Source organism: Rhodococcus sp. NPDC004095 (assembly GCF_053604015.1).
On record NZ_JBSGGS010000003.1, the window covers coordinates 115,344 to 171,985 of the forward strand.

At 69.5% G+C, this 56,642-nt stretch carries 54 protein-coding genes, 1 tRNA gene and 1 riboswitch (1 of these 56 only partly in view); of the genes, 21 read left to right on the forward strand and 34 right to left on the reverse strand.

All coding sequences use genetic code 11. The features are described from left to right. Positions 1-107 precede the first annotated feature (107 nt). Complete coding sequence (locus ACWEPG_RS06630) at positions 108-980, forward strand: siderophore-interacting protein (RefSeq protein ID WP_452594107.1); 873 nt, start codon at positions 108-110, stop codon at positions 978-980. Between the two features lie 22 nt (positions 981-1,002). Here ACWEPG_RS06630 and panD read toward each other — a convergent pair whose 3' ends face one another. Beyond that, entirely contained in the window at positions 1,003-1,398 is a 396-nt protein-coding gene (panD, locus tag ACWEPG_RS06635) for an aspartate 1-decarboxylase (RefSeq protein WP_452594254.1), read from the reverse strand. Positions 1,399-1,486: 88 nt separating this feature from the next. On the opposite strand from panD, the gene ACWEPG_RS06640 reads away from it, so the two are divergent. Next, the gene (locus ACWEPG_RS06640; protein WP_452594108.1) at positions 1,487-2,632 is read left to right on the forward strand and encodes an isochorismate synthase; all 1,146 of its coding nucleotides are present in this window, start codon (positions 1,487-1,489) and stop codon (positions 2,630-2,632) included. A gap of 63 nt (positions 2,633-2,695) precedes the next feature. Here the strand turns inward: ACWEPG_RS06640 and ACWEPG_RS06645 are convergent, their stop codons facing one another. Together ACWEPG_RS06645 and ACWEPG_RS06650 are read right to left on the reverse strand one after the other, a co-directional pair. After that, entirely contained in the window at positions 2,696-3,373 is a 678-nt protein-coding gene (locus ACWEPG_RS06645; protein ID WP_452594109.1) for an isochorismatase family protein, read from the reverse strand. A gap of 48 nt (positions 3,374-3,421) precedes the next feature. Beyond that, the gene (locus tag ACWEPG_RS06650) at positions 3,422-4,195 is read right to left on the reverse strand and encodes an SDR family oxidoreductase (RefSeq protein WP_452594110.1); all 774 of its coding nucleotides are present in this window, start codon (positions 4,193-4,195) and stop codon (positions 3,422-3,424) included. 190 nt (positions 4,196-4,385) lie between these two features. Here ACWEPG_RS06650 and ACWEPG_RS06655 point away from each other — a divergent pair, with 190 nt between their 5' ends. Next, a complete protein-coding gene (locus ACWEPG_RS06655; protein ID WP_452594255.1) occupies positions 4,386-5,978 on the forward strand; it encodes a (2,3-dihydroxybenzoyl)adenylate synthase in 1,593 nt (530 codons plus the stop codon). A 21-nt stretch (positions 5,979-5,999) separates the two neighbouring features. On the opposite strand, the gene ACWEPG_RS06660 is transcribed toward ACWEPG_RS06655, so the two are convergent. Continuing rightward, entirely contained in the window at positions 6,000-6,641 is a 642-nt protein-coding gene (locus ACWEPG_RS06660) for a L,D-transpeptidase family protein (RefSeq protein WP_452594111.1), read from the reverse strand. A gap of 78 nt (positions 6,642-6,719) precedes the next feature. Here ACWEPG_RS06660 and ACWEPG_RS06665 point away from each other — a divergent pair, with 78 nt between their 5' ends. The 4 genes from ACWEPG_RS06665 (at position 6,720) to ACWEPG_RS06680 (ending at position 10,436) form a co-directional block, all read left to right on the forward strand. After that, positions 6,720-7,043, forward strand: a complete 324-nt coding sequence (locus ACWEPG_RS06665) for an aspartate/glutamate racemase family protein (RefSeq protein ID WP_452594112.1) — start codon at positions 6,720-6,722, stop codon at positions 7,041-7,043. Between the two features lie 238 nt (positions 7,044-7,281). Beyond that, complete coding sequence (locus ACWEPG_RS06670; RefSeq protein ID WP_452594113.1) at positions 7,282-7,749, forward strand: limonene-1,2-epoxide hydrolase family protein; 468 nt, start codon at positions 7,282-7,284, stop codon at positions 7,747-7,749. A gap of 1 nt (position 7,750) precedes the next feature. Beyond that, on the forward strand, positions 7,751-9,118 hold the full coding sequence (locus ACWEPG_RS06675) for a lipase family protein (protein WP_452594114.1): 1,368 nt from the start codon (positions 7,751-7,753) through the stop codon (positions 9,116-9,118). A gap of 61 nt (positions 9,119-9,179) precedes the next feature. Continuing rightward, positions 9,180-10,436, forward strand: a complete 1,257-nt coding sequence (locus ACWEPG_RS06680; protein WP_452594115.1) for a hypothetical protein — start codon at positions 9,180-9,182, stop codon at positions 10,434-10,436. A 58-nt stretch (positions 10,437-10,494) separates the two neighbouring features. Here the strand turns inward: ACWEPG_RS06680 and ACWEPG_RS06685 are convergent, their stop codons facing one another. After that, positions 10,495-11,805, reverse strand: coding sequence for a PhoH family protein (locus tag ACWEPG_RS06685; protein WP_450115828.1), 1,311 nt, complete (start codon positions 11,803-11,805; stop codon positions 10,495-10,497). A gap of 343 nt (positions 11,806-12,148) precedes the next feature. Further along, positions 12,149-13,462, reverse strand: a complete 1,314-nt coding sequence (gene glyA / locus ACWEPG_RS06690) for a serine hydroxymethyltransferase (protein ID WP_450132760.1) — start codon at positions 13,460-13,462, stop codon at positions 12,149-12,151. 194 nt (positions 13,463-13,656) lie between these two features. Between glyA and ACWEPG_RS06695 the strand changes: the two genes are divergently transcribed. After that, positions 13,657-14,115: a nuclear transport factor 2 family protein gene (locus ACWEPG_RS06695; protein ID WP_452594116.1), complete on the forward strand. Its 459-nt coding sequence runs from the start codon at positions 13,657-13,659 to the stop codon at positions 14,113-14,115. On the opposite strand, the gene ACWEPG_RS06700 is transcribed toward ACWEPG_RS06695, so the two are convergent. Both ACWEPG_RS06700 and ACWEPG_RS06705 read right to left on the reverse strand, forming a co-directional pair. After that, the gene (locus ACWEPG_RS06700) at positions 14,101-14,475 is read right to left on the reverse strand and encodes a hypothetical protein (protein ID WP_452594117.1); all 375 of its coding nucleotides are present in this window, start codon (positions 14,473-14,475) and stop codon (positions 14,101-14,103) included. The two genes, ACWEPG_RS06695 and ACWEPG_RS06700, sit on opposite strands and share 15 nt — an antisense overlap. 38 nt (positions 14,476-14,513) lie before the next feature. Next, positions 14,514-14,623, reverse strand: a riboswitch (SAM riboswitch). 29 nt (positions 14,624-14,652) lie between these two features. Beyond that, entirely contained in the window at positions 14,653-15,882 is a 1,230-nt protein-coding gene (locus tag ACWEPG_RS06705; protein WP_452594118.1) for a DUF885 domain-containing protein, read from the reverse strand. A gap of 91 nt (positions 15,883-15,973) precedes the next feature. Between ACWEPG_RS06705 and coaA the strand changes: the two genes are divergently transcribed. Next, positions 15,974-16,906, forward strand: a complete 933-nt coding sequence (gene coaA / locus ACWEPG_RS06710; RefSeq protein ID WP_450115823.1) for a type I pantothenate kinase — start codon at positions 15,974-15,976, stop codon at positions 16,904-16,906. Here coaA and ACWEPG_RS06715 read toward each other — a convergent pair. Next, positions 16,878-18,212 carry a flavin-containing monooxygenase gene (locus ACWEPG_RS06715; protein ID WP_450115822.1) on the reverse strand — a complete coding sequence of 445 codons (1,335 nt, stop codon included), beginning with the start codon at positions 18,210-18,212 and terminating at the stop codon, positions 16,878-16,880. The genes coaA and ACWEPG_RS06715 overlap by 29 nt on opposite strands. A 160-nt stretch (positions 18,213-18,372) precedes the next feature. Here ACWEPG_RS06715 and ACWEPG_RS06720 point away from each other — a divergent pair, with 160 nt between their 5' ends. Next, on the forward strand, positions 18,373-19,068 hold the full coding sequence (locus ACWEPG_RS06720) for a TetR/AcrR family transcriptional regulator (protein ID WP_450115821.1): 696 nt from the start codon (positions 18,373-18,375) through the stop codon (positions 19,066-19,068). Here ACWEPG_RS06720 and ACWEPG_RS06725 read toward each other — a convergent pair. Beyond that, positions 18,977-19,741, reverse strand: coding sequence for an isoprenyl transferase (locus tag ACWEPG_RS06725; RefSeq protein ID WP_450115859.1), 765 nt, complete (start codon positions 19,739-19,741; stop codon positions 18,977-18,979). The two genes, ACWEPG_RS06720 and ACWEPG_RS06725, sit on opposite strands and share 92 nt — an antisense overlap. 246 nt (positions 19,742-19,987) lie before the next feature. On the opposite strand from ACWEPG_RS06725, the gene trhA reads away from it, so the two are divergent. Then, a complete protein-coding gene (gene trhA / locus ACWEPG_RS06730; RefSeq protein WP_450115820.1) occupies positions 19,988-20,653 on the forward strand; it encodes a PAQR family membrane homeostasis protein TrhA in 666 nt (221 codons plus the stop codon). 11 nt (positions 20,654-20,664) lie between these two features. Here the strand turns inward: trhA and ACWEPG_RS06735 are convergent, their stop codons facing one another. Next, positions 20,665-21,411 (reverse strand): ESX secretion-associated protein EspG, encoded by a 747-nt coding sequence (locus ACWEPG_RS06735; RefSeq protein WP_452594119.1) that lies wholly within the window; start codon positions 21,409-21,411, stop codon positions 20,665-20,667. Between the two features lie 291 nt (positions 21,412-21,702). On the opposite strand from ACWEPG_RS06735, the gene ACWEPG_RS06740 reads away from it, so the two are divergent. The 4 genes from ACWEPG_RS06740 to ACWEPG_RS06755 all read left to right on the forward strand — a co-directional run bounded on the left by ACWEPG_RS06740 (position 21,703) and on the right by ACWEPG_RS06755 (position 25,826). Beyond that, positions 21,703-23,148 carry a wax ester/triacylglycerol synthase domain-containing protein gene (locus ACWEPG_RS06740; protein WP_452594120.1) on the forward strand — a complete coding sequence of 482 codons (1,446 nt, stop codon included), beginning with the start codon at positions 21,703-21,705 and terminating at the stop codon, positions 23,146-23,148. A gap of 174 nt (positions 23,149-23,322) precedes the next feature. Continuing rightward, positions 23,323-23,448, forward strand: a complete 126-nt coding sequence (locus ACWEPG_RS06745) for a hypothetical protein (RefSeq protein ID WP_450132767.1) — start codon at positions 23,323-23,325, stop codon at positions 23,446-23,448. 333 nt (positions 23,449-23,781) lie between these two features. Further along, positions 23,782-24,813 carry an alpha/beta hydrolase gene (locus ACWEPG_RS06750; RefSeq protein ID WP_452594121.1) on the forward strand — a complete coding sequence of 344 codons (1,032 nt, stop codon included), beginning with the start codon at positions 23,782-23,784 and terminating at the stop codon, positions 24,811-24,813. After that, on the forward strand, positions 24,813-25,826 hold the full coding sequence (locus ACWEPG_RS06755) for an alpha/beta hydrolase (RefSeq protein ID WP_450114158.1): 1,014 nt from the start codon (positions 24,813-24,815) through the stop codon (positions 25,824-25,826). Before ACWEPG_RS06750 ends, ACWEPG_RS06755 begins: the two co-directional genes overlap by 1 nt. On the opposite strand, the gene ACWEPG_RS06760 is transcribed toward ACWEPG_RS06755, so the two are convergent. The 3 genes from ACWEPG_RS06760 to mca are packed head-to-tail and all read right to left on the reverse strand — an operon-like array spanning position 25,823 to position 29,065. Then, positions 25,823-27,850, reverse strand: a complete 2,028-nt coding sequence (locus ACWEPG_RS06760; protein WP_452594122.1) for a thioredoxin domain-containing protein — start codon at positions 27,848-27,850, stop codon at positions 25,823-25,825. The genes ACWEPG_RS06755 and ACWEPG_RS06760 overlap by 4 nt on opposite strands. Positions 27,851-27,860: 10 nt before the next feature. Then, the gene (locus tag ACWEPG_RS06765) at positions 27,861-28,169 is read right to left on the reverse strand and encodes a hypothetical protein (RefSeq protein ID WP_450114156.1); all 309 of its coding nucleotides are present in this window, start codon (positions 28,167-28,169) and stop codon (positions 27,861-27,863) included. Continuing rightward, positions 28,166-29,065, reverse strand: coding sequence for a mycothiol conjugate amidase Mca (mca, locus tag ACWEPG_RS06770; protein ID WP_450114155.1), 900 nt, complete (start codon positions 29,063-29,065; stop codon positions 28,166-28,168). Before mca ends, ACWEPG_RS06765 begins: the two co-directional genes overlap by 4 nt. Before the next feature lie 245 nt (positions 29,066-29,310). On the opposite strand from mca, the gene ACWEPG_RS06775 reads away from it, so the two are divergent. Next, positions 29,311-29,736 carry a DUF4307 domain-containing protein gene (locus ACWEPG_RS06775; protein ID WP_450114154.1) on the forward strand — a complete coding sequence of 142 codons (426 nt, stop codon included), beginning with the start codon at positions 29,311-29,313 and terminating at the stop codon, positions 29,734-29,736. A gap of 318 nt (positions 29,737-30,054) precedes the next feature. Next, positions 30,055-30,549, forward strand: a complete 495-nt coding sequence (gene greA, locus ACWEPG_RS06780; protein ID WP_450114153.1) for a transcription elongation factor GreA — start codon at positions 30,055-30,057, stop codon at positions 30,547-30,549. Positions 30,550-30,781: 232 nt separating this feature from the next. Here greA and ACWEPG_RS06785 read toward each other — a convergent pair whose 3' ends face one another. From ACWEPG_RS06785 to ACWEPG_RS06810, 6 genes are all read right to left on the reverse strand, one after another. Further along, positions 30,782-32,767 carry an SEC-C metal-binding domain-containing protein gene (locus ACWEPG_RS06785; RefSeq protein WP_452594123.1) on the reverse strand — a complete coding sequence of 662 codons (1,986 nt, stop codon included), beginning with the start codon at positions 32,765-32,767 and terminating at the stop codon, positions 30,782-30,784. After that, entirely contained in the window at positions 32,764-34,650 is a 1,887-nt protein-coding gene (locus ACWEPG_RS06790) for an SEC-C metal-binding domain-containing protein (RefSeq protein ID WP_450114151.1), read from the reverse strand. The genes ACWEPG_RS06785 and ACWEPG_RS06790 overlap by 4 nt, the downstream gene beginning before the upstream one ends. 93 nt (positions 34,651-34,743) lie before the next feature. Next, a complete protein-coding gene (locus tag ACWEPG_RS06795; RefSeq protein ID WP_450114150.1) occupies positions 34,744-36,063 on the reverse strand; it encodes a C40 family peptidase in 1,320 nt (439 codons plus the stop codon). Positions 36,064-36,249: 186 nt separating this feature from the next. Further along, positions 36,250-36,471 carry a hypothetical protein gene (locus ACWEPG_RS06800; protein WP_450114149.1) on the reverse strand — a complete coding sequence of 74 codons (222 nt, stop codon included), beginning with the start codon at positions 36,469-36,471 and terminating at the stop codon, positions 36,250-36,252. A 143-nt stretch (positions 36,472-36,614) separates the two neighbouring features. After that, on the reverse strand, positions 36,615-37,763 hold the full coding sequence (locus ACWEPG_RS06805; protein WP_450132775.1) for a cystathionine gamma-synthase: 1,149 nt from the start codon (positions 37,761-37,763) through the stop codon (positions 36,615-36,617). Between the two features lie 85 nt (positions 37,764-37,848). Beyond that, entirely contained in the window at positions 37,849-39,234 is a 1,386-nt protein-coding gene (locus ACWEPG_RS06810; RefSeq protein ID WP_450132776.1) for a cystathionine beta-synthase, read from the reverse strand. Positions 39,235-39,582: 348 nt separating this feature from the next. Here ACWEPG_RS06810 and ACWEPG_RS06815 point away from each other — a divergent pair, with 348 nt between their 5' ends. Next, positions 39,583-40,803, forward strand: a complete 1,221-nt coding sequence (locus ACWEPG_RS06815) for an acetyl-CoA C-acetyltransferase (protein ID WP_450114146.1) — start codon at positions 39,583-39,585, stop codon at positions 40,801-40,803. A gap of 60 nt (positions 40,804-40,863) precedes the next feature. Here ACWEPG_RS06815 and lhgO read toward each other — a convergent pair whose 3' ends face one another. The 14 genes from lhgO to ACWEPG_RS06885 all read right to left on the reverse strand — a co-directional run bounded on the left by lhgO (position 40,864) and on the right by ACWEPG_RS06885 (position 53,714). Beyond that, positions 40,864-42,051, reverse strand: a complete 1,188-nt coding sequence (gene lhgO / locus ACWEPG_RS06820; protein WP_450114145.1) for an L-2-hydroxyglutarate oxidase — start codon at positions 42,049-42,051, stop codon at positions 40,864-40,866. Positions 42,052-42,145: 94 nt separating this feature from the next. Further along, positions 42,146-42,994, reverse strand: a complete 849-nt coding sequence (locus tag ACWEPG_RS06825) for a Bax inhibitor-1/YccA family protein (RefSeq protein WP_450114144.1) — start codon at positions 42,992-42,994, stop codon at positions 42,146-42,148. A gap of 156 nt (positions 42,995-43,150) precedes the next feature. Then, entirely contained in the window at positions 43,151-44,278 is a 1,128-nt protein-coding gene (locus tag ACWEPG_RS06830) for a class I SAM-dependent methyltransferase (RefSeq protein WP_452594124.1), read from the reverse strand. 56 nt (positions 44,279-44,334) lie between these two features. After that, a complete protein-coding gene (locus ACWEPG_RS06835) occupies positions 44,335-45,015 on the reverse strand; it encodes a nitroreductase (protein ID WP_450114142.1) in 681 nt (226 codons plus the stop codon). 50 nt (positions 45,016-45,065) lie between these two features. Next, complete coding sequence (locus tag ACWEPG_RS06840; protein WP_450114141.1) at positions 45,066-45,845, reverse strand: M23 family metallopeptidase; 780 nt, start codon at positions 45,843-45,845, stop codon at positions 45,066-45,068. 127 nt (positions 45,846-45,972) lie between these two features. After that, on the reverse strand, positions 45,973-46,641 hold the full coding sequence (locus ACWEPG_RS06845) for a M23 family metallopeptidase (protein ID WP_452594125.1): 669 nt from the start codon (positions 46,639-46,641) through the stop codon (positions 45,973-45,975). A 353-nt stretch (positions 46,642-46,994) separates the two neighbouring features. After that, positions 46,995-47,375 (reverse strand): SHOCT domain-containing protein, encoded by a 381-nt coding sequence (locus ACWEPG_RS06850; RefSeq protein ID WP_450114139.1) that lies wholly within the window; start codon positions 47,373-47,375, stop codon positions 46,995-46,997. A 1,219-nt stretch (positions 47,376-48,594) separates the two neighbouring features. Further along, a complete protein-coding gene (locus ACWEPG_RS06855; RefSeq protein WP_450114138.1) occupies positions 48,595-48,723 on the reverse strand; it encodes a hypothetical protein in 129 nt (42 codons plus the stop codon). A gap of 471 nt (positions 48,724-49,194) precedes the next feature. Continuing rightward, a tRNA-Leu gene (locus tag ACWEPG_RS06860) sits at positions 49,195-49,268 on the reverse strand. Between the two features lie 21 nt (positions 49,269-49,289). After that, a complete protein-coding gene (locus tag ACWEPG_RS06865; protein WP_452594126.1) occupies positions 49,290-50,249 on the reverse strand; it encodes a Ppx/GppA phosphatase family protein in 960 nt (319 codons plus the stop codon). Beyond that, positions 50,246-50,785: a DUF501 domain-containing protein gene (locus ACWEPG_RS06870; RefSeq protein WP_450132790.1), complete on the reverse strand. Its 540-nt coding sequence runs from the start codon at positions 50,783-50,785 to the stop codon at positions 50,246-50,248. The genes ACWEPG_RS06865 and ACWEPG_RS06870 overlap by 4 nt, the downstream gene beginning before the upstream one ends. Then, positions 50,782-51,279 carry an FtsB family cell division protein gene (locus tag ACWEPG_RS06875; RefSeq protein WP_450114135.1) on the reverse strand — a complete coding sequence of 166 codons (498 nt, stop codon included), beginning with the start codon at positions 51,277-51,279 and terminating at the stop codon, positions 50,782-50,784. The genes ACWEPG_RS06870 and ACWEPG_RS06875 overlap by 4 nt, the downstream gene beginning before the upstream one ends. A gap of 237 nt (positions 51,280-51,516) precedes the next feature. Further along, complete coding sequence (gene eno / locus ACWEPG_RS06880) at positions 51,517-52,803, reverse strand: phosphopyruvate hydratase (RefSeq protein ID WP_450114134.1); 1,287 nt, start codon at positions 52,801-52,803, stop codon at positions 51,517-51,519. A 200-nt stretch (positions 52,804-53,003) separates the two neighbouring features. Further along, entirely contained in the window at positions 53,004-53,714 is a 711-nt protein-coding gene (locus tag ACWEPG_RS06885) for a lytic transglycosylase domain-containing protein (RefSeq protein WP_450114165.1), read from the reverse strand. A gap of 190 nt (positions 53,715-53,904) precedes the next feature. Between ACWEPG_RS06885 and efeU the strand changes: the two genes are divergently transcribed. The 3 genes in view from efeU to efeB are tightly spaced (at most 18 nt apart) and all read left to right on the forward strand, a layout consistent with a single transcriptional unit that may run on beyond the window. Then, the gene (gene efeU, locus ACWEPG_RS06890; RefSeq protein ID WP_452594127.1) at positions 53,905-54,807 is read left to right on the forward strand and encodes an iron uptake transporter permease EfeU; all 903 of its coding nucleotides are present in this window, start codon (positions 53,905-53,907) and stop codon (positions 54,805-54,807) included. An 18-nt stretch (positions 54,808-54,825) separates the two neighbouring features. After that, entirely contained in the window at positions 54,826-55,959 is a 1,134-nt protein-coding gene (gene efeO, locus ACWEPG_RS06895; RefSeq protein ID WP_450114132.1) for an iron uptake system protein EfeO, read from the forward strand. 4 nt (positions 55,960-55,963) lie between these two features. Then, positions 55,964-56,642, forward strand: the 5' portion of a protein-coding gene (efeB, locus tag ACWEPG_RS06900) for an iron uptake transporter deferrochelatase/peroxidase subunit (RefSeq protein WP_450114131.1). 611 nt of this gene lie beyond the right edge of the window; the window shows 679 of its 1,290 coding nt (coding positions 1-679); the start codon lies at positions 55,964-55,966; the stop codon falls past the right edge of the window.

Consider the following 56,642-nt stretch of genomic DNA (forward strand, 5'->3'; position numbering starts at 1 on the left):
TCCTCGCGATCACTCAGTGAAAACCCGGGGGTCCACCACAGACACCTACAGGTTAGGATTACCTACCCTACCCAAGGCGAGTTTCGGTCAACGAAAGGACCCAGCGCATGCCGGTGACCACCCCGTCCAGGCGGCTCGATCTCCCGATCGTCCTGCGCGAGTTGCGGGTCGTCCGCACCACCGAGGTGACTCCGCGGATGCGCCGGATCACCGTCGGCGGCGAGCAGCTGGAAGGCTTCCGCTCCGGCGAGTTCGACGTGACCGCGTTCCGCACCGAGGGCGCCGACGACTACGTGAAGATCTTCCTGCCGGAGGAGGGCGAGACCGAGCCCGTGCTGCCCGAGCAGCACGACGGCCACCTGCACTGGCCTCGCAAACCCGCACCGGTCGCCCGCGCCTACACCGTCCGCCGATTCGACCCCGTCACCGGCGAACTCGACCTCGACTTCGTGGTGCACGGCCACGGCGTCGCTGGGAACTGGGCACGCGACGCGAAGCCGGGCGACGTGCTGCACCTGGCCGGACCGAAGGTCTCGACCATCCCGCCGACCGGCGCGGACTGGTGGCTGCTGGCGGGGGACGAGACCGCGTTGCCCGCGATCGGCCGCTACGTCGACACGCACGCCGATCCCGCGACCCTGCACGCCGTCGTCCTGGTGGACGGCCCAGAAGAGGAGCAGGCCGACCTGACCGGCGTCACCTGGGTGCACCGTCGCGAGGGCGTCGCCGACGCGAAGCTGCTCGCCGATGCGGTGCGGCAGCTCGCCCCCGCCACCGGTGAGGGCTGGATGTGGATCGCCGGGGAGGCCGCGATCGTGCGGGAGTTGCGCGCGGTCGCCAAGGAACTCGGGGTGCCGAAGCAACTGCTCGACGCCTCCGGGTACTGGCGCGCACCGGTCGCCGGCGCGCTCGCCCGGGTACGGGCGCTGCGCGATCAGGCCGTCGAGTCGCTCGACCACCGGCGGCGCGAGCACGCCTGACGGCCGGCGCGGCCGGATCCGCTCAGCGGGTGGCGAGCTGATCCACCGCGCCGGGCACGGGCTCGGCCGGATCCGATCCGAGTTCGACGATGGCGTTGCTCGCGTCGACGTGCACGACGCGGGGCACGAAGTCCGCGGCCTCACGGGTGTCGACGTGCCGGTAGGCCATGATGATCACCAGGTCACCGGGTGAGATGAGGTGTGCCGCAGCACCGTTGATGCCGATCACGCCCGATCCGCGGGCACCGGCGATCGCGTAGGTCTCCAGCCTGGCGCCGTTGTCGATGTCGACGATGTGCACCTGCTCACCCTCGAGCACGTCGGCGGCATCCATCAGGTCCTCGTCGATGGTCACGGAGCCGACGTAGTGCAGGTCGGCCTGGGTGACGGTGGCACGGTGGATCTTCCCGGAGAGCATGATGCGGTTCACGCCCGATAGGTTAGCCTAAGCGAAGTAGAGTGCGACAGGGGTTGGCTCAGGCGCCACCCCGGCGAGGAAACAGGTGATGACAACCGCCGCGGCCACGAACCCGGCCACCACACAGGACGCACCGCACCCGACCGGGCCGCATTTCGTCCTGTCCCGGCCGCACGGCACCGTCAGCGGGCACGGGGTGGCCGACACCACCATTGACCCGAACGACGCGGTGGCGCGCCTGCGCGCGGGACGGATCCCCGCGATCGTCGGGGCGCTGCCGTTCGACGTCCGCGAACCGGCCGCGCTCACCGTGCCGCACCGCCTCGCCGTCACGTCGGCGCCGCTGCCCGTCGCCCGCCCCGACGCCGCGGTGCCCGCCGTGTCGATCCGGCGCCGCGTCCCGTCCCCCGCGGACCACGCCCGTCGGGTCGCCGACACGGTCGCGCTGCTCCGCGAATCCTCGCTCCGGAAGGTCGTTCTCGCCCGTGCCGTCGAACTCGACGCCGCCGCACCGCTCGACCACACCACGATCCTCGAACGCCTCGTCGCCGCGGACCCCGCGGGGAACGGCTTCTCGGTGGACCTCAGCGCAGCCGGCGAGGCGCACCGGGGCGTGCGCCTGGTCGGGTCCAGTCCCGAGGTGCTGATCCGGCGCCGCGGCGACCTCGTCACCTGCCATCCCCTCGCCGGGTCCGCACCTCGCCATCCCGATCCGGAGATCGACGCGGCCCGCGGCCGCGCGCTGGCGGCCTCGGCCAAGGACCTCACCGAGCACGCCTACGTGATCGACTTCTTGCGCGCCGCCCTCGAGCCGCTGTGCACCGACATCGACGCCCCGCGCAGTCCGGTGCTGACCAACACGCCCCAACTGTGGCACCTCGGCACCCCCATCCGGGCGACGCTGCGCGACCGGGCCGTGGGCGCACTGGAGCTCGCGCTCGCGGTGCACCCCACGCCCGCGGTGTGCGGTACCCCGACCCCGGAGGCGATGCGCACGATCCTGGCCGTCGAGGGCAGCCGCGGTTTCTACGCCGGCACGGTCGGATGGTGCGACGCGTCCGGCGACGGCGAGTGGATGGTGACCATCCGCTGCGCACAGATCGCCGCGGACGGCCTCAGCGCCACCGCACACGCAGGCGGCGGGATCGTCGAGGCGTCCGACCCGAAGAGCGAACTCGACGAGACCACAACGAAATTCGGCACCATCATGGCGGCACTCGGCGTCACCGCCTGACCCCTCCGCGCCAGGCGGTGCCCGACCCGCCCCTCACCTTCATCCCGGCCCGACAGCCTGCGGTCAGGCGGTGGCCGACTCGGCCTCCGGATCCGCCACCGCCGTGGTCGCGTCGATCGCGGAGACCACCTCCGCCGTCGTCGGCACCCGCCCGGCCCGCTTGGCCACGTATTCGAGCGCCATCAGGTGCTCGTCGCGGGTGAAGTCGGCGGTCGCGTCCAGCACCAGGAACGGCGCGACATCGCTCATGAACGCCTCGGTGGCGCTGAGCATGCACCCCATGTGTGCGTAGACCCCGGTCACGATCAGCTGGTCACGACCGAAATGCCCCAGCAGCTGCCGGAGGTCGGTGCGCTGGAACGCGGAGTACCGCCACTTGGTGACCTGGATGTCGGACGGCCGCGGGGTGAGTTCGTCGATCACCTCGGTGTCACGACCGGTGGCCATGCCGACGCCCCAGAAGTCGGCGAGGATGCCGCGGCGGGACGGGTGCTGATCACCCGGCTGCATCGTGTAGATCACCGGGATTCCGGCGCGTGCGCAGGCATCCCGGATGGTGGCGATGTTCGCCACCACCGAGCTGATTGGCTCGGTACCCGGCTCGTACGCGTCGATGAAGTACTTCTGCATGTCGTGGATCAGCAGCGCGCAGCGCGAGGAGTCCAGCGCCCAGTCGACGCGGTCGGCGGACACTTCGTCGCGGCCCGGCAGCTGGTACGGCGCGATCGGAGGAATGGCCATCCGGTTACTCCTTTGTCGTGTTCGGTGGTCGAGTTCGGTTGTGGCGGTTCACATGTCGAGGGTGGCGCCGCCGTCGACCCGAAGATCGTGCAGCGTCACGTGCCGGGCGGCGTCCGAGCAGAGGAACAGCACCGTCTGCGCGATGTCCTCCGGCTGCGCGAGGCGACCGAGAGGTATCCCGAGCCGGAACGCGGACGCGTCACCGGCGATCACGGCGGCGGATTCGTCCTCGCGCGACCACATGCCGCGCAGCATCGGGGTGTCGGTTGAACCGGGAGAGACGATGTTGCACCGGACTCCGTGCGGCGCGAGCTCGAGACCGAGGCTGCGCAGGTAGGCCGTCGCCGCGGCCTTCGACGCGCCGTAGGCGGCCATCGAGGTGCGCGGGGTCGGTGCGGCGTTCGAGGAGACCCCGACGATCACGCCCGGCTGCGCGCCCGCGTCGGCGGCGGCCACGAAACGCCGGGCCGCTTCGCCGGCGACATTGCGGGTGCCGGTCGCGTTGACCGCCATGCAGATGTCCCAGTCGTCGCCGCGGTCCAGCCCGGAGCCGGTGCGCAGGACGCCGGCGGCGTGGACCAGAATGGAGACCGGCCCGATCGCGTCCTCGGTCGTGGTGAATCCGGCGGCGACCGCGTCGGCGTCGGTCACGTCGACGGCGAGGACCCCGCCCGTGCGCAGGTCGGCCTGCTCGTCACCGGCGAGGTCCCACCGTGCCACGGTCGCGCCGGCCTGCTCGAACACCCGCGCCACGGCGGCCCCGATGCCACCCGCGGCGCCCGTCACGAGCACGGACCGTCCGGTCACTCCATCCACCACCATGAGCCTAGGCTATCCTTAGCTTCGCTTTGCCGCGCACGCGGTGTGCGCTTCGCGAGATGGGAGTCCAGTGGTGTCGGTGTCCTCACGGGGTCCGGTCGAGTTCACGCCGTGGCCCGGCGAGGAGGCGAGCCGCTTCCGCGACAACGGCATCTGGGCCGGGCGGACATTCGATCGGGTCCTGCGCGACACGGTGGCCGCGCGCGGCGACGCCGTCGCGGTGATCGACGCCGAGACGTCCTGGACGTACACCGAACTCGACGCCCGGGTGGACGCCCTGGCCGCCGGGCTCGCCGACCTCGGCGTCGTTCCACGCGACCGGGTGATGGTGCAGCTGCCGAACCGGGCCGAGTACGTCGCGACGGTCTTCGCCCTGTTCCGGATCGGCGCACTACCGGTGTTCTGCCTGCCCGCGCATCGCTCCGCGGAACTGACCGCGCTGGCAGCGGCCTCCGAGGCCGTCGCGATCGTCGTCGCCCACCACCACGAGGGCTTCGACCACGCGGCGCTCGCCGCCGAAGTCGCGGCCGCCTCGCCCTCGCTGCGCATCGTCGTCTGCGTGCCCGATGCGGGCGCCACGGCACCGGAGGGAACGGTGGCCTTCGGCGACCTCCGCGGCGAGCCGCGCATCGAACACCGCGGCGAGCCGCGCATTCAACACCGCGGCGAGCCGCGCATCCAACAGCACGGCGAGCCGCGCGAGTTCCCGGCGGTCGATCCCGGTGCGGTGGCGTTCCTGCAGCTGTCGGGCGGCAGCACGGGAATCCCGAAGCTGATCCCCCGCACCCACGACGACTACCTCTACAGCGTGGTGCGCAGCAACGAGCTGTGCGGCGTCACCGAGGACACCGTGTACATGGCGACTCTGCCTGTCGCGCACAACTTCCCGATGAGTTCCCCGGGCATCCTCGGCGCGGTCGCGGCCGGTGGGACGATCGCGTTGACGCCGTCGCCCAGCCCGTCCGCGGCGTTCGCGATGATCGAACGAGCCGGCGTGACGATGACCGGACTGGTGCCGCCACTGGCCCGGCTGTGGACCGAGGCCGCTGAACGCGGCCACCCGCACGACATCTCCACCCTGGCCACCGTCCAGGTCGGCGGGGCGCGCTGCCCCGACGAGTTGGCCGCCCGGATCGGACCTGCGCTCGGCGCCCGGTTGCAGCAGGTGTTCGGGATGGCGGAGGGCCTCGTCTGCTACACCCGGCTCGACGATCCCGACGAGGTGGTGACCACCACCCAGGGCCGGCCGATGTCGCCGTTCGACCGGATCCGTGTGGTGGACGAGAACGACGAGGATGTCCCCGCCGGCACCGAGGGCGCACTACTGACCAAGGGCCCCTATACAATTCGCGGCTACTACCGCAATTCCGACGCCAACGCCCGGTCGTTCACCGCCGACGGCTGGTACCGCACCGGCGATGTGGTCCGTGTCGACGCGGGCGGGAACATCACCGTCTGCGGCCGCGCGGTGGACCGGATCAACCGGGGCGGAGAGAAGGTGTCCGCGGAGGAGGTCGAGGAGCACCTGCTGGCACATCCGGCGGTGCGGGACGCGGTGGTCGTCGCGATACCCGACGAGTATCTCGGCGAGCGCACGTGCGCGTTCGTGCTCGCCGCCGACGAGGCGAATCCGCCGAAGACCGGGCAGATCCGGGCGTTCGTGCGCGAACGCGGGCTCGCGGCGTGGAAGATCCCCGACAAGGTGCAGGTGCTGGAGTCGTTCCCGGAGACCGGCGTCGGCAAGACCAGCCGCAAGGAACTGCGGCGGGTGCTCAGCGCCCGCTGAGCACCCCGGCTTCCTGCGCGGTCACGCCTCGATGGCGATGACCGCACCGGGCTGCAGCCATCGGATCAGCCAGACCAGCGCGGCCTCGTCGATCGCGACGCAGCCCTCGGTGGGCTGACCGTTGGCGACGTGCAGGAAGAACGCGCCGCCGTCGCCGGGGATCCGGTTCTTGTTGACGCCCATCACCACCGCGTACCGGTAGGCCGGGATCTGCAGTTGCTCGGCGGAGTCCTCGTCGAACGCGCAGGTGCCGGGCACGCAGACCTGATGGGTGTTGTAGGTCGGACTGTCCGGGTCGCCGTCCCACCAGTCGTCGGGGCCGACGGTGCGGTATGGGAGCCCACCGCCGGGGAACGGGGCCGTGCCGAACGCCTCGTCGAGCGTGAACACACCGGTCGGGGTGGCGGGGATGCCGTCCCGGGCGCGGTCGGCGAACCCGTCCGCGCCGACGGTCGCGGGCAGCGCCGGGGAGACACGGTGCCAGCCGACCGGGGACCGCTGCCACGCCTCGACCGTCGCCTGCGAGCCACCTGTGCCGCCCACCGCGACCACCTGGCTGGCACCGCCGACCCGATCCGCGAACCAGGGCCCCTGCGCGGCCGCCATCGGCGCCGTCAGCAGGGCGAGCACCGTCGCCACAACGGTCGAGAGTATGACGTACATCACACTGCGCACACCACATCCTGACCGGCGGGCATCACGTCGTCAAACGCTGCAGCGATTCGGCGCTACGACAACCTGTTGATCGAGTTGTTCGTGGTCGAGGCCGGCATCGGCGCGGAGGCCGAGGGCTACGATGCCGTGTGCATCGACACCGCATCGGATTCGGTTGTGGCCGTATTTCGTTCACGACTGTCGATCCCGGCATCAGTCCCGGGTCAGGTCGCCGCCCACGTGGCGAGCCTGCGTGGCCGGCGCTTTTCGATCGTCAGCACGTTCGAGCGGTGGGCGGACAACTGCCGCAAGAACCTGGTCACCTACGCGATGTCCCACAAGGTCGCCTCGATCCGATCGCTGTCCTCCGAGACTCCCGACCGTATCGAGTGCGACCGGCCGCCGACCTAGTTCTGTGCCGGGCTTCGAGCCGGCTGCGGTCACCGTGCACGGGAGTGCAGCCCACCCCCGGGGCTCCCTGGGTGATGGGGAGGCACCTGACCACTGACGTGCGTGTGGTCGCACGGCTCGCACGGTTGCCCGTCCCTCGGGATCGACGGGACGGGCAACCGAATTCGGCCACGAATGCGGGGATCGCCTGGAAGGATCTGCTCCGCAACCCGACACCCGATCCGCTCCGGAGGCCGGCATGGACTCACCAGCACTCGACAGCACCGACGGGGTCGCGGTCGTCGAGACCTTCCTCACCGACCTCGCCCACGGCGACGCCGACGCGGCACTGGCGCTGATCGCCGACGACATCGAGTGGACCAACGTCGGGTTTCCCTCCCTTCGCGGCGCTCGCCTGGTCGGGCGGTCCATCCGCTCGATGAACAGCCCGTGGCTGAAGTTCGACGCGATCATGCACAACATCGCCGCGACCGACGGCGTGGTGCTGACCGAGCGCACCGACCTGCTGACCGTCGGACCGGTGAGCATCGAATTCTGGGTCTGCGGCACGTTCGAACTGCGCGACGGGAAGATCACGGTCTGGCGCGACTACTTCAGCGTCCGCGACCTCGCTCGCGGCACCGCTGTCGGCATCGTCCGGGCGGCACTCGGCCGCCGCGGCGGCCGCTCGCACGGGTACCTGGGTCGAGCGGACACAGGGCGATAGGGTGAGCCGGCACTGCACGGGGGGCCGTGCCGTTCGCCGCATCGCGGTTGCCGCTGCCGCCGCTGCAACACTGATCACAGCGGCGGTTCCCGCGGCCGCGCAGGTCGCCCCGACCGGCGGCGTTCCGCTCGACGTGCCGACACCGGACGAGGTCTTCAACGGCTTCACCCTCGGAACGCTCCGGCACGGTGCGCTCGCGACGCCGCAGGAGAACTTCGACGGCCTGTTCGCGTCCGATCCGTTCTTCGTCGAGCCCGAACTGCTCGGCACCGAAACACCGGGCACACTACTCAAAGCCGAGCCGTTCGACGTGCTCTTCAGCGGCGTCCAGCCGGGGAACATCGCCGCGTGGAAGACGATGTATGTCACCGAGACCCTCGAGGGCGAACTCGATGTCTCCACCGGCGTCGTCATGCTTCCGGAGGACGGCCGCGACAACCGCACGCGGTCGATCGTCGCGTACCAGGAGGCAAACGACTCCGTCGGAGCTGGCTGTCATCCGTCGACCCAATGGTCGGGCGGTGCATTCAGCGAGGCCTCGGCCTGGTCCGCCCTGGGTCCACTTGCACTGATGTGGGGTCGCGGGCTGGGCGTGGTGATCTCCGACATCGGCAACGACGCCGACCCGAATCCGCACGGGGTGTTCGCCGGACGCTACGCGGCCATGGCGCTGCTCAACGGCGTTCGCGCCGCGTACCAGGTTTCGGACGCCTCCCTGAATCCGGCCAATCCGGTCGGCATATTCGGCATCGCCGGCGGCGGCGTTGGTGGGGGCTTCGCCGCCGAGTACCAGCCCTGGTACGCGCCGGAGATCAACCTTCGGGCCACGGTCCTCGAAGCGATGGCGGCCGATCAGCGCAACTTCGTCAGGTTCGCGTCCGGCGGCCTCGGGTCGGGATTCGTCCTGGCCACGTTGCTCGGCTTGGAAGCGAAGTACCCACAGATGCAGATCGACGAGAAGCTCACGCCCGCAGGCAAGGTCCTTGCCGACACGTTCCGCGGTAGCTGCCAGGTTCTCTACTTCGCGACACCGTTCCTGCCGACGCAGGCGCTCTTCAGGTCGGGTGAGCATCCCGCGGACATCGCGGACTTCCTGCCGGTCTACGCCGACAACAGGCTCGGCGACGGTGGCGCACCGACGTCGAAGGTCCTCGTCAGCTCGTGCGCCGACGACGACTCGTTCATGGTGGTGACACCGGCGTCGGACTCCCGAGATCTCGTCGACCGGTACCGCGCGGGAGGAGCCGACGTGCGATACCACCCCCTCGAGTGCGGCACGGACGTATTGCTCACCGACCCCTACCGATGGGGCACCGAGTTGTTCGGCATGCACACCGTCGACTGGCTCGCCACCGAACTCGGGTCCTGACAACCATTGCCCCAAAACGACTTCCGCGGTCGACCGCTGCCGACGAACCGAAAGGAATCGTATGCCGCTCCCTCGCGTGTCCGCCCGAGTCGTCGCCGGACTGTTCGCGCCCGCGATCGTCGCCTGCTCGATCGCGCTCCCCCCGCAGGCGGGCGCGGACGACGTCTCGCAGTACCTGAACCTGCCGATGCTGAACCGCACGTTCGACCGCGGCCCGGGCGGGGTCAACCCGCAACTACCGACCGACGTCGGCGCACTGGCGGCCCTCGTCGACGCGGCGCGGTCGTCCGGCAGGCCCGCGAGCTCGTACGCGGGGCTGCTGCTCCAGTACCGGCTGGCGCAGGCCACCACCGACGCCGGCATCGACCTCGCCGGATGGGACCCGGCTCGAGGCTTCCCGATGAACCGCTCCAACATGATCCGGTCCTACCGGTACTACGAGGACTTCCAGCTCGCCCACCGCGAGCTGCAGTGGGCGGGCATGGGCGGACAGGTCGGCGCCGACTTCGGCGGTGGCATCGCCGACATCGACCTGGTCTCCGACATCTACAGTCTCCCAGGGTTGCAGCAGATGGCGAGCACGGTGATCAACCAGGCCGTCGCGGTGGCCGGGCCGCAGGTCGTCGACCGGTTGCCACAGGGGTTGCGCGATCTCGCGAACTCGGCCGGCAGGATCACCCCGACCGACCTGCGCTGGTTCACCGAGCAGGTCGTGGTGATGCAGAAGGCGATCTTCGCCGACCTGATGCCCATGCACTACGCCTACACCCACGACGGTCTCGCCGGGATCGACGAGTTCCACGACGCCGGGCTGATCCCGGAGGACGTCCGCGAGGCGTGGTACGCCATCGCCTCCGGGGAACCCGACCGCGTCGCGGACGGCAACATGAGCCTGCTGCGGCGTGAACAGCGAGATGTCGTCGGCGCCAAGTGGGACGAGGTCCGTGCCTACGGCGCCGGCGTCGGCAGCGCACTGACCTATGTGATGACGCTCGCCGGGTCCCCCTCGGTGGCGGGAGTGCCACCGCTGCGCAGCCACCGGTCGATCGAAGTCGAGACAACCCTCCCCGACGGGCGAACCGCCACGCTGCACACTCCGCTGCCCGGCTGGGACTGGTCGGTCTACGACCAGCGCTGGCGGTACGTCAGCACCGAACTGCTGCCGCGGTACCGGAACATGGTCGAGAACGACTGGCCTGCACTGGAGAGGATCCTGCGCACCCCGTACGACGTCCAGTTCGAGACCGGTCGCGCGACGTCCCGGATCCCGGTGATCCTCGCCGACGTGGCGGCAGCCACGTACGTCACCATCGGCTGACCACCGGCCCGGGCTCGTGCGGGGCATGTCGCCGGTACCCGCACGAGCCCGGCATGCTCTACGGCGTCGGCCCGAACTCCTCGAGCATCTCGGTGACGAGTGCCGCGATCGGGGAGCGTTCGCTTCGGGTCAGGGTGATGTGCGCGAAAAGCGGGTGCCCCTTGAGCTTTTCGATCACCGCAGCCACACCGTCGTGCCTGCCGACCCGCAGGTTGTCGCGTTGTGCGACGTCGTGGGTGAGCACCACTCTCGATCCGCTGCCGAGCCGGGACAGGACGGTGAGCAGCACGTTGCGTTCGAGCGACTGGGCCTCGTCGACGATCACGAACGAGTCGTGCAGCGACCGTCCACGAATGTGGGTGAGCGGCAGCACTTCCAGCATTCCGCGGCCGATGACCTCGTCCATCACCTCGGGGCTGGCGAGGCCGTCGAGGGTGTCGAAGACGGCCTGCCCCCACGGGCCCATCTTCTCGCTCTCACTACCCGGCAGGTAGCCGAGATCCTGACCGCCGACCGCGTACAGCGGCCGGAACACCACGACCTTGCGGTGCGTGCGGCGTTCGAGCACCGCTTCCAGGCCGGCGGTCAGGGCGAGCGCCGACTTGCCGGTGCCCGCCTTGCCGCCGAGTGAGACGATTCCGACGCTCTCGTCGAGCAGCAGGTCCAGCGCGATCCGCTGTTCGGCGGAGCGCCCGTGCAGGCCGAACGCCTCCCGCTCCCCCCGCACCAGCTGCACCCGCTTGTCCGGGGTGACCCGGCCCAGAGCGCTCGATCGGCCACCGAGGAGACGGATCCCTGTGTGGCACGGAAACTCCCGCGCCTCGTCGAGGTCGACAACCCCTTCCGCGAACAGCTCGTCGATGCGCTCGGAGGCGACGTCGAGTTCGGCCATCCCGGTCCACCCGGAGGGCACCACGTCCTGTGCGTGGTACTCGTCTGCCGGCAGCCCTACGGCACCGGCCTTGACGCGCAACGGGATGTCCTTGCTGACCAGCACCACGTCGCGCCCCTCGGCGGCCAGGTTCAGTGCGCAGGCCAGGATCCGGGAGTCGTTCGAGTCGGTGCGGAAGCCGACCGGCAGCACGCTCGGGTCGGTGTGATTCAGTTCGACCTGCAGGGTGCCGCCGTCGGTGCCGATCGGCACCGGTTGGTCCAGCCGACCGTGCTCGAGTCTGAGATCGTCGAGCATCCGAAGCGCCTCGCGCGCAAACCATCCCAGCTCGTGGTGGTGGCGCTTGCCCTCCAGTTCACTGATCACGACCAGCGGCATGATCACGTCGTGCTCGGCGAACCGGGTGACGGCCCACGGATCGGAGAGCAGGACCGAGGTGTCGAGGACGTAGGTGCGGACGGAGCGGTTTGCGGTCACGGTGGCTCCTACACCTGCACGGCGCCCGCGCAGGCGGCGGTTCGCTGGGCCGGTCGGTCCGGGTGGGTCTGCGACCCACGGGGACCGGGCGCCGGTCCCCTCGCCCTGAACGAAGTCAGTCACGACTCGAACCTCCCGGACGGGCAACTTCCCCTGTCACCCGTTGAACGGAACGCTACGTCCAACTCACACGCCCGTGCGGCAGCAACACGGTGAACGTTGGGTTAAGCGGGCCCCCGGATCACCGGGCCCGTCCGGCGACGGCTCCGGAACTCGACGCATCCCCACGGAACGCCGAAACGGCCCACACCCCGAGGGGTGCGGGCCGTTTCGGCGGTGACAACTAGACGTTCTTGGAGAGCATGCCCCAGTCCTCGAGCCCGTCGTAGAGCGGGAAGTCGAGGGCCAGCTTGGACACCCGCGCGCGCAGGGCGGTGATGTCGGAGTCCTGACCGTTCGCGAGGGCGGTGGCGATGATGTCGGCGACCTCGGCGAACTCGGCATCGCCGAAGCCACGGGTGGCCAGCGCCGGGGTGCCGATTCGCAGGCCCGACGGGTTCATCGGCGGGCGCGGGTCGAACGGCACGGCGTTGCGGTTGACGGTGATGCCGATCTCGTGGAGCAGGTCCTCGCCCTGCTGGCCGTCGAGCTCGGAGTTGCGCAGGTCCACCAGCACCAGGTGCACGTCGGTGCCGCCGGTGAGGACGGAGATGCCGTTACCGGCGACGTCGGAACCACCGAGACGCTCGGCGAGGATCTTCGCGCCGGCGAGGGTGCGCTCCTGCCGGTTCTTGAACTCCTCGGTGCCTGCGATCTTCATCGCGACGGCCTTCGCGGCGATCGCGTGCATCAGCGGCCCGCCCTGCTGGCCGGGGAACACCGCGGAGTTCAGCTTCTTGGCCCACTCCTGCTTGGCGAGGATCATGCCCGAGCGCGGACCGCCGAGGGTCTTGTGGACGGTGGTGGAGACGACGTCGGCGTGCGGCACCGGCGACGGGTGCAGACCGGCGGCGACGAGGCCGGCGAAGTGCGCCATGTCGACCCACAGCTTGGCGTCGATCTCGTCCGCGATCGACCGGAACGCCGCGAAGTCGAGGTGCCGCGGGTAGGCGGACCAGCCTGCGATCAGGACCTGGGGACGCTCGGCGAGGGCGATCTCGCGGACCTTGTCCATGTCGACGACGTGGGTGTCCTCGCGGACGCCGTACGACGCGACCTGGTACAGCTTGCCGGAGAAGTTGAGCTTCATGCCGTGCGTGAGGTGACCGCCGTGCGCGAGGTCCATGCCGAGCAGCTTCTCGCCCGGGTTCATCAGCGCCATCAGCACCGCGGCGTTGGCCTGCGCGCCGGCATGCGGCTGCACGTTCGCGAACTCCGCACCGAAGACGGCCTTGGCGCGCTCACGCGCGAGGTTCTCGACGACGTCGACGTGCTCGCAGCCGCCGTAGTAGCGGCGGCCGGGGTAGCCCTCGGCGTACTTGTTGGTCAGCACGCTGCCCTGGGCCTGCAGCACCGCGCGGGGAACGAAGTTCTCCGAGGCGATCATTTCCAGGGTGTCGCGCTGACGGGCCAGCTCACCGTTCATTGCCGCGGCGACCTCGGGGTCGAGTTCGGCGAGCGAAGCGTTGTTCACGTCGGTGCTGGGCACAGCGGTCATCGAGGGATCTCCAAGCGAAAGGCCGGGCAGGGGCAGGTCTCATTGTAGGGCCAGGTCAGTGACCCCCAACCACGGGTTCCCGGGAACGAGACCCGCGGCACCGTCCCGATCGCCGGGACGGGCCGCCGGCACCGGCACGGCCGCGGTTAACGTCCACGGCGATCCCACCCGCCACCAACCTCGGGAGCACACGGATGACCCTCGACGATCTGCTCGCCGAACGCGCGATCACCCGCGCCCTGACCTTGATCGCCCGTGCGATGGACGACCGCGCCTGGGAGGCCCTCGACCACCTGGTCCTCCCGGACGCGACCGCGAACCTGGGCACCGGCGAGCTGGATGGTCGCGTCGAGATGGTCTCAAGCATCCGGTCGTTCCTGGACGCCTGCGGGCCGACGCAGCACCTGCTCGGCAATGTCGTCGTCGACGTCGACGGGGACACCGCGACCAGCCGCGCGTACGTCTCGGATCTGCACCTCGGAACCGGTGAGCGCGCGGGCGTGACCTTCCAGACCCTCGGCGACTACCACGACACCTGGATCCGGCGCGGCGACGCGTGGCTGCTGGCCCGCCGCGTCAAACTCTCCCGCGGGCACGTCGGATCCTTCGCCGTCCTCGGCCCCGGCCCCGAGGGCTGGTCACCGCGCGGCTGAGGGCGCCACCCGCGACGCTCCACAGACGGCGGCCTGCTGCGGAGCGGCGAGGTTGAACAGGAGGTTCCCTCCGGGGCCGGACGGCACCGCCAGCGCGTGCCACCCCAACTTCCAGCGGGCGAAGCCGCCGGTGCGCCGCAGCGCGGCCGCGAGTCGACGCGCGTCGTGGTGCCAGCGAACCACCACTTCGTCGGGCCATTCCAGTCGGATCAGACCGTCGGACTGCACCACGGCGAGGACGTCGATCGACCGCTCGTCCTCCCAGCTCTTGCGGGCGTGGATGAAGTGCACCTGGTGACCGGGCCCGTAGCTGGTGCAGCGGTGGTCGACGGCCGGAACGTCGTTGGACGGATGGGGCATGTGAAACTCCCGAGTTCCTCGGGCCTCCCGGAATCCCGGGGGCGCTCGTGCCGGCACCGGTCGGTGTCGGCCACTTCGTCACCCGAGCCACCCGCGAGCGTGGGGTTGGCGGCCGTCCAGTCGGGGCTTGGCGACGGCACTCGTGAAGCGGCCCCAGTGTATGCGACCGAACCCCGGTCAGCGCAAACCGGACGGGATGAGCGGCTCGTCGAGCAGCCGCCGGAACCGTTCGGAGCGCTCCTCGGCGTTCCCGCCGCGGTCGAGCCACGATCCGAGCAGGCGATACCCCTCCACATAGGTGGAGGTGTAGGCCCGCCACAACGGCGACGACAGGAACCGCAGGGACTGCCGGGCCCGTTCCGGGGTGGTGAGGTTCCACGTCTGCAGGAACTGCGCGACGTCGTCGTGCGAACGACCCCGATCGTGCAGCAGCAGCGCCGCGTCCTGCCGCACCCCGAGCAGCTTCGAGGACGCGTTCGACAGCGCCTCCGCACGCTCGCCGTCGAACCGCAGCCCGAGGTCGGCGTAGATCTCCTGCGCCCACTTCCCCCATCCCTGCCCCTGGGTCACCCCGCCGGCTCCGCTCCCGCGCCCGACGATCGCACCGAGCGCGAGGTCCGCGAGCCCCTCCGCCATCAGGCACTGTGGGGTGTTGACCAGGAAGATGGTGTGTTCGATCTGGCCGGCGTCGACCAGGCCTGCTTCCTTGCGGCAGTGCTCGGTGTGGTGTCCCGGGTATGCCTCGTGCGCGATCAGATGCGGCAGATTCGCCATGTGCTGCTTGAGGTCCGAGTTGATCGCGACCTTGGACCGGTAGTTGCCGAGGTAGTAGTTGAAGCCCGACCAGGGCTTGTCGCCGACCACCTCGTACTCGACGCGTTCGGTCTCCGGGAGCGGGTAGCGGGCCCGCACCAGGTCGCGCAGTGCGGACGAGAACGCCTCGACACAGTCGGCGAGCCGTTCCGGTGGGATCTCGTCGGCCGCACGGTGCGCCTGAAGTCGCTGGGCCAGCGGCTGGTTCCCGTCACCGGCGAGCACCTCGTCCATCGCCCGGTGCGCGTCCCGGTAGTCCTCGACCGACCCCGGTTCGATCCGCACGTCGAAGTAGGCGTGAACCTCGTCGACGAAGCCGATCTTCTCCCCCGCGAACGTGCGGGCCGAGCATTCGAGTGCGCGCAGATGGACGTCGAGGAACTCCGCGCGATCGGCTGGCAGGTCTACGTTCGGCAGTTCACCCCGCAGGTGCGCGGCGCGGCGGGCCAGTTCGCGGGGCTCGGGAGGCGGCGCGTTGTCCACCTGACGCCGCAACGCCGGGTCACCGGTGAAGGCGTCGACGAACCCCTCCTCGATGCGATCGAAACCGAGTCCGAGCAGCAGATACTCGCGTACGAAGGTGGCGGCGTCCATACCTGTGAACCCTAGTGTCCGGACCCGGCGCGGCGCTCCGGTGTGGGGACGCGCACAATTCCCCTATGCAGATCGAGGCCGGGACGCGCGCATGGCGAGGGTGAGCGAAAGCAGCCCGTACGTCGAATTCGACCGAAAGCAGTGGCGGACACTGCGCAAGTCGACACCGCTCGTGCTCACGGAGGAAGAGCTCCAGGGCATGCGCGGCCTCGGCGAGCAGATCGACCTCGACGAGGTCGCCGAGGTGTACCTGCCGCTGTCCCGGCTGATCCACCTGCAGGTCGCCGCCCGGCAGCGCCTGTTCGCCGCGACCGCGACGTTCCTCGGCGAGAAGCACCCGGACCGTCAGGTGCCGTTCGTGATCGGGGTGGCCGGGTCGGTCGCGGTCGGCAAGTCCACCACCGCCCGCGTCCTGCAGGCCCTGCTCGCCCGCTGGGACCACCACCCTCGGGTGGACCTGGTGACCACCGACGGGTTCCTCTACCCGACAGCAGAACTGACCCGGCGCGGCATCATGCACCGCAAGGGTTTTCCGGAGAGCTATGACCGACGCAAGTTGCTCCGCTTCGTCACCGAGGTCAAGTCGGGGGCGGAAGAGGTTGCCGCGCCGGTCTATTCGCACCGATCCTACGACGTGGTGCCCGGCCAGTACCACCTGATCCGCCAGCCCGACATCCTGATCCTGGAGGGACTGAACGTCCTGCAGACCGGGCCCCGGCTGATGGTCTCGGACCTGTTCGACTTCTCGATCTACGTCGACGCGAAGGTGGAGGACATCGAGCGCTGGTACATCAAACGATTCCTGGCGCTGCGCAAGACGGCGTTCGCGGACCCGAACGCCCACTTCCACCACTACTCGAACCTGTCCGACGCACACGCGACGATCGCTGCCGAGGACATCTGGAACTCGATCAACCGGCCGAACCTGGTGGAGAACATCCTGCCGACCCGCCCCCGCGCAACCCTGGTGCTGCGCAAGGACGCCGACCACTCCATCAACCGGCTACGACTGCGGAAGCTCTGACCCGCTTCCGGCCGGCGTCGATCTCCTTCGTCAGGTCACGAACGTAGCGAGCGAAGTCGACCTGAATGGTGTGCCGCGGCGCCTGGTAGTACTGGGCGAGGCTGGCACCCTCGTCGGCCTCGACGATCCGGTTCATCTCGGCGACGGAGGGCAACGCGTATGTGCCGGCCAGGATTCCGGCGACGAGTTTGCTCTGCTGCTCGGCGAGGTTGACGATCGTCGGCGATGCCTGCGCCAGCCCCATGAAGAACAGGTTGTCCACCCCGGGCCGCACGATCCGCTTGAACAGCGGGAAGCGGTGCCGCGCATCGGGTTGCAGCGCCGGATCGTCGAAGAACGGGAAGCTCATCTGGTACCCGGTCGCGCAGATGATCACATCGGCGGGGATCCGGCGTCCGTCGACGAGCCGCACGTGGTCACCGTCGAGGGCCTCGATCGCCGGGACGCAGGTCAGGTCCCCCGAGCCCGCCTTGGCGAGGAAGTCGACGCTGACCGACGGGTGCGCACCGAGCGGCTCGTGGTCGGGCGTGGGCAGACCGTAGTCCTCCATCCGGCCGAGCGACTTCTTGATCTTCCTGCGCGCGATGGACAGTCCGAGCTTGCGCGGCATCCACGGCGGCATCATCATCTTGTCCGCCGGCTTGCCCTCGCGGTACTTGCTCAGCACCCACACCCCGCGGCGGGCCGAGACCCAGACGTGCTCGGCGATCGAACGATGTGAAAGTTCGGACGCGATGTCCAGTGCCGAATTCCCCAGTCCGACGACGACGACCTTCTTGCCGCGCATGTCCACGGGGTCGAACGGGCTCCGGTACTGGTGACTGTGCATGATCGTCCCGGCGAACCGACCGGGGTAGTCCGGCATCCGCGGGTCCCAGTGGTGACCGTTGGCCACGACGAGCGCCTCGTAGGACCGGCTCTCACCGTTGTCGAGGGTGACCGTCCAGGTGCCGTCCGCCTGCCTGCGGGCCGACTCGACCCGGGTGTTGAACGTGATGGTCTCACGCAGACCGAAATAGTCGACGTAATCCCGGAAGTAGCCGTGCATCAGCGTGTGGTGCGGGAAGTGCGGCCAGTCCTCGGGGACCGGGAAGTCCTCGAACTGAAGTCGGGTGGAGGACGTGTCGATGTGCAGGCTCTCGTAGCAGGCCGAGCGGCCCGTGGGATTCCGGTAGTACCAGTTGCCACCGACCTCGTCCGACTCCTCGAAGCAGTCGTAGGAGATGCCGTGGTCCTTGAGCCGTTTGGCCGTGGTGAAGCCGGAGCAGCCGGCACCGATGATGCACACCCTGGGCATTGCCGCCATGAAATTCCCTCCCTGGAACCCCGTGCCGTTCGTGAACCTGCGACGATCAGGACCGGTGGTACCCGAGGGCCTGTGATCTGCGCCATACAAGCCCACTCGCTGACGTGCTGTCAAGCGAAACCGGGAAACTCGCCTTGCCCGATGGAGGTCGGAGGAGCCGATGAACGAGACGAAGGGCGGTCGCCGGCCGACCCGGCGGGACGAGCAGCGACTGCGGACGCGGGCCGCCCTTCTCACCCACGCCCACGCCCTGTTCACCGAACACGGCTACGCCGCGGTGAAGGTCGACGACATCGCGTCTGCCGCGGGGTGCAGCCGGGCCACGTTCTACCTGCACTTCACCAGCAAGGCGGACGTGCTGAGGACGGTCGGGGTGCAGGGACATTCACCGCGCCCCGAGGCCGTGTACGAGGACCTCGACGACGTACTCGCGACGGGCTCGCGCGCCGAGTTCACCGCGTGGCTCGAGCGCGCACTCGACTGGTTCGACGCCCACCGCACGATCCTGCCCGCCTGGGACGAGGCGATCGCACTCGAACCCGACCTCCGGGAGATCGCCCGGGACGCCTATCGCGCGCTACCCGACGCCATGCCGTCCTACCTGTCTCGATGGCCCGAGCCGCTGCGCGACGAGGCACGGCTGCGGATCGAGCTGCTCGTGGCGCAGCTGGAGCGGTTCTTCACCCGATGGGCCGTCCACGGCACCCTGGACATTCCGCGAGATGATGCAGCAGCGGTGCTGACCGACATCTGGTTCCCGGCGCTCACGCCCCGAATCGACGATGCCTGGCCGCGTAGTCCCGGAGCGCGCGAAGGAAGTCGACCCGACGGAACTCGGGCCAGTACGCCTCGGTGAACCAGATCTCCGAGTAGGCGCTCTGCCACAGCAGGAAGCCGGACAGTCGCTGTTCACCCGAGGTGCGGATCACCAGATCCGGGTCCGGCTGACCGGAGGTGTAGAGGTGTCCGTCGATGCCCTCGACGGTGATCGCGTCGACCAGCTCGGCACCGTCTAGCCCCTCGGCCTGCTTCTGCCGCACCAGGGACCGGACCGCGTCGGTGATCTCCTGCCTGCCGCCGTAGCCGACCGCGACGTTCACGTGGGTACCCGTGCGGCCCGTGGTCCGGTCGGCGGCTTCGCGCAAACGGCGGGCCGAGTCCTCGGGCAGCAGGTCGAGGGTGCCGACGATCTTGACGGACCAGTTCTGGTCGGGACCGGAGATCTCCTCGACGACATCGGTGATGATCTCGATCAGGGTGTCGAGCTCCTCCGGGTCGCGGCGCAGGTTCTCGGTCGAGAGCAGGTAGATGGTGGCCATCTCGATCCCCGCCTCGCCACACCAGCGCAGCAGGTCGGCGATCTTGAGTGCACCCATGCGGTGGCCGTGCGCGACATCGGTGAAGCCGTTCTCCCGCGCCCACCGGCGATTGCCGTCGCACATGACGGCGACGTGCCGAGGTCGCTGCATCCCGTCGAGCTGCCGTGCCAGGCGACGCTCGTAGATGCTGTACAGCAGGTTCGAGACCATCACCTGGACATCACCACCGTCTCCTCCGCCGAGTTCCCGAGCAGCCCGCCTTCTCCGCCGAGTTCCCGAGCAGCACGGGAGGCCACATTACGCCGGGCCGGCGAGCCGTCGTCGGGCGCCGGTGCCCCTCGCGCCGTAACCGCGGTCTCATTGCGGTCGCGGCGGCACTCGACAGGCGTACAGTGACCGGAAAATCCCTAACCTACGGTTCCGTAGGTTAGGTTCCGTCGACACCGGGAGCACCGCATGACCGTGCTGGACCACCCGCTCGCACCAGTCAAACCCCGACTGCGTGGCTGGATCCACCTCTGGGCGTTCGCGGTGGCCGTCGTCGCCGGTGCGGTCCTGGTGGCGTGCGCGGCGACCGTGTCCCCCCGAGCCGCCCTTGCGACGGCGATCTACGCGGTGACGGTGTGCGGGGTGTTCGGCGTCAGCGCCGCGTATCACCGCGTGCACTGGTCGACGGTTCGGGCGCGGACCTGGATGAAGCGGGCCGACCACTCGATGATCTTCCTGTTCATCGCAGGCAGTTACACGCCGTTCGCGTTGCTCGCCCTGCCCGCCGACTCCGGCAGACCCCTACTGGCCGTGGTGTGGGTGGGGGCGCTCGCCGGGGTCGCCCTGAAGATGTTGTGGCCCACCGCTCCCCGCTGGGTGGGCGTACCGCTGTACCTGGTGCTGGGCTGGGCGATCGTCCCGGTCGCGGGAGACCTGGTGCGCCAGGTGGGGTGGGCGCCGCTGGTGCTGCTCGCGGTGGGCGGCGTGCTGTACAGCGTCGGCGCGATCCTCTACGCCACGAGGTGGCCGGATCCGTGGCCCGCGACGTTCGGTCACCACGAGTTCTTCCACGCGGGCACGGTGGTCGCCGCACTGTGCCACTACATCGCGGTGTGGCTGGTGGTGTACGCCTGACCGCGACCGGTTCAGCCGGTCCGGGCGATGAGCGTCCGGAGGTGGGCGGTGAACTCCTCCCCCGACACCGGCAGTGCCTCGACCTCGTCGCCGCCGCGCACGAGATAGCGTCCGTCCGCGAAGTCGATCCAGTGCACGACACTGCCGTCCTCGGTGGGCCGCCAGTCCACCGCCGGGCCGGGGTGGACGCCGATTTCACCGACACCGGTGCGCGGCCGAGCGAAGAAGGTCCGCAGGTTCTCCTCCCGGTCCCGACCACCGACCTGGCGCAGCAGCAATCCCGCGGCCGGCGACGCCCCCGCCCGCCGGGGCGTCACGCCCCGACCCGACCCGCGAGCGGTCGCGGGTACAGCCGCGACGACGGCCTCGGCGACCCTCGCTGCCGGCCCTGACGAGACCAACACTTCCCCGCCACAGTCGAGGTCGGTTCCCGGCAACTGCTGGGCCACGACTCCCACTTCGCCGCCGATCCCTGCATGGAGGCGAGTCACCGACGCGAGCGCGGCGCCATGGAAGCCGCACACCTCGACCCGCACGGTCGGGGCGAGCAGCACCGACAGCGCCGCGTGGAGTTCCTCGTCGAGCAGCGTGCGGATTCTCCGGGCCGCGTCGCGGCGGGCACGATCGTGCGCGGCCACGGTGACGGCGTCACCACGGAACTGCATCGGATAGGGCAGCCGATCCCGCCCGTGCAGTCGCCACAGCAGATCGAACTCCAGTGCGGTGAACCGCCACCGGCCGGCGATCGCCGCGGTCATGCGCCGACCCGAATCGGACACTGCCACTGTCAACCCCTCTGATTTCTCGAAGCCCGGACCACGCCTTCGCCAACGACGAACAGTCCACTCACACCACTCAGACGCAGGGCGGGCGCGATCGGTTCCACGATTGCAACGACAAGGCGACGCTCCACAGCCGCGTGGGGCGCCCCGAACGCCGTGGCATCGACACCGCGAACACGCTGAACCCTTTGCCTGCCACGGGTTTCACACGCCGTTCGCTCATTCGCGGCTACCCTGGCGCTGTCCGGGAGTCCGAAGGGAGCACTTGTGACATCGTTTCGCCGGCAGCCGGCACCTGCACGCCTGGCACCGCAGGACGCCGAGTACTACTACAACGAATTCGAACGGCACCGCTCGAATGTCGTCGCGATCTACCTGTTCGAATCCACCTCGGACACCGCTGTCGGCACGGCCGAGGTGACCGCCTGGATGCGCGAGCGACTCGGGCAGGCCCGCATGTTCACCCACCGGATCCGCCGCGTCCCGTTGGACCTCGACCTGCCCCGCTGGGAGCGAGATCCGGGCGTGGACGCGAGTCGGCACGTGACCGTCGAACCGATCGACGGCCCGGGGTGGGAGCCGTTGCGGCGCAGGATCTCCCACATCGTGGGTTCGCCGCTCGACCTGACGCGGCCACCATGGGAGCTGCACGTGATCACGGGGATCACCGACATCGACGACTCCCCCGGCCGAATGACCGCGGTGGTGCTCAAGTTCCATCACAGCGCCGGCGACGGCATCGCCACGCGCGACCTCGGCCTGCGCCTGTTCGGGCCCGCTCCGGAGGCCACTCGGCCTCCGACCCCGGCCGGCACCGGCAGCGGCAGCGACGTGACCGAATTCGCCCGGGCCGCGGCCACCCTCCCCGGACAACTCGTCCGGTTCGGGCGAGGTCTCGGCGACACCCGCGCGGCCGCACGCCGGGTGCGCGAACTGTCCGCTGCCGGCGAGATCGTCGAACCTCTCGCATCCAGGCCCGCGTGCCGATTCAACGGCAGGATCACCCCCGACCCCACCTTCGACCACGTGCGGCTGCCGCGCCGGGCGATCGATGCCGTGCGCGCCGAAACGCCCGGCGCGACGGTCAATGATGTCCTACTCGCCACGGTGTCGGGGGCACTCGCGGGCTACCTGGCCGAGGTCGGCGAATCCCCTGCCGGATCGCTCGCGGCGATGGTCCCGATGTCGCTGCGCGGGACGGCGGCCGGAGCCGGGGCCGACACCGACGGACCTCGGGCCACCCACCTGGCGCTGATGTCGGTGGACTTGCACACCGGCACAGCCGATCCGCTCACCCGCCTGCACGCCATCATGACCTCCGCGCGCAACGAGAAGGCCCGACACGGCAACGAACATGTCCGTCGAGCGTCCCGGCGGATCGAGAGCAGCCCGGCCTGGCTGCTCAGCTTGGCCGGGCATGCGCGCCGCATCGCGCCGAGTTCCGGCGCGACGGTGGCGCTGCACAACACGATGGTGAGCAACGTGCCGTGGGCGGGTACCGACCTGACCTTCCTCGGCGAGCCCCTGGTACGGATCCTCGGCGTTCTCGGCGTCGTCGACGGCTCCGGGTTGCGTCACCTGGCCGTGACCTCGGACCCGGGTGCCGTCGACCTCACCTTCACCACCGACACCGCGATGATGGCCGACACGCGGCCGTACAAGCGCCTGCTCACGACCTCGCTGAACGACCTGGTCAGAGCGTCGATCGTGTGATCGACACGACACGCCGAAAATATTTACGTTGCTGGTCTTTACGTTGTATACGGAGAGTTGTTACCGTGCCGTTGTTACGAAAACAAACCGGTCGTAACGATCCATACGGTGCGTGAGCCCGTGGATTGCGAGATTGCGCACCGCCGTCCGAAGGTTCGACTCGAGGAGGCACACGTGGGTTCTCTTTCCGACATCATCATTGCCATCATTCCCGGACTGGGATCGATGATCGCAGCCGACGGGCTGTCCGAAGTATTCCTGGGATCGGTCGAGGGCAGCATCGGCACGCCGCCCGCATAACCTGACCGGACGTCGCAATCACCGCTCGCGGCAAAATAATTCATCTGTTTCGCAGCGTGTTCACACGAGGGCGGCAGAAGGCTTCCCTCGCTCAAATTCGAGGAGCAGCATGGGATCGATCAGCGATGTTCTCGGCCCCCTGGTCACCAGCGTCAACGACTCGGGGATGAAGGTCATCAACGCGCTCATCTCACTGAGTGGCGGCACCCCCGGCGCGGGCAAGTAGCACGAGGTCCGGCGCGGACCCGCGCTCCCCTCCGCGCGGGTCCGCGCCCCGCCCCATTCCCGCGGCCGACCGGCCGCGACGATTCGACAGCCAGCGAAGGATCGCCGTTGAGCGCCTCGTCCCGCCTGCGCATCGCCCTCGTAGCCGTGTCGACTCTGACCGCCGTCACCGTCGCCGTCGCACCGACATCGAACGCGCTTCAGAAACAACAGGATTCATCCGATATTGCTGCAGCCGACGAGCGGCGCGCGACCATCGAGGTGTACTCGCCCGCGATGGACCGGACCATCCCGCTGGAGATCCTGCGGCCGGCGGACACAACCACCCCGGCGCCGACGCTGTACCTGCTCAACGGGGCCGGCGGCGGCGAGGACGGCGCCTCGTGGGACGTGCAGACCGACGTCTCGGAGTTCTTCGCCGACAAGCACGTCAACGTGGTCACGCCCATGGAGGGCGCGTTCAGTTATTACACCGACTGGCGGCTGCCGGACCCCGGGCTCGCGAAGACGAGCGGCAACAACGGCCGGAACATGTGGACCACCTTCCTGACCCGGGAACTACCAGCGGTGATCGATGCGCGTCTCGGCACCACCGGCGTGAATGCCCTTGCAGGACTGTCGATGGCAGGTACGTCGGTACTCGACCTGGCGATACAGGCACCGTCCCTGTACAGCGCCGTCGCCTCGTACAGCGGGTGCGCGATGACGAGCGAGACCCCGGGCAGGCAGTTCGTGACGATGGTCGTCGGCGCCGGAACCGGGGACGCGGACAACATGTGGGGCCCGCCGGGCGACCCCGAATGGGCGGCACACGACCCGTATCTCAATGCCGCTGCCCTACCGCCGATTCCGATCTACGTCGCGAGCGGCAACGGCCTGCCCGGACATCACGATTCCCTGGCCAACCCGCGCCTGAAGGGCAATGCGATCACCCTCGGCAGCCAGTTCGTCCTCGGCGGAGCCATCGAGGCCGCGACGAACTACTGCACGCACCGATTCGCCGACCGCACGCGCGAACTCGGCATGACCAATGTGGTGTTCGACTTCCGCCCCAACGGCACCCACTCGTGGGGGTACTGGGAGGACGACCTGCACAAGTCGTGGCCACTGCTCGGCGGCGCGCTCGGGGTCGCAGGGTGATGCGGCGATCGTTCCCCGGCGGCGTGATCGCTGCGCTGCTGACGGCAACCGGCCTGACCTTCGCCGTCCCGCCCGCCGCGACGGCGCAGACGGTGGTACCCGACTACGTCCCGGTGTCGCCCGAGGCCACCGCCGCGATCGCGTCGGTCTCCGAACTCGACGACCGATTGGTGCTTCTCCAGGTCGACTCGCCTGCGATGCAACGCCAGGTCCCGGTGAAGGTCCTGCGCGCGGCCGACGGGAGCCGCCCACACGGCGCGTATCTCCTGCTCGACGGCAACTCCGGACAGGTCACGGACACCAACTGGCTCGACCCCGAGCGTGGCAACGCGCGGGAGTTCTTCGCGGACAAGGACGTCGACGTCGTCCTCCCGATCGGCGGGACCGGGACCAACTACACCGACTGGGAACAGGACCATCCGACGTTCGGGCGGACCCGGTGGGAGACCTTCCTCGGCGAGGAGCTGCCCTCGCTGATCGAGGCCGAGTTCGGCACCAACGGCCGGATCGCCGTGGGCGGCATCTCGTCCGGCGCGACCGGCGCGGTGCTGCTCGCGGAACGGTTTCCCCACGTGTTCTCCGGCGCTGCCGGCTACAGCGGCTGCTACCTGACCGACGGCCCCGTCGGGAAGGCGGTCACGGATCTGGTGGTCATCAACGGCGGTGCCCGCTCCGAGCAGATGTGGGGACCCCAGTTCGGGGACACCTGGAAGGCGCACGACCCGATCGCCGGTGCCGGCGCCCTCGCGGGCAAGCCCGTCTACCTCTCGTCCGGATCCGGCCTGCCGGGCCCCCACGACGATCCGGCCGCGCCGGGATTCGCGCGGACCGTTGTCGTCGGCGGCGGCCTGGAACTGGGGTCGAGACTGTGCACCGACCAGCTCGAACACGCGTTGCGCGCGGCCGGTGCCACGGTCACCCGAAGCTCCACCCCGGTCGGCACCCATTCCTGGCCGTACTGGCGTGACGAGCTGGCCAGGTCCTGGCCGACGGTCCAGGCCGCCACTTCCTAGCGATTCAGTGCCTCGATCAGGTCGTCGACAACGGTGACGGGCCGGTCGCAGACGAACCCACGGCACACATAGGCGGCATCCGCACCGTCGACGCGGGGACGGTCGACGAGCAGGGGCACCGAGTCCGGGCCTCCGCCGACGACAACCGCGCCACCCGGTGCGTGCCGGCGGGCCGCGTCCAGCAGAGCACCGTCGATCGGGGCCACCCCGCCATCCGTCGAGACCGCCACCTGAACGGGTCCCCGCACGGCCGCCTCGGCGACCGCGAGCCAGTGCCCGGCCGACCGCGCGGCCCGCTGGAGCAGGAGGACACCACGGTCGAGCGTGGCGGAAGCCGCGACGGCGTACCGCTCGGCCTGTTCCGGTTGTGAGAGCGCCGCCGCGGTAAGCAGCGCCTCCGCCATGGACGACGCACCCGACGGCGTGGCACCGTCGACCGGGTCGCGGGGCCGCGAGATCAGGGCCTCGGCGTCGTCGGCGGTGTCGAACCAACAGCCCTGCTCGTCCGGGTCGGCGAAGTGGTCGAGCGCGATGTCGAGCACTTGCTGTGCGCGGGTGAGCCACTCGAGTTCACCGGTCGCCTGGTGCAGGCTCAGCAGCCCCGTGGCGAACGCGGCGTGATCGTCGAGGACCGCGGCAGCATCCCCGATCACGCCACCCAGGGACGCGCGGCGCAGCCGGCCGTCGACGAGGTGCTCGTCGATCAGCACCCGGGCACACCGCGCGGCGGCGTCCACCCACTCCGCCCTGCCCAGCCCCGCACCGGCCTCGGCCAGGGCGGTGATCGCCAGCCCGTTCCACGCGGTGACCACCTTGTCGTCCCGCGCGGGCTGCGGCCGACCCGCACGGACCTCGAAGAGCTTGCGACGCAGCCTGTTCCACCGCGTCCAGTCGTCCGGGTCCTCCGGCAACTGCAGCACCGAGGTGCCCGCCTCGAAGGTGCCGGCCGAACTGACCGCGAGCAGCCCGACCGCCCACACCCCGTCCTCGAACCCGAGCGCCTCGATCAGCTGTTCGGCGGTCCAGGCGTAGGTCAGCCCCTCGACCCCGTCGGTGTCGGCGTCGAGGGCGGATGCGAAGCAACCCGAGTCGGTGCACAGGTCGCGTAACAGAAATTCCGCGGTCTGCTCGGCCACCCGCAACGCCAGCGGCCATCCGGTGCGCCTGGCCAGGTGCGCGTACACCCGCAGCAGCTGGGCATTGTCGTAGAGCATCTTCTCGAAGTGCGGCACCACCCACTCGGCGTCGACGGAGTACCGCGCGAACCCGCCACCGAGCTGGTCGTGGATGCCGCCGCGGGCCATCGCCTCCGCGGTGCGCGTCACCGATTCGAGCACGAGGGCCGACCCGGTGCGCTCGTGACTGCGCAGCAACCCCTCCAACAGCGCGGACGGCGGGAACTTCGGGGCCCCGCCGAAGCCGCCGCGCTCGACGTCCTCGTCGGCGCGGACCGCGGCCACCGCCCGGTCCAGCAGTGCCGCGTCCAGCGGCGCCGCGCCGGCCGGGAGCGCGCCACCGGAGCCGCGCAGCTCCGCGGTGATCGACGCGGCGGCGCGCTGCACGTCCTCGCGGCGGGTGCGCCAGGTGTCGGCGATCGCCTCCAGCAGCTGTGTGAACGAGGGCATGCCCCCGCGGGGGGTGCGGGGGTAGTAGGTGCCGCAGTAGAACGGCTCGGTGTCCGGGGTCAGGAAACAGGTCATCGGCCAGCCGCCCTGACCGGTCATCGCGACGGTGGCGTTCATGTAGATCGCGTCCAGGTCGGGCCGTTCCTCGCGGTCCACCTTGATGCACACGAAGTGCTCGTTCATCAGCGCGGCGGTCGCCTCGTCCTCGAACGACTCGTGCGCCATCACGTGGCACCAGTGGCACGCCGCGTAGCCGATCGACAGCAACACCGGCACGTCGCGTTCCCGTGCCCATGCCAGCGCCTCGGGTCCCCACTGCTGCCAGTGCACCGGATTGTCGGCGTGCTGACGCAGGTACGGGCTCGTCGCGCCGCCGAGGGTGTTCCTGGACCGCGTCACAGCCGGGTGCCTAGCTCGGAGCCTGGGTGGGCGGCTCGGCCTTCTTCTCGGGGGTCGAGGATCCGCCGTCGACCGCCGGGCCCGCTGCACCGCGGTCGGTGCCCTCGTCGGCGGCCTGATCCGCTTCGGGGTGGTCCGGTTCGAAGGTGTCGGGCAGCTTGCGCAGCTGCTTGTTCATCGACCGGATCAGCAGCACGGTGCCGACCAGCAGCACGACGATGATGACCAGGCCGACCGGCGACGCCTTGCCGAACTCGGGGCCGGTCGGCGAGCCGGGGGTCTGCGCCAGCCACCCGACGGCCGCACTTGCCAGATTCACTTCTTCTCCTCTTGTCCCGGCGCTGCGCCGACGTGGTCGATGCCGGCGAACAGATCGGTTTCCGGGATGGCGGTCCGCACCCGGGTCTTCGCCAACTCGAACTCCTCGGTCGGCCAGATCTTCTGCTGAATGTCGAGGGGCACCGCGAAGAAGGACCCGTTGGGGTCGATCTGGGTGGCGTGCGCGCGCAGGGCGTCGTCCCGCTGCGGGAAGTAGTCACCACAGGTGATCTGGGTGGTCACCCGTGCCATCAGGTCACCCTGCTCGGTCTTCCACTTCTTGAGCCATTCCGCCATCGGGAACTCTTCGCCTCGGCTGTCGTACTCCTCCTGGAACAACTGCAGGCGCTTCCGGATGAACCCGTGTGAGTAGTAGACCTTCTGCACTTCCCACGGCTCCCCCGCGTCCGGGAATCGCTCCGGATCGCCTGCCGCCTCGTACGCGGCCATCGACACCTCGTGGCAGCGGATGTGGTCGGGGTGCGGGTAGCCACCGTTCTCGTCGTAGGTGGTCATCACGTGCGGGCGGAACTCGCGGATCACCCGGACCAGCGCCTCGGTGGACTCCTCCAGCGGGACCAGCGCGAACGACCCCTCCGGCAGCGGCGGCTTCGGGTCGCCCTCCGGCAGTCCCGAGTCGACGAACCCGAGCCAGGTCTGCCGGACCCCGAGGATGCGGGCCGCCTCGGCCATCTCCTCCTTGCGGACCTCGCTGATGCGGTCCCGGATCCCCGGCACGTCCATCGCGGGGTTGAGGATGTCGCCGCGCTCGCCGCCGGTCAGCGTCACGACGAGCACGTCGTTGCCCTCGGCGGCATAGCGGGCAGTCGTCGCAGCGCCCTTGCTGGACTCGTCGTCGGGATGGGCGTGCACGGCCATGAGACGCAATCCGCTCACAGTCTTCCTTCACCTCAGCTTCGCATGGAACCTACCGTGTGGTGGCCGGCCCCTTCGGGCACTGGCGGCCTGCCGGACACCGCCCGTCCGTCGCGTCGACCGCGCGAGCGGAGGCCCGGTGCCCTTCCCCTATAGTTCCACCCGACACCTCCAGCGTCACCGTGACCCTGTCCGGATCACCGCGTGGAGGGCGCCCCACCCGGGCAACGCGAGCTCGCCCGGACCGATGCACGAGAGTCGAGCAGATGACCGAGACGATCCCCTCCGACCGCTACCCCACGCGGCAGGGCAGTGTGCGCGGATCCCGGATCACCGCGATCGTGCTGACCATCGGTGTCATCCTCCTCGGCCTGGCGGTCGCCTGGCTCGGGTACAACAAGTTCGCCGCGAAGGACATCGAAGCGAATGTCGTGCAGTACTCGATCGTCGACGACTCGACCATGGCGCTGAGCTTCACCGTCACCCGCGAGGAACCGACCGAAGCTGCGCTGTGCATCGTGCGCGTCAGGTCACGGGACGGGTCGGAGACCGGCCGCCGCGAGATCGTCGTGCAACCGTCCGAACACGGAACGGTACAGATCGACACCCAGATCAAGACGTCGCAGTCACCGGCCGTTGCCGACATCTACGGCTGCGGCTCGACCATCCCCTCATATCTGAACGTCGGCTGACCAATCGTGGCCGCTGCGGCCACACCCCCGACCTCGATCTTCGTGGGGAAATCCCAGCTCGTGCTAGAATACGGCGATACACGGTTCCGCGTTGGAGCCGTGTATTGCTGCATTTGCATCCGGATGCGCATGTGACGCGGACCCGGATGCACGGCGGCCAGCTGCATCAGGCGGCGGGACGCGTACTCACCTCACGGTGAGCCGACCGGGGGATGACATTCGTCCGGGGAGACGCGCGCCCAGCCGCAGCCGACCACCGGTTTTCGGTGGTCCGTCCAGGGGATCCGTCCGGGTTCCGACTACGAGGAGTGATCGAGCATGACCGAGACCCAGGTGACCTGGCTGACCCAGGAGTCGCACGACCGGCTCAAGAGCGAACTCGACCAGCTCATTGCCAACCGTCCGGTCATCGCGGCCGAGATCAACGAGCGGCGCGAAGAGGGTGACCTCAAGGAGAACGGTGGCTACCACGCGGCACGCGAGGAGCAGGGTCAGCAGGAGTCCCGTATCCGCCAGCTGCAGGAGCTGCTGAACAGCGCCAAGGTCGGCGAGGCCCCCACCCAGTCCGGTGTCGCCCTGCCCGGGTCCGTGGTGAAGGTGTTCTACGACGGTGACGAATCCGACACCGAGACCTTCCTGATCGCCACCCGCGAAGAGGGTGCTCGCAACGACAAGCTCGAGATCTACTCCCCCAGCTCCCCGCTCGGTGGCGCCCTGATCAACGCGAAGGTCGGCGAGACCCGCGAGTACATCCTGCCCAACGGCAAGACCATGAAGGTCACCCTGCTCAGCGCCGAGCCGTACCACAGCTGAGTCGGCTCCACACGACGAAACCCCGGCCAGGGCATCCGCCCGGACCGGGGTTCTCTCGTTCGTACTGACGCACGGTGGGGCAGTCACCCCCTGCATGACTGCCCCACCGGCAACCGGATCCGCGAGCGCGGCCCCCTCCCCAAGGACCTGCACTCATCGGCTCACAACAGATCAGACGCGGCGAAGCTTCGATCGGTTCCAGCGTCGCGCCGGAAAATCCGGACTCCCGAACTCAGTCCGCGGGGAACGCGAGGCTGAGCACGTCCACCAACTCGTCCGGATCCGCGTTCGCGGACCCGCAAATCTCCGCCAGTTCGTCCCGATACCGAGGGTCGATCGGTTCGATTCCGCCGAACGCCCGGATCGACTCGCCGGTCGGCAGCAGCCGGGCGCACACCAGTGCCCCCACTGCGAAGTTGTGGCCCGCAACGGAGTCGATCACCTCCACGGTCGCCCCGCCGGTCACCTCGCGCAGAGTCAGCGACCGGCTCGGCACCACCGCCGTCACCTCGTACAGGCCGCGCCTGCCGGCCAGCCACCGGCGCGCGAGTTCGAGTTCCGCTGCCGGCAGCACCTGCGCGCGGCGGGCGACGAACTGTTCGAGGACGCCGCCCTCGAACAGCGCCGCATCGATGACGAGACCACCTTCGAGCGCCGCGATGGTGGCGTCCTCGGCCTCGTCGGCGTGCGAGGCCCGGATCTCGGCGAGCCGGTGTACCAGGTCGAACAGTTCCGGCGTCCGCGCGAACATCAGGGCTTTCGTGTACAACCAGGTTGCGCGTGCGTCGACCGTGAGATCGGACCTGCCGAGGTGGCACGCCTTGTACTTGCGGCCGGACCCGCACCAGCAGCGGTCGTTGCGGCCCAGCTCTGGACGCTCCACCGGTTGGTAGCGCGCGAGCACCTCCTGCAGGGTCTCCGCGTCGCCGCCCTCGACTCGGGCGAGCAGCGACTGTGCGCGAGTGACGTCACCTGCGTCGGAGGCGAGCAACGCCAGGTCGAACGCCGCCAGCATCCAGTCCGGGTCCCGGTCCAGGGCGCGCTCGTAATGCGTCATGGCGATCCGTACATCACCCAGCTGATCGGCGGCCTTGCCGGCCAGCCAGTGCGCGGCCGCCTTCAGTCGGCGCGGCGCGTGCTCGACCAATGCCGATGCGGCGGCCTGCAGCGACTGGGCGCGCGCGTCGCCGGTGGTGGCGAGGTCGAGCGCGACCGCGGCGGTCGACGGGGACTCGAGCCGCATGAAGACGGCCGGATCGGCGGCAACGCGGGCGGCGGCGACGGTGCTCGGCTGCTCGCCCCGTTCCGCGGCGTCGGTGATCTCGTGGACGAGGTCGGTGAAATCGACGACCGCGCCGGCGTCGGCGAGGCGCAGCTTGTTCTGCCGGGCGATCGACTCGATGAGGGTGGCGCGGTGATAGGCGTCGAAATCGAAGCCGCGCGGCGCCAGGTAGTTGCGTTCGCAGTCGTACCCGGCGTGATCGAGCAGCTCCGCCAGCGGCAGGGTGGGCGCGGTGAACAGGTCCATGCCCCGGTCGTCGGCGACGAGCTGCCAGATGACCGGGTCGGTGTGCTCGGCGGTGCCCTCGGCGATGATCCTGCGCAGAGACTCGGCGAGATCCGGGGTCGCGACGGTCCGGTCGACGCGAACCAACCGCAACGTGCCGCCCGCCAGGCCCAGACCGATCATGTCCCCCGCGGTGTATCCGACGAGCATGTCGCGATCGAGCAGCAGCCGCTCGACTTCCGGAGCGGTGACGTCGGTGCGGCCGCGCTCGGCCAACAACGCGGCGTCCGACGTCGGGAACACGACGTCGACCTCGCAGTCGCCGACGTGCTCATCGGATCCGACGAGACCCGTCAGCGGCGACAGGTCCGGATCGATGTCGACGACGCCCGAGGCGATCTCCTCGGCGGAGAGCCGATGCGTGAACACCCGACCCTCGAGCAGGCCGTCGATGGCGGCGACGCGCCCGTCGGCGAGCATCCCGAGCGCCGGGCCATCGAGGCCGCGCACCAGCTCGGTCATCTCCGCAGCGGCGCCGAGCCCGAGGTCGACCAGTGCGGCCACCCAGCCTTCGGTGGTGAACGGGCCGCGTCGACGCAGCACCGCGATCGCCTTCTCGGCAACGTCGCCCGCGTCGGGATCGGTGTCGACGCGGGAACGACCCACGATCTCGAGATGCCGGTCACCGCGGGGTTCGGTCGAGACGGTCACCCCAGGAACCTCGCGCCGAGCACGACGATGACGTCCTCGGGTTCGACGGTGTCGCCGGACAGGACGGCGAGCACCTCGTCCCGGTTCTCGGCCGGCACCGGTTCGACTCCACCGAGGATCTGCATCCGGTCACCGGTGGGGACCACCCGTGCACAGACGAGATTGCCGACGTCCAGCGGCTCGTCCACCGCGACCTCGGCCCGGTCGCCGGTACGCAGGTCCCGCAGCGTCACCACGTCGCCGACGGCCGCCACGACCTCGTGCACCGATCGCCGCGCAGCCAGCCATCGGGCGGCGAGTTCGAGTTCGTCGGCGGGCAGCAGGACCCCGCGCCGGGACACGAACAACTCGAACAGCCGCCCCTCGAAAAGCGCGACGTCGAGCACCAGTGGATCCTCGAACGCCCGCGCGACCGCGTCCTCACTCTCCCAGTGCTCGGCACGCAGCTGCGCCAGCTCGAGCACCAGATCGAACAGCGACGTCGACTGCGCGTAGAGCCCGGCCTTCTCGTACAGCCAGTGCGCGCGGTCGTCGAGGGTGCTGTCGGACTTACCGAGGTGGCAGACCTTGTACTTGCGTCCCGATCCGCACCAGCACTTGTCGTTGCGGCCGAGTTCCGGATGCTCGGCCGGAGCGAAACGCAGCAGCACCGCGTGGAGGTGTTCACTGTCGCCGCCCTCGATCCGGCTCAGCAACGACAGTGCCCGCTCCGCATCGCCGCGGTCGGAGGCGATCTGCGCCAGTTCGAACAGTGCCGGCGTCCATTCCTCGTCCATCGCGGCGGCATCCTCGAAGTGCCGCTCCGCCTCTCGCACGTCGCCGAGCGAGTCCGCGGCCATTCCCGCCAGCCAGTGCCCGGACGCCTTCACCCGGCGCGGCGCCCGGTCGGCCACCGCCAGCGCCGCGGTGTACAACGCGGGCAGATGATCCTCTTCGAATCCGTTGATCACATCAAGCGCGGCACCCGCTGCAGACGGATCCTCCAGCCCGACAAGGGATTCGACGACCCCGTCGATGCAGCTGCGCGCGCCGGACAGGTCGAGTTCGTCCTCGCGTACCACCGCGACCAGGTCGACGAACGCGATCACCGCATCCACCTCTTCCGGGTGCAGTTCGTGCTGGCGCGCGACCATCGCGATGTGCGACGCGAAATGATGTGCGGCGAAATCGAATCCACGGGCGGCGATGTAGTCGCCCTCCCGGGTGTATCCGGCCGAGTCGATCAGCTCACCGAGCGGCACCGTCGGCTCCGTGAACAGCGCGGGGTCGTCGGAGAGCATCTGCCAGGCGACGGTCTCGAGGTTGTCGGCGTTGTCGTCTCCGACGATCCGGTCCAGCGCCGCGGACAGGTCCGGCGCCGCGGCGACCCCTCCGGCGACGGCGGCCAGCTCCAATGCACCGTCCCGGACCGTGACGGACACCAGATCACCCGACGAATACTGTTGCAGCGCTTCGGGCCCGAACAGCAGACCGGATCCGTCCGGAAAGTCCTCGTCCGACAGCCCGAGCGCGTCGAGTTCGTCGGCGTCGTAGTCGGAGAACAACGCCCGCACCGGGCCGTCGTCGGCCATCGTCGCCAGCACCAGCGGAGCGAGATCCGGTTCGGCGTGCAGGAGACCGGACGCGATCTCCGGGCCGGTGAGCCGGTGCGTGAACACCCGTCCCTCGACCAGGGTGTCGACGACCGCATTGCGCCCGTCGGCGAGGACGACCAGCAGTGCGTCGTCGAGCAGGTCGACCGATTCGAGGAGTTCCTCGGCAGTGCCGTGCCCGGCGTCGGCAAGCATCTCCGCCCAGTCCTCGGATGTCAGCGGACCATGCTGTCGCAACACCCCCAGTGCGATGTCGGCAATCGGGTCACGGGGATCAGGATTCACGCTCACCCTGTGATCGTAGGCGGCGGCGACAGCCCCCGGAACCGTGAGTGAATTTCGCCCCGACCGGGGTGAAATTCACTCACGGGCAGCGAAGCCGCACTACACGATCCGGCGGGCCTTCATCCCGTCGAACACGGGCCCGACCTTGACCACGTCACCGGTCTGCGGGGCGTGCACCATCTGTCCGTTGCCGATGTAGATCGCGACATGGCCGGGGCCGCCGGACTGCCAGTTGCCGAACAGCAGGTCGCCGGGCCGCGCGTCGGCGAGCGCGATCTCGGTGCCGATGTTCCACTGCGTCTCCGACGTCCGCGGCAGCACGAGCGTGTCGCCGGTCGCCGCGTACATCGCGTAGGAGGTCAGGCCGGAGCAGTCGAAGCCGCCACCGGACGGGCCGTTGATGTTGCCGCCGCCCCACACGTACGGCAGGCCCAGGTAGCGCAGCGCCGCCTCGACCACCTTGCCGCCGATGCTGCCGTCGGACCCGCTCAGCGGAGCCAGGATTGCCGCGAACACCGGTTCCGAATCCCGAATCTTCTTCACGTAGGGCTTGGTCTGGTGCTCGTAATCGAAGGCGCCGTTGGGCATGCCGCCGGCACGGCGCACGGCCTCGACTCCCGCGTTGTATCCGGCGAGGGTCAGGTCCAGGGTGTCGCCCTGGACGACGCCCTGGCGCTTCCACTCGTCGATCTGACCGTACATGTCACACAGCAGGTGCCCGGACGCCATCACCGGGTCCGCGACGCCGAGGATGTCGACCTTGCCGTCTCCGTCGGCGTCCTTGCCCCACTTCTCCCAGGTGCCCGGCATGAACTGGCCGGGACCGCGGGCGCCGGTCCGGGACACCGGAGCCGTCGGGCCGTAACGGAAGCCGTTCTCGGCGTTGTACAGCGCGGCCAGGATCGGGGCCTTGATGCCGTCGCAGAGCGCGCCTGCCTTGTTGAACCAGGGCACGAACACCGCGATGGAGCCGATCGGGGCGATGTTGCCGCCCGGGAATGCGGCGTCGAGCGAGGTCACCGCGCGGGACAGGTCGCCGCCGAACGGCACCTCGGCGACGTCACCGCCGTAGGCGTCAACTTGCGGCGTCGACGGCGCGACGGGCGGGGCCGGCGGCGGTTCGGGAGCCGGTTCCGGAGCGGGCGGAGCGGGAGGCGCCGGCGGCAGTAACGGTTCGATAGCGCTCTGCGCGGCGGCCGTCGCGTCCTGCACGGCCTGGGTGGCCTGCCCCTGCAGCTGCTCGGGCAGCATGCCGATGACGTCGGCGACCTGCTGATCCGCTGCGGGAGACGTGGCTTGGAAGGATTGGATGGCTTGTGCTGCTTGATCTTTGACCGGGGCTGGTAGGTCCGCGCCCTGCACGAGACCGCCAAGTGCCGTGGCAACGGCAACGATGACCGCCGATGGGTCAACCGCCATGCGCATCCTCCCTCATCTCGACCGAGGCGCGTCAGCCCCTGGGCCGCCCCCTGTATGTGACTCGGATCACCGTATGACGCATGTCGCGGCAACGGGCGCATTTCGAGCGAACTCTTAGACGGCCTTCAGGTTGTCGGGCACCGCGAGCACCCGTCCGGGGAAAACAGCCGTCGACCTGCACCACGGCTACCGCACCACCCGTGTCGCGACGTGGGCACGGCCTATCACGGAAGCGCTGCCGGCCTGGTCGAAGGGGTGGCCCGACCCACTCACGGCGGCGAACTCGGACGCGGCGGTCGGGGCGGCGTCGACGATGTTCCCCCGCAGGTGCACGATCGCACGATAGGCACGGGTCACGGCAAGGTTCGGCAGCGACGCGCCGACCGGCACGGAAATGGTCGTCGCCACCGTTCATCGGCGCCCGCGCGCGCCGCACCGTCATGTTGCGGGCGAGCGTCGCGGGCTCCACGCGGCCAGCCTAGATCGGCTGCGCCGCTCGCGCGCGGCGTACGGGTCCGGAGACCCGCGCGCCGCGCGCCGGCGGGAAGTGTCTAGCCCAGCGCCTGCTCGACGTCGGCCAGCAAATCGGCGGCGTCTTCGATGCCGACGGACAGGCGCACCAGATCCTCGGGAACCTCGAGTTCGGAACCGGCGGTCGAGGCGTGGGTCATCGCGCCCGGGTGCTCGATCAGGGACTCGACGCCGCCGAGCGACTCGGCGAGGGTGAAGATCTTTGTGCGTGAGCAGAAGTCGAGCGCCGCCTGCTTGCCGCCCTTGAGCCGCACCGAGACCATTCCGCCGAACCGGCGCATCTGCCGCGCCGCCACCGCGTGGCCCGGATGCGACGCCAGGCCCGGGTAGATCACCTTCTCGACCGCGGAGTGCCCGGTCAGCAGGTCGACGATCTTCTCGGCATTGTCGCTGTGCCGCTCCATCCGCAGCGCCAGCGTCTTGATACCGCGCATGGTCAGGTAAGCGTCGAACGGACCGGGCACCGCACCGGCACCGTTCTGCAGGAACGCGAACTTGGTGTCGAGATCCTCGTCGTCGGTCACCAGCGCACCGCCGACGACGTCGGAGTGGCCGCCGAGGTACTTGGTGGTCGAGTGCAGCGCGACGTCGGCACCGAGCGCGAGCGGCTGCTGCAGGTACGGCGACGCGAAGGTGTTGTCGACGACGATCTTCGCCCCGGCCTCGTGGGCGACCGCGGACAGCGCCTCGATGTCGCCGATGTTCAGCAGCGGGTTGGTCGGGGTCTCGACCCACACCAGCTTGGTGTTCGGCCGGATCGCCGCCCGGACGGCGTCCACGTCGTTGATCGGTGCCGGGGTGTGCTCGATGCCCCACTGTGTGAACACCTTGTCGATGAGCCGGAACGTGCCGCCGTAGGCGTCGTTCGGGATCACCAGGTGGTCGCCGGGCCGGAGCACCGACCGCAGCAGGCAGTCCGTGGCTGCCATACCCGACGAGAACGCCCGCCCGAACGCCGCGCCCTCGATAGCGGCGAGGTTCGCCTCGAGCGGCCGGCGGGTCGGGTTTCCGGTGCGCGCGTACTCGAAGCCGCCGCGCATGCCGCCGACCCCGTCCTGCGCGAACGTGGAACTGGCGTAGATCGGCACGTTCACCGCGCCGGTCTGCGGATCCGGCTCGTACCCGGCGTGAACTGCCCTGGTGGAGAATCCCTGCTGCTGCTCGCTCATCCGCTCAGCCTACTGAGCCGCCGGCAACCGATGTCGCTGAGCCGCCGGCAACCCATGTCACTGAGCCGCCGGCGACCCGATGTCACTACGCACCGGCGCTGAGGAACCCGAGCAGGTCGTGCCGGGTGATGACGCCGACCGGCTTGCCGTCGTCGACGACCATCAGCGCGTCGGTGTCGCCGAGAGCCTTCGTCGCGGCGCTGACCGGCTCCCCGGAACCGATCAGCGGGAACGCCGGGCTCATGTGCTTGGCCACCGGATCCGCCAGCTGCGCGCGCCCCTCGAACACCGCGGAGAGCAGTTCCCGTTCGGTGACACTGCCCGCGACCTCACCGGCCATGACGGGCGGCTCGGCACCGACCACCGGCATCTGCGAGACGCCGTATTCGCGCAGGATCTCGATCGCGTCGCGCAGCGTTTCGGTCGGGTGGGTGTGCACCAGGTCCGGAAGCTCTCCCGACTTGCCCCGCAGCACGTCCCCGACGGTCGGCTCGGCGGGCTTGCTGCCGTCGAGGGGGGTGCGCAGGAAGCCGTAGGACGCCATCCACTTGTCGTTGAAGATCTTCGACAGGTAGCCGCGACCGCCGTCGGGCAGCAGCACCACGACCACCGCGTCCGGGTCCCGCTCGGCGACCCGCAGCGCCGCGACCACGGCCATGCCGCAGGAGCCACCGACCAGCAACCCTTCCTCGCGTGCCAGGCGGCGGGTCATGTCGAACGAGTCGGCATCCGAGACGGCGATGATCTCGTCCGGGATCGACGGGTCGTAGGCGGTGGGCCAGAAGTCCTCGCCGACGCCCTCGACCAGGTACGGCCGCCCGGTGCCTCCCGAGTACACCGAGCCCTCGGGGTCGGCGCCGATGACCTTGACCTTCCCGCCCGAGACCTCCTTGAGGTAGCGACCGGTGCCGGTGATGGTGCCGCCGGTACCGACACCCGCGACGAAGTGCGTGACCTTGCCGTCGGTGTCGCGCCAGATCTCCGGGCCGGTGGTCTCGTAGTGGCTGTCCGGGCCGCCCGGGTTGGAGTACTGGTCCGGCTTCCAGGCGCCGGGGATCTCCTTCACGAGGCGGTCCGAGACGTTGTAGTAGCTGTCGGGGTGCTCCGGCGCGACCGCGGTCGGGCACACCACGACCTCGGCGCCGTACGCCTTGAGCACGTTGCGCTTGTCCTCGCTGACCTTGTCGGGGCAGACGAACACGCACTTGTAGCCGCGCTGCTGCGCGACCAGCGCCAGACCGATGCCGGTGTTGCCGGACGTCGGTTCGACGATCGTCCCGCCCGGCTTCAGCGCGCCGGACGCCTCGGCCGCGTCGACCATCTTGACCGCGATCCGGTCCTTGGAGCTGCCGCCCGGGTTGAGGTACTCGATCTTCGCGGCCACCAGGCCGGAGCCGGGTGAGACCACCGAGTTCAGCTTCACCAGTGGGGTGTTTCCGATGAGGTCGACGACGTGATCCGCGATGCGCATGCCCCCATCGTCCCAGAGCGGGCCCGGTCGGCAACACCTGGGCGGACCGTCGCGAACGGCGGCGATCCCCTGCCGGTTCTCGATGAGTGGGACGGGCGAGCGAGCTCACACTCCACCCCGCACGCCCTGCTTCTGCGGGCGCCCCAGATACGCTTGCGAATCAGATTCACGGCCAGTCCATTTCGACGCCGCACCTTCCACCACGACGTTCGAGGGAACCCGGTGCGATCGCACTCCGTCCCGGTGGCCAAGCAAGCGCATGGTAGGAACAGCGGCATCGCCACGTAACGTCTGACACAGGACACCGCTGTCGTAGCTGACACGACAGCACGAATGAATGGAGTACTCATGCCCGAGGCAGTCATCGTCTCCGCCGTGCGCTCGCCGATCGGCCGCGCCGGCAAGGGATCGCTCAAGGACATGCGTCCGGACGAGCTGGCCACCCAGATGGTCGCGGCGGCGCTCGCCAAGGTGCCCGAGCTCGATCCCCGGGACATCGACGATCTGATCATGGGCTCCGGCCAGCCCGGCGGCCAGGCCGGCTTCAACATCGGTCGCGTCACCGCCGTCAACCTGGGCTACGACTTCCTTCCCGGCGTGACGGTGAACCGCTACTGCTCGTCCTCGCTGCAGACCACCCGCATGGCGATGCACGCGATCCGTGCCGGTGAGGGTGACGTCTTCATCTCCGCCGGCGTCGAGTCGGTGTCGTCGTTCACCTCCGGCAACGCCGACGGCTGGCCGGACACCAAGAACACCGGCCGCTACGGCGAGGCAATGGAGCGCTCGCTCAAGGACGCCGAGGGCGGCGTCGTGTGGAGCGATCCCCGCGAGAAGGGCCTCGTCCCCGACGTCTACCTGGGCATGGGCCAGACCGCCGAGAACGTCGCGACCTACACCGGCATCAGCCGCGAGGACCAGGACCGCTGGGGCGTCCGCAGCCAGAACCGCGCGGAGGAGGCCATCAACCGCGGCTTCTTCGCCAACGAGATCACCCCGATCACGCTGCCCGACGGCACCGTCGTCTCCACCGACGACGGCCCGCGCGCGGGCACCAGCTACGAGAAGATCAGCCAGCTCAAGCCGGTCTTCCGCCCGGACGGTACCGTCACCGCCGGCAACGCCTGCCCGCTCAACGACGGCGCGGCCGCGCTGGTGATCATGTCCGACACCAAGGCCAAGGCCCTCGGCCTGACCCCGCTCGCGCGCATCGTCTCCACCGCCGCGACCGGCCTGTCCCCCGAGATCATGGGCCTCGGCCCGATCGAGGCGGTCAAGAAGGCACTCGGGTTCGCGAAGATGTCCGTCTCGGACATCGACCTGTTCGAGATCAACGAGGCCTTCGCGGTCCAGGTGCTCGGCTCGGCCCGCGCGCTCGACCTCGACGAGGACAAGATCAACGTCTCGGGCGGCGCGATCGCCCTCGGGCACCCGTTCGGCATGACCGGTGCCCGCATCACCAACACCCTGCTCAACAACCTGCGTGAGCAGGACAAGACCTTCGGCGTCGAGACCATGTGCGTCGGCGGCGGCCAGGGCATGGCGATGGTGCTCGAGCGCCTGAGCTAGTCACCTCCGCCGAACGGGCGGTCACCGGGCATCCGCCCAGGTGTCCGCCCGTTCGGCGTCTCAGCGGTCGGTACGGTCCGCGATCAACTCACCGATCGGCAGCGCCGACGTGGCGGCGGGCGAAGGCGCGTTGACGACATGCACCATCCGGTCGGTGGACCGGATCAGGAAGTCGTGCACGAAGCCGCCGTCACCTCGGACCGCCTGCGCGCGGATGCCCGCGTGCCGGCCCTGCAGGTCGTCGAGTTCGAGCGACGGACAGTACTTCCGGCACTCCGCGAGGTAGCCGCGCTTGAAGACCGCGTTGCGCATCTCGCGGATCCCGGTGCGCACGTTCGCCGCGGCGACTCGGCGCATCCCGGGGAAGCGCAACATTTCCATGACGTCGCGGCGGTCGACCCCGAAGGGCCGGTACTTCTCCCGTGCAAACCCGAGGACCGCGTTGGGGCCGACGGTGATGTCGCCGTCGACCGTGGGGCTCAGGTGCACCCCGAGGAACGGCAGGTCGGGATCCGGGATCGGGTAGATCAGGTGCCGCACGATCGACGACTTCTCCGGCCTCAACCGGTAGTACTCACCGCGGAAGGGCACGATCTGGAAGTCGGTGTGCAGCCCCGCCAGCCGCGCGATCCGGTCGGCCTGCAGACCGGCACAGGCGATCAGGGTGCGGGCCCGGACGGTCGTGTCCGCCGTCGAGACGGTGACCGTGTCGGAGCGTTCGGAGATCTCGACGACCTCGGCACCGGTACGGACCTCGCCGCCGGACGCCGTGACGCCCTCGGCGAGCGCGCGGCACACCTGTCGGTAGTCGATGATGCCGGTCGCCTTGACGAGCAGCGCCCCGAGACCTGACACCAGGGGTTCGCGGTGGTGGAGTTCGGCGGCGCCGAGCCGTTCGTGGTCGATGCCGTTGATCCGGGCGCGGTCGACGAGCGCGTCCATCCGTGCGAGTTCCGTCGGGTCGGTCGCCACCAGTAGTTTCCCGGTGACGCGGTACTCGATGCCGTGGCGCTCGGCGAACCGTTTCGTCGCCTCGGCACCGCGCTTGCACAGGTCCGCCTTCAGGCTGCCGGGCTCGTAGTAGATGCCCGCATGGATGACACCGCTGTTGTGCCCGGTCTGGTGGGCCGCGACCTCACGTTCCTTCTCGAGCACCACCACCGACGCGCCGGGGTTGCGTCGTAGCAGCGCCCGCGCCGTCGCCAGCCCGACGATCCCACCGCCGATGACGCAGAAGTCGTGGTCCACCCGCCCGATGATGCCCCCCGGATGCGCCGAACGGGCGGTTACCTGAGCATCGGCTTCAGTGCCTGCCCGGTAACCGCCCGTTCGGCGGAGTCCGCTAGTCGTTGTTGAAGTAGCTCAGCAGACGCAGGATCTCGACGTACAGCCAGACCAGGGTGACGGTCAGGCCGAGGGCGACGCCCCACGCCGCCTTCTCCGGCGCCTGGGCGCGGATCAGCTGGTCGGCGGCGTCGAAGTCCAGCAGGAAGCTGAACGCGGCGATGCCGATGCAGACGAGGCTGAAGATGATCGCCAGTCCGCCGCCGTCCCGCAGACCCAGTCCACCATCGATGAAGAAGCTGGCGATCAGGTTGCCGAGCGAGAGCACCACGACACCGATCAGGGCGCCGATGATCATCCGGGTCAGCCGCGGCGTGACGCGGATGGCGCCGGTCTTGTAGACGACGAGCATGCCGAAGAACACACCGAACGTACCGAGCACGGCCTGCGCGATCAGTGCGGCTCCGCCGACCCCGCCGAACTGGACGTCGGTGAACATCAGCGACAGCGCGCCCAGGAACAGGCCCTCGCAGGCCGCGTACGCCAGCACGATCGCCGGATTGTCCATCTTGCGACCGAAGCTGGCGACCATCACCAGCACGAGGCCGACGAGACCGCCACCGATGACGAACGCCGACGCCAGGCCCGGGTTCCCGTGCGAGAGCGAGTACGAGATGATCGCGGCGATCGTCAGCACACCGAGCGTGATGCCCGTCTTGGTGACGACGTCGTCAATTGTCATGGACCGCTGGGCGGGTCCGGTGGTGTAGGGCTCGGCCTGCGTGTACTGCGGCTGGCCGAACTGCTGGGTCATCTGCCCGGCGCCCGCCGCGGCAGAACCGAACGAGGCGTATCCGCCCTCCTGCTTCGGGAGGTTGCGGAACACCGGGTTGCTGGTGGTGCGCACCGTGCGTGTCCCTTCTTTCATGGCCCGTGGGCCTGTCGTGTCATTTTGACGCGACTGCGGCGGGTCTGTCCCGCCCACTTGTCCGTACAACGACCGCGCCCTGCGAGTAAGTTCCCGGGGACGGACAATTCGGACTCTACCGTCCCGACCTCCGGATCACCGCGCCACGGAGCGGGTGACGGTGAACTTCGGGTTACGCCCGACCTGCTCGGTGGGCCCGACGGCCGCGGTCAGCTCGGGTTTGTAGCCGAGATGTGAGTTGTACACCGTCCACAGCTCACCGCCGGGGCGCAGGACGCGGCCGGCGGCCCGGAACATCGCCAGAGCGGCACCGGTGTGCACCGCGGCACCGACGTGGAACGGCGGGTTGCACACGATCAGGTCCACGCTGCCGTCGGAGAGGGTCGACATCGCGTCGTCGCGCAGCGCGGTGACGCGCCCGGCCACCCCGTTGGCGTGGGCGGTGGCCGCGGCGGACGCGACGGCGGCCGCCGACTGGTCGGTGGCGATCACGGTCAGGTCCGGTCGCAGCCGCGCGAGGGAGACCGCGAGGATCCCGGTGCCACAGCCCAGGTCGACGGCCGTGCGTGCGGTCGGGTCGGTGCGAGGCAGGAAATCGAGCAGGAACCGGGTGCCGATGTCGAGCGCCGGTCCGGCGAACGCCGCACCGTGCGCGACCACGTCGAGCCCCAGTTCCGCGAGGCGTTCACGCCGCGGATAGGTCCCCGGCACCGGTATCGGCTTCGCGGCGACGAGGACGCGGGACTTCTGCCGTCCCCGGGTTGCGTGCACGTCGGCGAAGCACGAGGCGAGCACGTCGTTGAAGGCGTGGGTGAGGTGCTTGTCGCGACCGCCGGCGTACACGACCACCGACGGATCCGCATACCGCGCAACGGTTTCCGCCATCTCCGTGAGTGCGCTCAGGCTGCGCGGCAGTTGCACGAGCACCACCGTCGCACCGGCGAGCAGCTCCTCCCCCAGCGCGCACTGCCGGTACCTGCCGACGAGGCCCGCGCGGTCGGCGTTGCCCGCGAGCGCGAGCTCCCCGGTCAACGGATCCTGATGCACCCGAACCTTGCTCGCCCCGAACCCGGCGACCGCCCCCAGGGTCAGCGCGCCGTACCGGTCGCCGATCACCGCGACCGCGCCCGGCGGCGCCGCCGCGAGCGCCACAGCGGCCTCGTCGAGGATCAGCCGGTCAGCACCGTCGACGGCATACAGGTTGGGCGCCTCGACGTCGGGATGGCGACGCAGGGTGGCGAAGAGTTCCTCGGGGACCGGCACCCGCCCAGTCTCTCAGGTGCGCGGCAGGTCTCCCGATCCGTCCCCGGATCCCGCCGCTAGGACACCCAGGTGACGACGGAATCCAGGTCGGCGCGGCCGGTGCGGAACGTGTTCGCCGGATGGGCCAGGTCGGGATACCCGAAGGAGATGGCGCACAGCACGTTCCGGTCGTCGGGGATCTCGAAGAAGTCCCGCACGTACGGGGCGCATCCGGCCAGTGCCGCCTGCGGCACGGTGGCAACCCCGAGGCTCTGCGCGGCGAGCAGGAAGGTGTTGACGTAGAGCCCGCAGTCGACGGCGGCGTAGGTGCCGAGAGCGGCGTCGGTGGTGACGATCGCGACGTGCGGGGCACCGAACAGGTCGAAGTTCTTCAGCGTCTGCTCGGCGGATGCCTGCCGATCTCCGGCGATGCCGAGGCTCGAGTACAGCTGCAGCGCGCACTCCTTGCGCCGATCCTGGTACACCCCGTGGTATCCGCTGGGGAACTCGATGTCCGGGGCCTGCGCGACCGAGCGCACGGCCTCGGCGAGCCCGCGCCGGAAGCGTTCGGTGGCGTCACCATCGGTGACGGCGACCTGCCACGGCTGGGTGTTGCACCACGACGGCGTTCGCTGGGCCATCGTGAGGATCTCGACGATCACGTCCTCGGGGACGGGATCGGGAAGGAACGCTCGGCAACTGAATCGCGATGAGAGCAGGGTCGCGAGGGTTGCGGGTTCCACGGCGGTGTCGGTCACGAATTCCGATCCTAGAGAGTCGAATTCCGGGGCGTCACGACCGGTCCCACTCAGACGTTGCGGCCGTTGTTGCCCCAGGTGACCGAGACGCCGTTGTCGCGCAGCCACGCCGACGGGTCGACCTTGTTGCCCTGCGGATCCCACACCTCGAAGTGCAGGTGCGGCCCCGTGGACTGGCCACGGTTGCCGACGGTCGCGATCTGCTGGCCGGCGGAGACCTGCTGCCCGACGGCCACCTGGTAGTCGTTGACGTGGCCGTAGACGGTGATCGTCCGGTCGGCGTGCATCACCCGCACCCACAACCCGAAGCCGGATGCCTGCCCCGCGGAGATCACGGTTCCGTCCTCGGCGGCGAGGATCGGGGTGCCGATCGGCGCGGCGATGTCGAGGCCGCCGTGGTGCGCGCCCCACCGGGAACCGAAGTCGGAGGTCAGCGTGCCGTTGACCGGTTGGACGGTGCGCGCGGGCAACGGGTTCGTGGAACCGAAGTTCTGGTCCTCGACCCACTGCTTGGCGGTCGCGAATCCGGGGATCGAGTCCGCGGCGAGGTCCGGCACCTCCACCGTCGCGGGCACCTCGACACCGACCGAGCGCAGACCAGCGGTGACGTCGGACGGCAGAACCGGAATGTCGACGGTGGCCGCCCCGGCGGTGGCGCCGCCGAGCTGAGCACCGCCGACGATGATCGCACCGGTCGCAGCGGCCACGGTGGCTGCCTTGACACCCGTTCCGTGACCTTGAGCAGGAGCGCGGTGACGACCGCGGACGGCGTCGGGATCGACGACGGCGAACGCGACGGTGCGCGCCCCTGAACTGCGATGATCTGCCACGGGCGATACCTCATCCGTTTCTTCGGTCGGCGGCCCGCAGGTTCCTGCGCACCGTTTGTCCGCGTCCGAAGATAACAAGATGGTCTCGGCCCCGTCTACATTTACCGAACCTTGATGTCGGGTCGGATCAGGAACCCCAGGTGGGCACGACGCCGCGGTCGCCGAGCCAGGCATTCGGGTTCAGCCGGTTGCCTGCGGCGTCCCACGCCTCGAAGTGCAGGTGCGGGCCGGTCGACTGGCCTCGGTTGCCGACGGTGGCGATCTGCTGCCCGGCCGCGACCCGCTGACCCACATGCACCGAGTACGTGTCGACGTGGCCGTAGACGGTGACCGTGCCGTCGTCGTGCCGGATGCGAACCCACTGCCCGAACCCGGACGCAGGTCCGGCGTTGATGACCTCGCCGTCAGCAGCGGCCTGGATCGGCGTGCCGATCGGCGCGGCGATGTCGATACCGCCGTGGTGAGTCCCCCAGCGCGCGCCGTAGCCGGAACTCAGGGTCCCGGAGACCGGCTGCACCGTCCGGGCCTTGAAGGGCGTGCCGCTGCCGGGGCCGACCGCGGCGAGCAATCCCGCGGCCCAGTCCGCGGTGGGACCGGCGGGCACGTCAATCGCGGGGACCTGAACCCCCGCGGGCAGGACGCCGGCCGGGACCTGAATCGGCTGGGCCGAAGCGGCACCGGCGCCGAACTGGACACCGGCGACGGCGATGGCACCGGTCACGGCGGCGGTTGCCGCGAACTTGAAGCGGCGGGTGAGCGTGTGAGAACGAGTAACCGTCCTGTGGGTGTTGGCCACAGTTGTTTCCTTCAATCTTCGTCGCGACGCGGGGTGCGTCGTCATCCACTGACTCGGTCGCGCGCTTCCCCAGCGCGACCGGGATCCCCCGGAACGCAGACGAACGTAACGAAGTCATCTCGACACGTCGATCGTGACCAAATATTTATCAAAAATTGATCTTGATGAGGCCAATGCCGAAAACGGCAGGTCCAGCAGCTTCCCGAAGTTCGTACACTGCATAGTGACGTCGGTCACAGTATTGCCGTTTCGCGGCGGGATCGGGCTCGGCCATGCCCAGTTCCGGACACGAAAAAGACCCCCGCCGCGCGTCCTCGGGGACGCGGGGCAGGGGCCTTCGGGGCCCTGGAGGCCTAGGCCAGCGCCTTGGCCTTGAGCTGGTCGTATTCGGCCGGCGTGATGGTGCCCGCATCGAGCAGCGACTTCGCCGACGCGATCGCGTCGGCCGGCGTGGCGCCCGCAACCTTCTTGATGTACGCGTCGGCCGCCTCCTGCGCCTCCGCATGCGCCGCGACGGACCGTTCGGTCATGCCCCGGCCACGGGCAATGAGGTACACGAACGCGGTCAGGTACGGGAACACGACGAGGAAGATGATCCACACGACCTTGATCCAGCCGCTGGTCTTCCGGTCCCGGAACAGGTCACCGATGATCTGGAACAGGACGATCAGGTACGCGACGAAGGCGAAGACGAGCAGGGTGTACCAGAGCAGTTCCCAGAACGAGTCGAGCATGAGGTGCAACCACTTTCACGAGGAGGACCCACCCCGTGGTCCGGGACGGGGCAACGCACTTCGAGGGACGAACCGCGCCCCCGAGGGAACGCACCCCGAACCCGTGGTCCAGGCCGCGCGCGCACAGCATCGCACACCATTTTGCTCCAGCGTTGCTATCTGACGTTTGAACGACACGCGTCGCAGGGCGCATCCCCACCCGGAACGATCGATGCCCGCCACTCCAGACGGAGTGGCGGGCATCGATCCGCACGTCCCGGCGCAGGCGCGCCCGCGTGCGTTTCGCGGCGAATTCGACCCCAGAGGCCGTCGGCACCTACGAGCCCAGCGCATCCTTGAGCAGATCGGTCAGAACCTGCGAGAGAACGCCGATGAGAATGGTTTCCGCGCTACCCATGATTGCTCCTTGTGTGCATTTCGTACTGTCGAACGGAACGGTACGACACCGAGGCGCCCCGTGGGCGTGTTTCAACTGAACAGTCGTCCAGAAGTTGATGACCGCTCGGGTGCCCGGACCGCCGCCGGGCGCGACCCGACGGGTTCGACCCGGCCCCCGTTCGACCGACAGGCCGGTTCGCCTGACAGAAACTCGCGCTACGTCACCACCACAGGCGACCGTACGGCCGGACCCGTCGACGGTCCAGCTGACCACCCCTCGCCGATTCGCCCGTGCTATTGACAGGCAAACTCCGTCGGCCGGCGAGTGCACACCCCGGCGATCTCACAGACCACTCCAAACCGACAGAGACCTCTCTGGTCAACCTCGAGTCGACCGAAGCGCGCGTTCCACACTGTTCAAATCGGCTGCAACATTTTTCACCGACGATTGGCTACAGTTGCCGCGGCGCGCCCGGGATGGGACTCTTGGGGTGCGCCGCGCTCCGGCGCCGCCAGTCGGCGCCGGAGCACCCGATCGGGCTCCTCCTGCCGTCACTCATCGGCTAAAAGTTCGCTATGGAAATCTCGCGGCGGCCTGCATCACATCACTCCCCGGTACGCCGCGCCGGCACCTCTGGTCACCGCTTCCCGGGCACGTCGATGCGACGAGAGCGGCTGCGGCAGTGGGAATCTGAACCGACCATCTCGACATCGATCTCATCGCCGCACCGGTCGCAACGGGGTATGCGGTTGGATGCAGACCCCCCGAAACGACGAAACGCCCCCCACCTGAGGGGGGCTGCGGTGGGAGGCGTTTCGTTTGGAGCTCGGTCAGCGTCGATCAGCTGAAGGCAGCAGCCGCACCGACGACGGTCAGGACTGCACCCAGACCACCGACGATGGTGCCGACACCGCTGACGATCGGCTGGATCTGCTTGATGAGCTTGAGGTCTTCTTCGGACGAACCCATGGAACGACTCCTGTTGATCGAGAGGTGATTTCGGCGCATCTCTCGCGCGCCGGACACATTGGTACCAGAGGAAAAGCACCGTATTGGCGCCCTCTACATGAACCTCAGGCAAACACCCTGGACGAGCACACAGAGTTCGCCGGCAAGCAACCTCCGCAATACCTGGAGTTTCCCCAATGGACCCGACACGTAGCGACACCAACTCGGGCCGCAGCGAGCAGACGGTCCCAAATGTGAAGAATGACCGACTATTTCGCGAATCGGCAGCGAAAGTCCACGGCGATGGTTCTGGATGCAGGGCGCGCCCGGGACGGTGACGAGGCCGGCGACCGACCTGGGGACAGAATGGCCGCGCAGAGAGCCTGCAACGACCCACGAAGCGCGGTGTCCAACCGAACACGTACGGTCCGGGCTCGCCGGCGGCGTCAGTAGGCGACCACGTCGGAGGTGTCCCGCGGCGTGGCGATCGAGTGCCCCCAGTCGGACTCGAACCGACACTTGGCGGATTTTAAGTCCGCTGCCTCTGCCAATTGGGCTATGGGGGCCGGCCGAAGCCGTGGTGGAAATCAGAGCACCGAGAGTGCGATCCCGTCCAGGATGTCGTGCTCGCTGACGATCAACTCGGCGATGCCGGCGCGGCGGGAGAGTTCCCGGCCGAGAACGTCGGCGACGATCGCGCCGCCACCGATCACGTCGACCCGGCCCGGGTGGATCGTGGCGATCGCGGCGCGCTGCTCGTGCGTCATGTGCAGAAGGCTGTGGTTGACCTCGTGCAGCCGCTCCAGCGACATCCGCGACAGGTGCACCTGCTCGGCGTCGTAGTGCGGCAGATCCAGAGACACCGCGGCGAGGGTGGTCATGGTGCCCGCGACACCGACCCAGGTGCGCGCCTGCTCGACGGGTACCCGGTCGAACGCCTCGCCGAGCTTCTCGGCCGCGAAGGCCTGCGCCGCCACGACCTGGTCCTCGGTGGGCGGATCGTCGTGCAGGCACCGTTCGGTGAGCCGAACGCAACCGATGTCGGTGGAGTACGCGGCGTGTACCCCTCCCCCGTCGCCGAGGACCACCTCGGTGGAACCGCCACCGAGGTCCACGACGACGAAAGGTCCTGTCGCCGGGTCGAGTTCGCCGACCGCACCGGCGAACGACAGCCGCGCCTCTTCGTCGCCGGTGATCACCTCGGCGCCGGCGCCGGGGATCACGGCGCCGAGCACCTCGCGCGTCATCGCGAAGAAGTCCTCACGGTTCGCGGCATCCCGTGTGGCGGATGTCGCGACCATCCGGACCTTGCCGGCACCGGTCTCGCGGATCATCCCGGCGTACTCCTCGAGCGCAACCCGGGTGCGTTCGATCGCCTCGGGGGCGAACTGCCCGTTGGCGTCGACGCCCTGGCCGAGTCGGTTGACGCGCATCTCCCGGACCACGTCGGTGAGGCGGCCGCTCTCGTCGGCGTCCGCGACGAGCAGACGGATCGAGTTGGTGCCGCAATCGATCGCGGCGACCCGCTGCCCGGCACCGCTGCTCATTCGCCGCGGCCTTCCGGTGCGACATACCGCGGCCAGTCCTCGGGAATGGCGGTGCCACGCAGCCCGGCGTCGGCGGCGAGGGCGACGGACTCGTCACCGAACGGGTTCACGCCCGGCCCCTTGGCCAGGGCGTGCGCCATCAGCACGTGCAGACACTTGACCCGGTCGGGCATCCCGCCGCCGGTGAAATCCGTTCCGAGCGAGTCGATTTCGTTGCGCTCGGCGAGATACGACTCGTGCGCGCGGCGATACGCGTCAGCGAGTTCGGGGTCGCTGGACAGGCGCTCGGTCATCTCCTTCATCACGCCGGCCGACTCCTGCCTGCTCGCCTCGGCGGTCAACCGCGGGTCGGTGAGGTAGTAGAGCGTGGGGAAAGGCGTGCCGTCGGGCAGGCGCGGCGCAGTCTTGACGACTCCGGGGGTGCCGTCGGGTGCGCGGTACGCGATCGCGAGCACACCGCGCGGCTCGCGGCCCAGCTGCGCTGCGACGACCTCCAGGTCCGCCTGGGGAACGTTGTTCTCGGCCGGCTCGGTCACCCGGTGGGCCCTCCTTGATCTTGTGGAATGGTCATCGACCCGGCACCGTCGGGTGCGGGGGCGGGTGCCTGCGGCGCCGGTGCGGGGGTCGCGGTCGGGTCGGGTTGCGGCTCGACGATCGGCCGCCACAGGTCCGTGTACCAGGGGTCGCCGTCGTGCTTGGGCTTGGTGAGGTCCTCGACGGGCGGGGCGGTCGCGCCCGGCAACTGCACCTGGTACGGGGTCTCCCCCGGCATCACGTACTGCAACCGTTCGCGGGCCTGCGCCCGCACGTAGGCCGGGTCGTCGGCCTGCTGGTTCTCGCGCGTGAGCCGCGCGACGTCGGCTTCGAGCTGCTCCCGCTGCTCGGCGACCTGCTCGGCCTCGCTGCGCTGGGTGAGGTAGGTGCGCAGCGGGACCGCCAGGGTCAGTGCCAGCGCGCAGATCACCATCGCGAGGACGACCGCACGGGCGGTGGAAAGCCCGAGGATGGTCCGTTCGGGGGTCGGCGCCACCGGTCGGCGACGACGGGACCGTGCGCCGACCGGCTTCTCGGTCGGCGACGGTGTTGCTCCGGTGGCCTCCGGCGGGCCGGAGGTGTCCGGGTCGCCGGGCGCGGCAGATCCCGTGGGGCGGGTCCGCGACGACGGGCGTCGCGCCCCCTCCCCGCCGCGGCTGCGACGGGGATCACGGCCTCCCGGGCTACCGCCCGGTCGGGACCTGCCGCGCTGGCTCATGATCGGTCGGCCGGATCAGGCGCCGAACGCGAAACGCGGGAACGCGAGCTCGCCGGCGTAGCGGGCGGCGTCCCCGAGGGACTCCTCGATCCGCAGGAGCTGGTTGTACTTGGCGACGCGCTCGGAGCGGGCGGGGGCACCGGTCTTGATCTGGCCGCTGCCGACGGCGACGGCGAGGTCGGCGATGGTGGTGTCCTCGGTCTCGCCGGACCGGTGGCTCATCATCGTCTTGTAGCCGTTGCGGTGCGCGAGGTCGACGGCGTCGAGGGTCTCGGTCAGGGTGCCGATCTGGTTGACCTTAACCAGGAGTGCGTTCGCCGCACCCTTGACGATGCCGTCCTCGAGACGCTCCGGGTTGGTGACGAACAGGTCGTCGCCGACGAGCTGGATCTTGTCGCCGATCGCCTCGGTGAGCGCGACCCAGCCCTCCCAGTCGTCCTCGCTGAGCGGATCCTCGATGGACACGAGCGGGTACGCGCCGAGCAGCTCCGCGTAGAACGCGCCCATCTCGGCGGCGGTGCGGTTCTGGCCCTCGAACTTGTAGCCGGTGCCGTCGGTGTAGAACTCGGTGGCCGCGACGTCGAGAGCGAGCGCGACGTCGGTGCCCAGCTTCAGGCCGGTCTTGCCGATGGCCTCGCTGATCAGGTCGAGCGCGGCCTTGGTGCCCGCGACGTCGGGCGCGAAGCCGCCCTCGTCGCCGAGGCCGGTGGACAGGCCCTTGGCCTTGAGCACCGACTTGAGCGAGTGGTAGACCTCGGCGCCCCAGCGCAGCGACTCCTTGAACGTGGCGGCGCCGACCGGCGCGACCATGAACTCCTGGACGTCGACACCGGTGTCGGCGTGCGCGCCACCGTTGAGGATGTTCATCATCGGCACGGGCAGCACGTGCGCGTTCGGGCCACCGACGTAGCGGAAGAGCTCGAGGCCGGAGGACTCGGCAGCAGCACGCGCGACGGCCAGCGACGCGCCGAGCAGCGCGTTGGCGCCGAGGCGGGACTTGTCCGGGGTGCCGTCCTCGTCGAGGAGGGCCTGGTCGACGGCGCGCTGCTCGGCGGCGTCGATGCCGATGATCGCCGGTGCGATCTCACCGAGCACGGCCTCGACGGCCTTCTGCACGCCCTTGCCGTTGTAGCGGTCGCCACCGTCACGCAGCTCGACGGCCTCGTGCTCGCCGGTCGACGCACCCGACGGCACCGCGGCACGTGCGAACGTGCCGTCGTCGAGCAGCACCTCGACCTCGACCGTGGGGTTGCCTCGCGAATCGAGGATCTCGCGGGCTCCGACCTGCTCAATGATGGCCACGGATGGTTCTCCTTATTGGCGGCTTTTCGTTGTGTGGGCGACGCCAACACGGCCCGGCTGCGCGGGGCGTTGACGATTTCGCTACATAGTGCCAGGTCTGAGCCTAACCGCGGCAACCGGCTGCGGTGCCGTGGCACACGCCGGGTGATGAGTCACAGCGCGCTCCGCACGGCGAGTCACAGCGCGCCCCACACGGCGACTCACGGTGCACTCTTCACGGCATAGGTGTTGGCCCGGTCCCGGACGTCGAGCAGGTACTGGCCGGAAAGGTTGTACGCCATCAGCGCCTGCCGCCAGCCCGCTTCGGTGGTGAGGTCGCCGCCGCGGGCGCACAGGTACCGACCGGCGGTCAGCGCGGCGTCGTCGATGTTGTCGGGGTCCGCGACCCCGTCGCCGTTGGCGTCGACGCCCCAGCGACGCCAGGTCTCCGGGATGAACTGCAGCGGTCCCATGGCCCGGTCGTGCACCGGGTCGCCGTCCATCGCACCGCCATCGGTGTCGGGAATCTCGGCGACCCCCGGTCCGCCGTCGAGCGGGATGCCGCGGATCGGCGGGGCGACGGTGCCGTCGGCGGCCACCCGGGCACCCCGATGAGTGCCGTGCCTGCTCTCCACCCCGGCGATGCCGGCGAGTGTGGTCCAGGCGAGCCCGCAGTCGGGCCGCGACTGCGCCATCACCGCAGCGGCGTACCCGTACGCCTCCAGCGCGGTCCCCGAGACGCCGATCGCGTCGGACACCCCGGAGGCCCAGTCGGCGAGCCGGTCGGCGGTGCGGCCGGGACCGTCGACGTCGATCGGCGGCAGCGGCGCGCCGGGCCGCGGTGGGACGTCCTGCGGAATCGGCACCGTCGGCTGCTGCGAGCAGCCGGAAAGGACGGCCGCGAAGGTGAGCGAGGCAGCGACGCCTCCCATTGTCACGGTTCGGCGGGTCACCGTGTCCATCATCCACACCGCGAACCCTCGGCAACCAATCCGGGCATATCGGGCACCCAGGCACCACCCCGAATCCGGCTTGTGGTAAGTGCTACCTTATCCGGGAGCTACCAAGGTTCGCCTTCCCTGAATTCGGGCGGGTGACCACGCACAGAATGAGGGGCCACCCGTGCTCGCACTCGCCGCCGACGCCACCGCGCCGAGCATCGCGACCCAGCTGTTCGGCAGCGGCCTCATCGGACTCCGCGAAGGCCTCGAAACCGGCATCGTGGTCATGATCCTGATCGCGTTCCTGGTCAAGTCGGAACGCCGCGACGCCCTCAAGTGGGTGTGGCTCGGCGTCGGCGCCGCCGTCGCGATGGTGGCGATCATCTTCGCCGCCATCCACTTCGGCACCTCCACCGTCACCGGCACCGCAGCCGAATTGATCAGCGGCATCGCCTCTCTCGTCGCGGTCGCGATCGTGACCGCGATGGTGCTGTGGATGCGCACCGCCGCCGCGTCCATCTCCGGCCACCTCAAGGACAGCCTCGGGAAGGCCCTCGCGGTCGGCCCGGTCGCCGTCGCCGCGATGGCGTTCTTCGCCGTCGGCCGCGAGGGCGTCGAGACCGCGCTACTGCTCGTCGGGTACGCGGAGAACGCGGGCAACAGCGTCTGGCCGCTCATCGGACTGCTGCTCGGCATCGCGGTCGCCGCGGTGCTGACCGTGCTGCTGTACTTCGGCGCCGTCCGGATCAACTTCGCGAAGTTCTTCAAGTACACCGGCGTCTTCCTGATCGTCGTCGCGGCAGGCATCCTCGCCTACGGCGTCCGCGCCCTGCAGATCGCCGGCTGGCTGCCCGGCGGCTCGAACCTCGCGTTCGACGCGTCCGCGAGCTTCGACACCTCCAGCTGGTACGGCACCGTGCTGCAGGGCATCTTCAACTTCCGCCCCGACCCGACGGTGCTGCAGGTCGTCGCGTGGGTCGCCTACATCGTGATCGTGCTGCCGCTGTTCCTGCGCCCGGTCACCAAGGAGCAGCCCGTGGCGCCGAAGCCCGCGTCATCCGCAACGTCCGACCTTCCCGCGTAACCGAAAGGCACCACCACCGTGCGTCGATCCACCCCCGCCCTGGCCCTGCTGGCGCTGACCCCGCTCGCGCTCGCGGCGTGCACCGCGAAGACCGAGTCGGACGCAGACGCGATCGCGGTCACCGCGACCGACACCACCTGCGACATCGCGGCGAACACCGCGACCACTGGCACCACCACCTTCTCGATCACCAACAACGGATCGAAGGTCACCGAGTTCTACGTCTACGGCGCAGGTGACCGGGTGATGGGTGAGGTCGAGAACGTCGGTCCGGGTCTGACCCGGCAGCTGATCGTGAACCTGCCCGAGCCCGGCACCTTCCACACCGCCTGCAAGCCGGGCATGGTCGGCGAGGGCATCCGCTCGGAGTTCACCGTCACCGGTGAGGCGAAGGTCTCCACGGACGAGTCGGGCCGGCTCGCCGAGGCCGCCGACGGCTACAAGCGCTACGTCACCAGCCAGGTCACCGCACTGCAGGAGACGGCGGCGAACTTCGTGGCCGCGATCAAGGCCGGCGACGTCGCGGCCGCGAAGGCGCAGTACCCGACCACCCGCACCTACTACGAGCGCATCGAGCCGATCGCCGAGTCCTTCCCCGACGACCTCGACCCCCGCATCGACCTGCGAGAGGTCGACGTCGAGCCGGGCCAGAAGTGGACCGGCTTCCACCGGCTCGAGAAGGACCTGTGGGTGACGGGCTTGCAGCCCGACACCAACGCGATGGCCGACCAGCTGATCGCCGACCTGCAGGAACTCGCCGACGGCATCGCCGCCGAGGACTTCACCGTCGACCCGATCCAGGTCGCGGGCGGCGCCCAGACCCTGCTCGACGAGATCTCCCGCACCAAGATCACCGGCGAGGAGGACATCTTCAGCCACACCGACCTGTACGACTTCCAGGCCAACGTGGACGGCTCCCAGGCCGCGATCGCCTCCGTCCGTCCGATCATCGACGAGCGCAACCCGGAGCTGGGTCAGCGGATCGACCAGCGGTTCGCCGACCTCGACGCCGCCCTCGCCCAGTTCCGCGCCGGTGACGGGTTCGTCTCGTACGACACGGTGACCGAGCCGCAGCGTCAGGAACTGTCGCACAAGATCGACGCACTGTCCGTCGAGGTCAGCCAGGTGCAAGGTGTCGTCGCCGAAGCCTGATTCCATGTCTGATTCCCGGCCCGGGATCTCCCGCCGTGCCCTGTTCGGCGCGGTCGGAGCGGGCGTCGTTGCCGCCGGGGCCGGCGCTGCCGTCGGTCGCCTCACCGCACCCGACACCGGCTCCTCCTACGGAGAGGTGGTCGAGTTCCGCGGAGCCCATCAGGCCGGCATCGTCACCCCCGCGCAGGACCGGATGCACTTCGTCGCATTCGACGTGACCACCGACTCGCGCGACGACCTGGTGGCGCTGCTGCAGAAGTGGACCGTGATGGCCGAGCGGATGACCGCGGGCAAGGAGGCGGCCGAGGACGGCGCGCTGGGTGCCGGCGCGCACAACCCACCCTCCGACACCGGCGAGGCCCTCGATCTCGACGCCTGCCAGCTGACGCTGACGATCGGCTTCGGCCCATCGCTGTTCGAGAAGGACGGCAAGGACCGCTTCGGCATCGCGGACAAGCGGCCCGCCGCCCTGGTCGATCTGCCGAAGTTCACCGGTGACGCGCTGGAGCCTGCCCGCAGTGGCGGCGACATCTGCATCCAGGCGTGTGCAAACGACCCGCAGGTCGCCGTGCACGCGGTGCGGAACCTGGCCCGGGTCGGGTTCGGCACCGTCGCGGTCCGGTGGTCGCAGCTCGGGTTCGGACGTACCTCGTCCACGTCGACGAGCCAGACCACTCCGCGAA

What these genes read in the sequence shown, in the direction of transcription:
- ACWEPG_RS06795 (WP_450114150.1), bottom strand. Translation starts at nt 36,063, where the DNA reads ATGGCGGTTGACCCATCGGCGGTCATCGTTGCCGTTGCCACGGCACTT.
- panD (WP_452594254.1), bottom strand. Translation starts at nt 1,398, where the DNA reads ATGCTCTCCGGGAAGATCCACCGTGCCACCGTCACCCAGGCCGACCTG.
- greA (WP_450114153.1), top strand. Translation starts at nt 30,055, where the DNA reads ATGACCGAGACCCAGGTGACCTGGCTGACCCAGGAGTCGCACGACCGG.
- ACWEPG_RS06670 (WP_452594113.1), top strand. Translation starts at nt 7,282, where the DNA reads ATGGACTCACCAGCACTCGACAGCACCGACGGGGTCGCGGTCGTCGAG.
- ACWEPG_RS06705 (WP_452594118.1), bottom strand. Translation starts at nt 15,882, where the DNA reads ATGGACGCCGCCACCTTCGTACGCGAGTATCTGCTGCTCGGACTCGGT.
- trhA (WP_450115820.1), top strand. Translation starts at nt 19,988, where the DNA reads ATGACCGTGCTGGACCACCCGCTCGCACCAGTCAAACCCCGACTGCGT.
- ACWEPG_RS06660 (WP_452594111.1), bottom strand. Translation starts at nt 6,641, where the DNA reads ATGTACGTCATACTCTCGACCGTTGTGGCGACGGTGCTCGCCCTGCTG.
- ACWEPG_RS06850 (WP_450114139.1), bottom strand. Translation starts at nt 47,375, where the DNA reads ATGCTCGACTCGTTCTGGGAACTGCTCTGGTACACCCTGCTCGTCTTC.
- ACWEPG_RS06645 (WP_452594109.1), bottom strand. Translation starts at nt 3,373, where the DNA reads ATGGCCATTCCTCCGATCGCGCCGTACCAGCTGCCGGGCCGCGACGAA.
- ACWEPG_RS06725 (WP_450115859.1), bottom strand. Translation starts at nt 19,741, where the DNA reads ATGGTCTCGAACCTGCTGTACAGCATCTACGAGCGTCGCCTGGCACGG.
- ACWEPG_RS06775 (WP_450114154.1), top strand. Translation starts at nt 29,311, where the DNA reads ATGACCGAGACGATCCCCTCCGACCGCTACCCCACGCGGCAGGGCAGT.
- ACWEPG_RS06695 (WP_452594116.1), top strand. Translation starts at nt 13,657, where the DNA reads ATGACCCTCGACGATCTGCTCGCCGAACGCGCGATCACCCGCGCCCTG.
- ACWEPG_RS06720 (WP_450115821.1), top strand. Translation starts at nt 18,373, where the DNA reads ATGAACGAGACGAAGGGCGGTCGCCGGCCGACCCGGCGGGACGAGCAG.
- ACWEPG_RS06650 (WP_452594110.1), bottom strand. Translation starts at nt 4,195, where the DNA reads ATGGTGGTGGATGGAGTGACCGGACGGTCCGTGCTCGTGACGGGCGCC.
- coaA (WP_450115823.1), top strand. Translation starts at nt 15,974, where the DNA reads ATGGCGAGGGTGAGCGAAAGCAGCCCGTACGTCGAATTCGACCGAAAG.
- ACWEPG_RS06680 (WP_452594115.1), top strand. Translation starts at nt 9,180, where the DNA reads ATGCCGCTCCCTCGCGTGTCCGCCCGAGTCGTCGCCGGACTGTTCGCG.
- ACWEPG_RS06855 (WP_450114138.1), bottom strand. Translation starts at nt 48,723, where the DNA reads ATGGGTTCGTCCGAAGAAGACCTCAAGCTCATCAAGCAGATCCAGCCG.
- ACWEPG_RS06805 (WP_450132775.1), bottom strand. Translation starts at nt 37,763, where the DNA reads ATGAGCGAGCAGCAGCAGGGATTCTCCACCAGGGCAGTTCACGCCGGG.
- ACWEPG_RS06815 (WP_450114146.1), top strand. Translation starts at nt 39,583, where the DNA reads ATGCCCGAGGCAGTCATCGTCTCCGCCGTGCGCTCGCCGATCGGCCGC.
- ACWEPG_RS06735 (WP_452594119.1), bottom strand. Translation starts at nt 21,411, where the DNA reads ATGACCGCGGCGATCGCCGGCCGGTGGCGGTTCACCGCACTGGAGTTC.
- ACWEPG_RS06885 (WP_450114165.1), bottom strand. Translation starts at nt 53,714, where the DNA reads ATGGGAGGCGTCGCTGCCTCGCTCACCTTCGCGGCCGTCCTTTCCGGC.
- ACWEPG_RS06700 (WP_452594117.1), bottom strand. Translation starts at nt 14,475, where the DNA reads ATGCCCCATCCGTCCAACGACGTTCCGGCCGTCGACCACCGCTGCACC.
- ACWEPG_RS06755 (WP_450114158.1), top strand. Translation starts at nt 24,813, where the DNA reads ATGCGGCGATCGTTCCCCGGCGGCGTGATCGCTGCGCTGCTGACGGCA.
- ACWEPG_RS06640 (WP_452594108.1), top strand. Translation starts at nt 1,487, where the DNA reads ATGACAACCGCCGCGGCCACGAACCCGGCCACCACACAGGACGCACCG.
- ACWEPG_RS06630 (WP_452594107.1), top strand. Translation starts at nt 108, where the DNA reads ATGCCGGTGACCACCCCGTCCAGGCGGCTCGATCTCCCGATCGTCCTG.
- ACWEPG_RS06810 (WP_450132776.1), bottom strand. Translation starts at nt 39,234, where the DNA reads ATGCGCATCGCGGATCACGTCGTCGACCTCATCGGAAACACCCCACTG.
- ACWEPG_RS06865 (WP_452594126.1), bottom strand. Translation starts at nt 50,249, where the DNA reads ATGAGCAGCGGTGCCGGGCAGCGGGTCGCCGCGATCGATTGCGGCACC.
- ACWEPG_RS06715 (WP_450115822.1), bottom strand. Translation starts at nt 18,212, where the DNA reads ATGGCGGCAATGCCCAGGGTGTGCATCATCGGTGCCGGCTGCTCCGGC.
- glyA (WP_450132760.1), bottom strand. Translation starts at nt 13,462, where the DNA reads ATGACCGCTGTGCCCAGCACCGACGTGAACAACGCTTCGCTCGCCGAA.